The organism is Janthinobacterium sp. Mn2066, from assembly GCF_049319705.1.
Classification (GTDB): domain Bacteria; phylum Pseudomonadota; class Gammaproteobacteria; order Burkholderiales; family Burkholderiaceae_D; genus Janthinobacterium.
Map to the genome: position 1 here is coordinate 56,275 of NZ_JBMOUF010000013.1, position 57,671 is coordinate 113,945.

The 57,671-nt window shown below is 61.1% G+C and carries 47 protein-coding genes and 1 tRNA gene (2 of these 48 only partly in view); 38 read left to right on the top strand and 10 right to left on the bottom strand.

All coding sequences use genetic code 11. The features are described from left to right. The 4 genes in view from ACL9RI_RS23075 to ACL9RI_RS23090 are tightly spaced (at most 22 nt apart) and all read right to left on the bottom strand, a layout consistent with a single transcriptional unit that may run on beyond the window. A protein-coding gene (locus ACL9RI_RS23075) for an MFS transporter (protein WP_422728820.1) crosses the window boundary here: on the bottom strand, positions 1-1,389 show its 5' portion. 48 nt of this gene lie to the left of the window's left edge; the window shows 1,389 of its 1,437 coding nt (coding positions 1-1,389); the start codon lies at positions 1,387-1,389; its stop codon lies off the left edge, out of view. Between the two features lies 1 nt (position 1,390). Then, complete coding sequence (locus ACL9RI_RS23080; protein WP_422728821.1) at positions 1,391-1,711, bottom strand: DUF4387 domain-containing protein; 321 nt, start codon at positions 1,709-1,711, stop codon at positions 1,391-1,393. A 2-nt stretch (positions 1,712-1,713) separates the two neighbouring features. Then, complete coding sequence (locus tag ACL9RI_RS23085; RefSeq protein WP_422728822.1) at positions 1,714-3,120, bottom strand: acyclic terpene utilization AtuA family protein; 1,407 nt, start codon at positions 3,118-3,120, stop codon at positions 1,714-1,716. 22 nt (positions 3,121-3,142) lie between these two features. Then, positions 3,143-4,867: a DUF1302 domain-containing protein gene (locus tag ACL9RI_RS23090; RefSeq protein ID WP_422728823.1), complete on the bottom strand. Its 1,725-nt coding sequence runs from the start codon at positions 4,865-4,867 to the stop codon at positions 3,143-3,145. A gap of 142 nt (positions 4,868-5,009) precedes the next feature. Here ACL9RI_RS23090 and ACL9RI_RS23095 point away from each other — a divergent pair, with 142 nt between their 5' ends. Further along, the gene (locus ACL9RI_RS23095; RefSeq protein ID WP_422728824.1) at positions 5,010-6,200 is read left to right on the top strand and encodes a citrate/2-methylcitrate synthase; all 1,191 of its coding nucleotides are present in this window, start codon (positions 5,010-5,012) and stop codon (positions 6,198-6,200) included. Between the two features lie 98 nt (positions 6,201-6,298). Here ACL9RI_RS23095 and sodB read toward each other — a convergent pair whose 3' ends face one another. After that, positions 6,299-6,877: a superoxide dismutase [Fe] gene (gene sodB, locus ACL9RI_RS23100; RefSeq protein WP_183678338.1), complete on the bottom strand. Its 579-nt coding sequence runs from the start codon at positions 6,875-6,877 to the stop codon at positions 6,299-6,301. A gap of 153 nt (positions 6,878-7,030) precedes the next feature. Continuing rightward, positions 7,031-8,392 carry an exodeoxyribonuclease VII large subunit gene (xseA, locus tag ACL9RI_RS23105; RefSeq protein WP_422728825.1) on the bottom strand — a complete coding sequence of 454 codons (1,362 nt, stop codon included), beginning with the start codon at positions 8,390-8,392 and terminating at the stop codon, positions 7,031-7,033. A 1,374-nt stretch (positions 8,393-9,766) separates the two neighbouring features. Between xseA and ACL9RI_RS23110 the strand changes: the two genes are divergently transcribed. From ACL9RI_RS23110 to ACL9RI_RS23145, 8 genes are all read left to right on the top strand, one after another. Next, on the top strand, positions 9,767-10,372 hold the full coding sequence (locus tag ACL9RI_RS23110; RefSeq protein ID WP_422728826.1) for a MotA/TolQ/ExbB proton channel family protein: 606 nt from the start codon (positions 9,767-9,769) through the stop codon (positions 10,370-10,372). Next, on the top strand, positions 10,369-10,812 hold the full coding sequence (locus ACL9RI_RS23115; RefSeq protein ID WP_422728827.1) for an ExbD/TolR family protein: 444 nt from the start codon (positions 10,369-10,371) through the stop codon (positions 10,810-10,812). The genes ACL9RI_RS23110 and ACL9RI_RS23115 overlap by 4 nt, the downstream gene beginning before the upstream one ends. 115 nt (positions 10,813-10,927) lie before the next feature. After that, on the top strand, positions 10,928-11,980 hold the full coding sequence (gene lpxK, locus ACL9RI_RS23120) for a tetraacyldisaccharide 4'-kinase (RefSeq protein WP_422728828.1): 1,053 nt from the start codon (positions 10,928-10,930) through the stop codon (positions 11,978-11,980). Then, positions 11,961-12,137 carry a Trm112 family protein gene (locus tag ACL9RI_RS23125; protein WP_183678328.1) on the top strand — a complete coding sequence of 59 codons (177 nt, stop codon included), beginning with the start codon at positions 11,961-11,963 and terminating at the stop codon, positions 12,135-12,137. Before lpxK ends, ACL9RI_RS23125 begins: the two co-directional genes overlap by 20 nt. A gap of 3 nt (positions 12,138-12,140) precedes the next feature. After that, positions 12,141-12,899: a 3-deoxy-manno-octulosonate cytidylyltransferase gene (kdsB, locus tag ACL9RI_RS23130; protein ID WP_422728829.1), complete on the top strand. Its 759-nt coding sequence runs from the start codon at positions 12,141-12,143 to the stop codon at positions 12,897-12,899. Positions 12,900-13,215: 316 nt separating this feature from the next. Further along, positions 13,216-13,872, top strand: coding sequence for an adenylate kinase (gene adk, locus ACL9RI_RS23135; RefSeq protein WP_422728830.1), 657 nt, complete (start codon positions 13,216-13,218; stop codon positions 13,870-13,872). Positions 13,873-14,053: 181 nt separating this feature from the next. Further along, positions 14,054-16,180 carry a sodium-translocating pyrophosphatase gene (locus ACL9RI_RS23140; protein ID WP_422728831.1) on the top strand — a complete coding sequence of 709 codons (2,127 nt, stop codon included), beginning with the start codon at positions 14,054-14,056 and terminating at the stop codon, positions 16,178-16,180. Positions 16,181-16,358: 178 nt separating this feature from the next. Further along, a complete protein-coding gene (locus ACL9RI_RS23145; protein ID WP_422728832.1) occupies positions 16,359-16,823 on the top strand; it encodes a hypothetical protein in 465 nt (154 codons plus the stop codon). An 18-nt stretch (positions 16,824-16,841) separates the two neighbouring features. Here ACL9RI_RS23145 and ACL9RI_RS23150 read toward each other — a convergent pair whose 3' ends face one another. Further along, on the bottom strand, positions 16,842-18,908 hold the full coding sequence (locus ACL9RI_RS23150; protein ID WP_422728833.1) for a TonB-dependent receptor domain-containing protein: 2,067 nt from the start codon (positions 18,906-18,908) through the stop codon (positions 16,842-16,844). A 284-nt stretch (positions 18,909-19,192) separates the two neighbouring features. On the opposite strand from ACL9RI_RS23150, the gene ACL9RI_RS23155 reads away from it, so the two are divergent. From ACL9RI_RS23155 to ACL9RI_RS23180, 6 genes are all read left to right on the top strand, one after another. Next, complete coding sequence (locus tag ACL9RI_RS23155; protein ID WP_422728834.1) at positions 19,193-19,654, top strand: hypothetical protein; 462 nt, start codon at positions 19,193-19,195, stop codon at positions 19,652-19,654. Positions 19,655-19,734: 80 nt separating this feature from the next. Next, positions 19,735-20,493: a 3-hydroxyacyl-CoA dehydrogenase gene (locus ACL9RI_RS23160; protein ID WP_422728835.1), complete on the top strand. Its 759-nt coding sequence runs from the start codon at positions 19,735-19,737 to the stop codon at positions 20,491-20,493. A gap of 223 nt (positions 20,494-20,716) precedes the next feature. Further along, on the top strand, positions 20,717-22,492 hold the full coding sequence (gene ggt / locus ACL9RI_RS23165) for a gamma-glutamyltransferase (protein WP_422728836.1): 1,776 nt from the start codon (positions 20,717-20,719) through the stop codon (positions 22,490-22,492). Between the two features lie 41 nt (positions 22,493-22,533). Further along, positions 22,534-23,703, top strand: coding sequence for a patatin-like phospholipase family protein (locus ACL9RI_RS23170; RefSeq protein ID WP_422728837.1), 1,170 nt, complete (start codon positions 22,534-22,536; stop codon positions 23,701-23,703). Positions 23,704-23,783: 80 nt separating this feature from the next. Beyond that, positions 23,784-28,010 (top strand): two-component regulator propeller domain-containing protein, encoded by a 4,227-nt coding sequence (locus tag ACL9RI_RS23175; RefSeq protein ID WP_422728838.1) that lies wholly within the window; start codon positions 23,784-23,786, stop codon positions 28,008-28,010. A gap of 74 nt (positions 28,011-28,084) precedes the next feature. After that, positions 28,085-28,810, top strand: coding sequence for a response regulator (locus tag ACL9RI_RS23180; protein ID WP_422728839.1), 726 nt, complete (start codon positions 28,085-28,087; stop codon positions 28,808-28,810). 133 nt (positions 28,811-28,943) lie between these two features. Here ACL9RI_RS23180 and ACL9RI_RS23185 read toward each other — a convergent pair whose 3' ends face one another. Continuing rightward, on the bottom strand, positions 28,944-29,681 hold the full coding sequence (locus tag ACL9RI_RS23185) for a hypothetical protein (RefSeq protein ID WP_422728840.1): 738 nt from the start codon (positions 29,679-29,681) through the stop codon (positions 28,944-28,946). A gap of 164 nt (positions 29,682-29,845) precedes the next feature. Between ACL9RI_RS23185 and ACL9RI_RS23190 the strand changes: the two genes are divergently transcribed. Continuing rightward, complete coding sequence (locus tag ACL9RI_RS23190; protein ID WP_422728841.1) at positions 29,846-30,997, top strand: acyltransferase family protein; 1,152 nt, start codon at positions 29,846-29,848, stop codon at positions 30,995-30,997. Positions 30,998-31,035: 38 nt separating this feature from the next. On the opposite strand, the gene ACL9RI_RS23195 is transcribed toward ACL9RI_RS23190, so the two are convergent. Further along, positions 31,036-31,776: a hypothetical protein gene (locus ACL9RI_RS23195; protein WP_422728842.1), complete on the bottom strand. Its 741-nt coding sequence runs from the start codon at positions 31,774-31,776 to the stop codon at positions 31,036-31,038. Between the two features lie 174 nt (positions 31,777-31,950). On the opposite strand from ACL9RI_RS23195, the gene ACL9RI_RS23200 reads away from it, so the two are divergent. The 10 genes from ACL9RI_RS23200 to ACL9RI_RS23245 all read left to right on the top strand — a co-directional run bounded on the left by ACL9RI_RS23200 (position 31,951) and on the right by ACL9RI_RS23245 (position 43,774). After that, positions 31,951-32,025: transfer RNA gene (locus ACL9RI_RS23200), tRNA-Arg, on the top strand. Positions 32,026-32,267: 242 nt separating this feature from the next. Next, positions 32,268-34,172 carry an ATP-binding cassette domain-containing protein gene (locus ACL9RI_RS23205; protein WP_422728843.1) on the top strand — a complete coding sequence of 635 codons (1,905 nt, stop codon included), beginning with the start codon at positions 32,268-32,270 and terminating at the stop codon, positions 34,170-34,172. A gap of 221 nt (positions 34,173-34,393) precedes the next feature. Next, the gene (locus tag ACL9RI_RS23210) at positions 34,394-35,065 is read left to right on the top strand and encodes a CAAX prenyl protease-related protein (RefSeq protein WP_422728844.1); all 672 of its coding nucleotides are present in this window, start codon (positions 34,394-34,396) and stop codon (positions 35,063-35,065) included. 41 nt (positions 35,066-35,106) lie between these two features. Next, entirely contained in the window at positions 35,107-36,354 is a 1,248-nt protein-coding gene (gene epsL / locus ACL9RI_RS23215) for an XrtB/PEP-CTERM-associated polysaccharide biosynthesis outer membrane protein EpsL (protein WP_422728845.1), read from the top strand. An 8-nt stretch (positions 36,355-36,362) separates the two neighbouring features. After that, positions 36,363-37,745, top strand: coding sequence for an undecaprenyl-phosphate glucose phosphotransferase (locus tag ACL9RI_RS23220; RefSeq protein ID WP_422728846.1), 1,383 nt, complete (start codon positions 36,363-36,365; stop codon positions 37,743-37,745). 324 nt (positions 37,746-38,069) lie between these two features. After that, positions 38,070-38,990, top strand: coding sequence for an EpsD family peptidyl-prolyl cis-trans isomerase (locus tag ACL9RI_RS23225; protein ID WP_422728847.1), 921 nt, complete (start codon positions 38,070-38,072; stop codon positions 38,988-38,990). Between the two features lie 79 nt (positions 38,991-39,069). Beyond that, positions 39,070-39,837, top strand: a complete 768-nt coding sequence (epsE, locus tag ACL9RI_RS23230; protein ID WP_422728848.1) for a polysaccharide export protein EpsE — start codon at positions 39,070-39,072, stop codon at positions 39,835-39,837. A 68-nt stretch (positions 39,838-39,905) separates the two neighbouring features. Continuing rightward, entirely contained in the window at positions 39,906-41,315 is a 1,410-nt protein-coding gene (gene epsF, locus ACL9RI_RS23235; protein WP_422728849.1) for a chain length determinant protein EpsF, read from the top strand. Between the two features lie 16 nt (positions 41,316-41,331). Further along, positions 41,332-42,219, top strand: a complete 888-nt coding sequence (gene epsG, locus ACL9RI_RS23240; protein ID WP_422728850.1) for a chain length determinant protein tyrosine kinase EpsG — start codon at positions 41,332-41,334, stop codon at positions 42,217-42,219. Positions 42,220-42,622: 403 nt separating this feature from the next. Next, the gene (locus tag ACL9RI_RS23245) at positions 42,623-43,774 is read left to right on the top strand and encodes a glycoside hydrolase family 5 protein (RefSeq protein WP_422728851.1); all 1,152 of its coding nucleotides are present in this window, start codon (positions 42,623-42,625) and stop codon (positions 43,772-43,774) included. Between the two features lie 79 nt (positions 43,775-43,853). Here the strand turns inward: ACL9RI_RS23245 and ACL9RI_RS23250 are convergent, their stop codons facing one another. Continuing rightward, a complete protein-coding gene (locus ACL9RI_RS23250) occupies positions 43,854-44,117 on the bottom strand; it encodes a hypothetical protein (RefSeq protein ID WP_422728852.1) in 264 nt (87 codons plus the stop codon). 150 nt (positions 44,118-44,267) lie between these two features. Between ACL9RI_RS23250 and xrtB the strand changes: the two genes are divergently transcribed. The 12 genes from xrtB to ACL9RI_RS23310 all read left to right on the top strand — a co-directional run. Further along, positions 44,268-45,161 carry an exosortase B gene (gene xrtB, locus ACL9RI_RS23255; protein ID WP_422728853.1) on the top strand — a complete coding sequence of 298 codons (894 nt, stop codon included), beginning with the start codon at positions 44,268-44,270 and terminating at the stop codon, positions 45,159-45,161. Further along, positions 45,154-45,867 (top strand): exosortase-associated protein EpsI, B-type, encoded by a 714-nt coding sequence (gene epsI, locus ACL9RI_RS23260; protein ID WP_422728854.1) that lies wholly within the window; start codon positions 45,154-45,156, stop codon positions 45,865-45,867. The genes xrtB and epsI overlap by 8 nt, the downstream gene beginning before the upstream one ends. A 43-nt stretch (positions 45,868-45,910) precedes the next feature. Further along, positions 45,911-47,197, top strand: a complete 1,287-nt coding sequence (locus tag ACL9RI_RS23265; RefSeq protein ID WP_422728855.1) for a polysaccharide polymerase — start codon at positions 45,911-45,913, stop codon at positions 47,195-47,197. After that, positions 47,187-48,314 (top strand): glycosyltransferase family 4 protein, encoded by a 1,128-nt coding sequence (locus tag ACL9RI_RS23270; RefSeq protein ID WP_422728856.1) that lies wholly within the window; start codon positions 47,187-47,189, stop codon positions 48,312-48,314. The genes ACL9RI_RS23265 and ACL9RI_RS23270 overlap by 11 nt, the downstream gene beginning before the upstream one ends. A 179-nt stretch (positions 48,315-48,493) precedes the next feature. Beyond that, positions 48,494-49,561: an acyltransferase family protein gene (locus tag ACL9RI_RS23275; protein WP_422728857.1), complete on the top strand. Its 1,068-nt coding sequence runs from the start codon at positions 48,494-48,496 to the stop codon at positions 49,559-49,561. A 134-nt stretch (positions 49,562-49,695) separates the two neighbouring features. Then, positions 49,696-50,829, top strand: a complete 1,134-nt coding sequence (locus ACL9RI_RS23280) for a glycosyltransferase (protein ID WP_422728858.1) — start codon at positions 49,696-49,698, stop codon at positions 50,827-50,829. A gap of 13 nt (positions 50,830-50,842) precedes the next feature. Further along, positions 50,843-52,324, top strand: a complete 1,482-nt coding sequence (locus tag ACL9RI_RS23285; RefSeq protein WP_422728859.1) for a lipopolysaccharide biosynthesis protein — start codon at positions 50,843-50,845, stop codon at positions 52,322-52,324. Between the two features lie 18 nt (positions 52,325-52,342). Continuing rightward, positions 52,343-53,068, top strand: coding sequence for a WecB/TagA/CpsF family glycosyltransferase (locus tag ACL9RI_RS23290; protein ID WP_422728860.1), 726 nt, complete (start codon positions 52,343-52,345; stop codon positions 53,066-53,068). Positions 53,069-53,214: 146 nt separating this feature from the next. Beyond that, a complete protein-coding gene (locus ACL9RI_RS23295) occupies positions 53,215-54,360 on the top strand; it encodes a sugar phosphate nucleotidyltransferase (protein ID WP_422728861.1) in 1,146 nt (381 codons plus the stop codon). Between the two features lie 16 nt (positions 54,361-54,376). After that, the gene (locus ACL9RI_RS23300) at positions 54,377-55,795 is read left to right on the top strand and encodes a mannose-1-phosphate guanylyltransferase/mannose-6-phosphate isomerase (protein WP_422728862.1); all 1,419 of its coding nucleotides are present in this window, start codon (positions 54,377-54,379) and stop codon (positions 55,793-55,795) included. Between the two features lie 240 nt (positions 55,796-56,035). Then, a complete protein-coding gene (locus ACL9RI_RS23305; RefSeq protein ID WP_422728863.1) occupies positions 56,036-56,626 on the top strand; it encodes an FxDxF family PEP-CTERM protein in 591 nt (196 codons plus the stop codon). 174 nt (positions 56,627-56,800) lie between these two features. Further along, positions 56,801-57,671 carry the 5' portion of a TIGR03790 family protein gene (locus ACL9RI_RS23310; protein ID WP_422728864.1) on the top strand. 149 nt of this gene lie beyond the right edge of the window, so 871 of the gene's 1,020 nt are visible here — the first part of the coding sequence; the start codon lies at positions 56,801-56,803; the stop codon falls past the right edge of the window.

Here is a 57,671-nt window from a genome sequence, read left to right on the forward strand (position 1 = left end):
ATCCGTGATTTCCTCGTAGGACAAGCCGCGCGTTTTCGGACCGAAGCGCAATACCACGGCCACGCTCAGCAGCAGCAGGGCGATGATCACGGCGAACACGCCCGGCACGCCCGAGCGCAGCAGCACGAAGGCGATCACATAGCTGCTGGCCGCACCGGCCAGGCGGCTGAACGCGTAGATCAGCCCGACCGCCTTGGCCCGCAAATGGGTGGGAAACAGTTCGCTGCGGTAAGTATGTGCGGCAGTCGACTTGATTTCGATCGATATGGTCAGCAGCACGCCGCACACTATCCACATGGCCGCGCTGTCTTGCCGGGCGAACAGCAAGCCGAATACGGCGCCCAGCACGCCGACGATGGCCACTTGCCATTTGCGCTCGATACGGTCGGCGAACAGCGCGCCGATCAGCGGCGCGACCGGATACGCCAGGCCGATGGCCGCCGTGTACAGCAGCGAGCGCGTAATATTGACGCCCTGGTGTTCCAGCAGGGTCGGCGCCCAGTGCGCAAAGCCGTAATACGCGATCGACGAGGCGCAGTCGACGACGATCAGCATCAGCATGCGGCGCCGGTGCGGCGCCTGGAAGATGTCGGCATAGCGCGCACGCCCTTGCGGCGCCGGCACGCTGGCGATGCGCTCGGGCGGCGGCAAGGGCTGGCCGCTGCGCTGTTCGACATAACGCTCGATCTTGCGCACGATGAGGTTAGCCTCGCGCTCGCGGCCGCGCGCTTCCAGCCAGCGCGGCGACTCGGGAATGCTGCGCCGTATCAGCAGCACGATCAGGGCGCCGGCCACGGGCGCCAGCGCGACCCAGCGCCAGCCCGGCATGCCCAGCCAGCCTTCGGTGCCGGCCGCGTGGGCAAAAAAGCCGGCGATGGGAATCGCGCAGACCTGCACCGACTTGCTGACGGCAAACACCCGGCCGCGCAGGCGCTTGGGCGTGATTTCCGCCAGATAACACTCGATCACCACCAGTTCCAGCCCCAGGCCGATGCTGGCGACGAAGCGCCACAGGCAGACGCCGCTGGCGGTGTGTTGCAGCGCCATCATCAGGGTGGCGGCCGAGTACCACAGCAGCGAGGCCATGAACAGCGAGCGCCGGCTGTAGCGGTCGGCCACGCCGGACAGGCCCAGCGAGCCGAGGAACAGGCCCAGCATGGTCAGGAAGGCGAAGCTGGCCTGGTCCGGGTAGCCCAGCAAGCCGTCGCTGCCGGCGCGAAACACGCCAGCGCCGACCAGCAGGGGACTGAGCAGGGCGGTCAGGGCCAGGTCGTAGATTTCAAAGAAGCCGCCCAGCGACAGCCGGCCGACCCAGCTCCACAGCATGGGGTTGCCGGGCAGGCGGTCGAGGCGGGCGGAGATATCGAGCGTGCTCGTCGGTCCGGCCATGCTAGTGCACCCGCACGTCGAGCAGCGGCACATACTGCTGGCCGCCGTAACAGTCGTTGTCGCCCGGATTGCCCTGGATGGTGGGGCGCGGCATCGAGATTTTCAGCGCCAGCGCGCTGTCGTGGCAAACGATCAGGATCTGCTCGGCCGGCACGCCATACAGTTGCGACAGCATGGCCGTGCTGAGCGGCTGGGCTTGCTTGATGCGCTGGTAGTTTTCTTCGCTGGAACACATGAAATCAAAGGTCAGCATGAAGGGCCCCGCGTTCTTGGAACGCACCAGGCTGCATAAATCGAACAGGGTGGTGATGTGTTTGCTCATGTTTAGATCTCCATCAGGTGGGTGCGGAACATTTCGCAGGGGTGGTCCGGCAAGACCACGTGGTTGACGCTGAAGCGGTAGCTGGCGCCCCGTTCGATTTCCGGCGGCGAGAACGGGTAGGCGATGCTGCTGATGATGCCTTCGTATTCCGGTACCGGCAGATGGGCGCTGACGTGGGCCACGAAGCTGGCGATCTTGGTCGCCAGCGCCTGGCTGGGCGCGGTGATGGTGATCAATACGCCCACTTCATGCACGGCCTCGTCGCGCTGCAGTTCGGCCTGGCCCAGCACGCCGTCCTTGCCGTACAGGCGGTAATGGATGTCGTAGTCGCCAGTTTTCAGCGAGCCCTGGAACAGGTCGGCGATGCGGGCGTCGAAATAGGCTTGCGCCTTCGGCAGCAGCGCGTCGAGTCCGCGGATGATGTGCGGGTCGCGGATGCCGCCGATGATCACCGTCTGGTAGCCGGCCGCGTAAGCGCCTTCGAGCTTGATCGAGTAGCGTTCGGCTGGGTGGAAGCGCGAACCGGAAACGCGCACGGCCCGTTCGGACAAGGCGCTGTAGCGCGCATGTTCGGTATCGATCACGCCCGACGGTTCGGTCAGCAGGAAGGGATTGGCGTTTTCATACAGCGTATGGGCGGCGATGCCGCGCGGCGTGCAGCGCGCCGCCAGGTCCAGCGGCTCGATGTCGAAATGGTCGTCGCGGATGGTGGCGATCATGCCGTCGGCGGCCGGCACCACGGCGCAGGCGGCGCCGCATTCCAGCGTCTTGGCCGCATGCCAGGCCAGGCCCGCATCGAAGCCTTGCATCACGGGCACCACGGCAAACAGCGCCGAATCGCTGGCGCGGCCGGCCAGCACCACTTGCGCGCCCTGGCGCAGGGCCGCTTCGATCGGCTCCGTGCCCATCATGCCGACCACGTGGCTGCGGTCCCACTCGCCGGCGTCGATGGCCGGCGCGCCGGCCAGTGGCAGAATACGGCCTTCTTGCCAGCGCTGCTGCAGATACGCGGCCGGCTGGTCCGACTTGATGGTCGCCAGGGTGAAGTGCAAGCCTTCCTCGGCGGCGATTTCCTCGGCGATGGCGACCATCCAGTCGACGCCGTCATCGCGGCCGCTGGTGCCGCACGAGCCGATGATCAAGGGCACGTCCAGTGCATCGCGCGCCAGCAGCAGCAAACGCAAGTCGCGCTTGCAGGCTTCGCGCGACAGTTTCGGCGTGCCGCTGCCCAGGGCGGCCGGGCCGGAATCGGTCGAGCCCGCGTCGCAGGCGATCACATGGGGCTTGAGCGCGATGCCGCGCCGCAGCGACGCTTCCTTGAAGCCGGAGCCCAGGCAGCCATTGCCGGCCATGATCCTTATTTCCCGTTGACCTGTTTCACGTTGCTGTTTTTCAGCTTGATTTTCCAAGATGTGTTTCCTCTGGTGGTGGTTAAAATTGTTTGCCGATGCTGGCCAGCAGATAGTCGCGGTCGCGGCGCGCATTGAATTGGCCGCCCCAGCTGGTCACCCAGCTCAGGTTGGCGTACAGGCCGTGCGCGAAGTCGGCGTCCAGCACCAGCCTTGCGTTCTTGCGGCCCTGCACGAAGGCGTAGTCGTAGGACCAGCCGCGCAGGTCGTGGCCGTACAGCAGCGAGGGACGCAGTTTCAGCACGCCGGGCGCGGGGTTGGGCCAGGCCAGTCCTGCGCGCAGGCGGTAGGCCCAGGCGTTGCTGGTGACGTAGCCGTCATTGGTGGCGCAGGCGGCCGGCGTGTCGCAGGCATCCGAAGTTTCCGGGCGGCCGTAATGGCGTTGATTGACATCCATCAGGCCCACCACGTGCTTGAGACCCGCTTCGCCTTCGATAAAGGCCGAAACGCCGCGGCCGATATCGTCGAAGCTCTTGCGCAAGCCCGATTGCAGCTGCAGCACCGTGTAGCGGTCGTAGCCGCGGATCAGGCTATGGTTGGGCGCTGCCGCAAAGCTGGCCGCCATCGGGCCGCCAGCGCCCAGGCCGGCCGCCAGCAGGTCGCTGGTATTGATTTGCACGGGCTGCCTGCCGATGACACTCAATTCGTTCGACCAGCCCAGGTTCGCGCCGGGGAGGCGGGTGCTGGTGCTCAGCGCCAGCAGGTTTTTATTGCCCGGATACTCGATCGCATACTGGCCGCCGCTGGCCGGCCCCAGGCCCACGCCCTTGACGCTGTCCGTGTACGACTCGCGCGAATGGTAGTGCGCTAAGGCAACGCTGACCCGGGTGGCCAGCGCCTTGAGCAGGTAGCTGGCAGATAGGCCGAACTGGTCCGGACGGTGTTGCGGCAGCACATCGGGCGCGCGCGAAAAAAACAGGCCCCTTGCCGTATTTTGCTGCTGCGTCAGACGCGCGCTGTAAAACACGCGGTCGCAGCCTTGCTGCGCATAATCATTGCCAGAGAAAAAAGTGCCGCAGCCGTTCGACACCGACTGGCGCGGCGCCAGTTGCCAGAATCCCTGCAGGCGCAGGGCGGGCGACACGTCGAGCCGGGCGGTGGCGGCCCAGACCGGCAAGATGGCCGCCTCGCGAAACGCGCCGGGACGGCTGCCGCCCGGTGAATTGCGCGTTTCCAGGTCGCGCAGGCCGCCGGGGAAACTCAGCTCCGTCAGGCGGTCCAGCTGCAGCCGGCCCAGTTGCCAGTGCAAGGCGCCGCCCGCCGTGGCCTGCTTGCCATAGGCATAGGCGTCCAGCAGTTCCACATGCTGGAAACGCGCTTCCGGCGCAAAGCCCCGGTCGGACAGGGGGCCGGGCGTGTAGTCGTTGGGATTATTTCCTTGCGGTACGGAGTGATGCAGGAGGTTGTCGTCATGCCAGCCCATGGCGCCCAGCTTGAAACCCGTACCATTGCGATGCTGGATATCGGCCACGGCCAGTCCCTGCACCACGCGGCTGAAGGTGTCGCCCTTGGCATAGTTCAGGTTGCCGTCATCGCTATTGGTGGCGCCGCCCGGCTTGAGCGAACTTTTCTGGGCGCTGGTGCGCACGCCGATGCCGGCGCTGACGGCGCCCCGTGCCGTGATGGTCCAGTCCGGCGTCAATTCTGCCCGGGTTGAGGTTGTTGTGTCCTGGGCTGCGGCGCCTGAGGCGATACAAAGGGCAAGCGCGGGTATTTTCCTGTTGAACTGACGGCAAAGAGCGATCATGGTTGTCTCCGGATTTTTATATTGATTTATATTGACTACTTGTCGTCAATGTATATGCGACTTGGAGGAATGTAGGCCGCCGTGCTAGCATCGTCAATCTTGATTTTTATAATCAACCTTTAGCCGGAAGCGAGCAGACCCCATGGAGCAAGCCCATCTCTACCTGTCCGCCAGGGACGCCGCCGCCATGTTGGGCGTCAACATGCAGACCCTGTACGCCTATGTCAGCCGCAAAATGCTGCGTTCGGAAAAGATCGACGGTTCGCGTGCGCGGCGCTACTGGCGCGCCGATGTGGAGCGCCTGGCTGGCAAGCCGGACCCGCAAGCGCCGGCCATGCCCGTCGAAACGGAGCTGGCCAGCGCCACGCGCCTTACCCTCATCACCGGCCAGCGCCTGTTTTTCCGGGGCCGCGACGTGGCCCAGCTGGCCGAGGCAGGGACGGTGGAATCGATGGCCGCGCTGTTATGGCAGCAGCCGCTCGACAACTGGTTTGCCCAGCCGGCGGCCGCCTTGCCGGGTATCGGCGTGGGCATGCTGCAGGGGCTCGATGGGGTAGGTATCCTGGAAAAGGCGGGCGCCATCTTCCCGCTGCTTGAACGGGCCGATCCGCGCGCCTACGACCTGACGCCGGCCGGCTATGCGCGCACGGGCGTCGATGTGCTGCGCTGGTTTGCCGCGCTGGTGGTGGGCGCGCATGCACCGGCCGATGGCCCGCTGCATCTGTTTGTCGCCAACGTGCTGCAGGCGCCGGCCGGCTACGACGAGGTGATCCGTACCCTGTTCGTGCTGGTGGCCGACCATGAATTCGACCCCATCACCTATGCCGTGCGGGCCGTCGCCAATGTGGGCGTGACGCCGTTCCAGGCCGTGACGGCCGGCTTGATCGCGTCGCAGGGGCAACGCTTCCAGGCCGAACGCTATGGCGTGGCAGCGCGTTTTCTGCAAGAAATACTGGCGTCCGGGGATGGCGCCGCGCCCGTGGTCGAACGGCTGCGCCATGGCGAAGCGCTGCCCGGTTTCAGCGCTGCGGCAAGCGGCGAAGACCCGCGCACGACGCTATTGATGGCGGCCCTGGCACGCGTGGCGGGCGCCGATCCGCTGTATCAGCGCCTGTGCGCAGCGCAGCGCATGGCCCAGGGCAGCGTCCACGCCACGATGGATTTTATTTTCCCGGCCATGTTTGTCGGCTACCGGCTGGGTTTGAAAGGCGATGCGCTGGCGATCGCCCTGATCGGCCGCCTGGTCGGCTGGATCGCCCATGCGATGGAGCAATACCATGAACACGCGCTGATACGGCCGCGCGCCAGGTACGCGGGCTTGCTGCCGGCGTGAGGTAAAAAAGCGGGCGAAAAAAAACCTGTGTCCGGAGACACAGGTTTTTCTGGGGGACTTGCTTGGCTGAGGGCTGTTGTACGTTGACAGGAACCCGCTTACGCGAAGTTCTTGGCAACGAATTCCCAGTTGACCAGGCCCCAGAACGTTTCCACGTACTTGGCGCGCAGGTTGCGGTAGTCGATGTAGTAGGCGTGTTCCCACACGTCGCAGGTCAGCAGTGGCTTGTCGCCGGTGGTTAATGGGCAGCCGGCGTTCGAGGTGTTGACGATGTCGACCGAGCCGTCGGCCTTTTGCACCAGCCAGGTCCAGCCGGAACCGAAGTTGCCGACGCAGGACTTGGTGAATTCTTCCTTGAATTTCTCGAACGACGACCATTTGGCGTTGATCGCGTCAGCCACGGCGCCGGTTGGTGCGCCGCCGCCTGCCGGCTTCAGGCCGTTCCAGTAGAAGGTGTGGTTCCATACTTGCGCTGCATTGTTGAAGATGCCGCCCGACGATTTCTTGATGATCTCTTCCAGCGACAGTTCTTCGAACTCGGTACCCTTGATCAGGTTATTCAGGTTCGTCACATAAGCCTGGTGATGCTTGGCGTAGTGGTATTCCAGCGTTTCCTTGGAGATGTGTGGCGCCAGGGCGTCCATTGCGTACGGCAGTGGTGGCAGAGTATGTTCCATGTGATGTCCTTTTATGTGAATGATCGCGTGAATCTGGCCGCCGGCCAGATTGTCGAGTCAAGTATTCTTGCTGAACGAGCCATGATTGTAAAGCGGATGGCCGAATGCTGCTTCCGCACGCTGTTTTACGCGCGGCAAGTTTCATCTGGCAACTCAGTCCAGCGTGGCTTGCACGCTGGCAATACCGATCTGGACGCTGCCTTCGGCCAGCCGCACATCAAGCTTGTGTTTGGCGTGTAATTGTGCCGGCGAACGCACGATGGCGCCTTTTTCATCGCGCACGATGGCGTAGCCGCGTTCCAGGGTGCGTTGCGGGTTCAGCAATTCCAGTTGCGCCGCCAGCGCGGCCAGGCTGTGACGCCGCTGGACCAGCCCCTGCGTGATGGCCGCCCCGCTGCGGCGCTGCGTTTCGTGCAGGCGCGCGCGCAGCAGGCCCACTTCCGGGCGCTGCGCCGCCCAGCGGTCGCGCACGCGCTCCAATGCATGGCGCGACTGGTTCAGGGGCGCGCGCGTGGCGTGCGTCATGGCGGTCGACAGGGCCAGCAGTTTCAAGCGCTGCTGGCCGATCTGTGCAGCCGGATTGAGCAGGCGGCGGCTGTGGCGGTCCAGCGTCTGCGCCGCATCGTCGAGGCTACGGCGCATGGCGCGGCGCAGGTCGCTTGCATCGGCGCGCAGGGAATTCATCCAGTCGGCGCGCGGCGTCACCGCCAGTTCGGCCGCCGCCGTTGGCGTGGCGGCGCGCAAGTCGGCGGCGAAATCGGCGATAGTAAAATCCGTTTCATGGCCCACGCCACTGATCACCGGCATGGCGCAATCGGCGATCGCATGCGCCACCTCTTCATCATTGAACGACCATAAATCCTCGATGCTGCCGCCGCCACGGCACACCAGCAGCACGTCGCACTCGGCGCGCCGCGACGCCGTGCGGATCGCCAGCGCAATTTTTTCCGGCGCCAGCTGGCCCTGCACGGGAGTGGGATACACGATGATGGACACATGCGGCGCGCGGCGCTGCAAGGCCGTCAGCACATCGCGCAAGGCGGCCGCCTGCGGGCTGGTGACGATGCCGACCGTGCGCGCGAACAGCGGGATGGCGCGTTTTCGTTCGGGGGCGAACAGTCCCTGCGCCGTCAGTTTTTCCTTCAGGCGCAAGAATGCTTCATATAAAGCGCCGACACCGGCGCGGCGGATGGCTTCCACATTGATCTGGTAATCGCCGCGCGCGCCATACAGGGTGACCAGGGCGCGCACTTCGACCTTGTCGCCTTCGCGCGGCGTGAAGCCGGCAAACTGGGCGCGGCCGCGGAACATCACGGCGCGCACCTGGGCCCCGTCATCCTTCAGGGTGAAATACCAGTGGCCGGAACTGGCGCGCGTAAAGTTGGAAATCTCGCCCGCGATCCAGGTCAGGGGGAACGAGCGCTCGAGCAGGCGCGCCACGGCCTGGTTCAGTGCACTGACGGTCAGCACGGGCGGGGCGGCATAGCCGCTGTCGGTCGGGTTATCTATCATCATCGGCGGTCATTCTTGAGTGGGAAGGCTGCAACTGTCCACATATTTTCAGCGAGGTCATGCTTATGTCATATATCGTGCAAAACAACAAGTTCTATTTCTAAGTAATTGATTTCATGATGAATTCATGGCTGCCCGATTTGCGTGCAAAAGGAAAAAAGCCTTTAGGATCAAGCACATCAGTCATGCTGCCCTCACTTACGCACAAAGTTATCCACAGAAAATGTGCGGAACTTTGTGTGCCCCATGGATGGGCCCGCTGCATGCCGCAAGCCATCAGGAAAATGCTGTGCTGCATTTTTGCGCACGGAAATAAAGTCATTGCAAATCAATGGTTTAGTATGCCATGCATGGCCTTGCACACAATCTTATCCACAAAAAATGTGCAGAACTTGTGTGGTGGCGGACTTTTATCCACCGGGCGCATCCGTTGTGCGTCCCGGATTGCCGTGCCTTTTTTTTATGCAAGATATAAATGCTGATATAAATCAATGACTTGTGATTATTTCTTGGTATTGCACACAATCTTATCCACAGAATATGTGCAAAACTGGCTAAATCGTTTCAGGGATGGCGCTGTTTTCCACCGCGTTTTGCGGCTTCCTGTTCGCCCGGTTGCCTGCCTTATTTTTAATCAATCCAAAAAAGACGTTTAAAATCAAGGCTCTTGCATGGAGTCGGGCGGCTTGCTCACAATCTTATCCACATTTTATGTGTGGAACTGGCGCGGCGGTGGAAAAGTGGCGTGATGTTTGCCGGTTGTCCCCTGTTTTCTGCACCATGCGGGCTATTCCGGCTATCTGCCCTATTTTTATGCAGTCAAATAAAAACGATATAAATCAATGTACTTAGCGTGTATCCGTATGCTTGCGCACAATCTTGTCCACAGATTATGTGCAGAACTTGGCTGCCGCCCATCGGCGCGTTTCAGTAACGCCTGCCACTTTTTTAAACAATGAAAACAAGTCTTTTATAATCAATGACTTACTTTAATTCAACAGCCTTGCACACAATCTTGTCCACAGTAAATGTGCAGAACTTTGGAATTCTTGCCTTTGTAACATTGACTAATGGCGTACAGCTGCTATGCCTGTATTTTACGCAGCGATATAATCCGCCATAAAATCAAGGACTTAGGATTTATCCCTGGCGCTTGCGCACAATCTTATCCACACAATATGTGCAAAACCGGCCGGCAGGCAGCGCTTGTGCATCAGCGCTGGCCGCAAGCACCACTTGCCGCCAGCGCTGCAACGCGCTACATTGCGCCATTCTGCCGCTGGCCGTAGCACCATGGCCGGTGGGTACAATAGGGGCTGCTGTCGTTGATCAGTATGGTCGACGCGGCGCCTTGCCAAACAAACCCAGGAGTTTCCTTTGCTCGCTATATTCCAAGCCGCCGGCTGGCCCATCTGGCTGTTGTTGATCGCTTCCATCGTGGCCCTGGCCCTGATCATCGAACGCCTGCTGTACTTACGGCGCAGCAAGATCTTGCCGCGCAAATTGTTCGACGAAGTGGTGCAGGTCTATCGTGGTGGCAAGATTACGCCCGATACCATCAACAAGCTGGCAGACAATTCGCCGCTGGGCGTGGTGCTGGCCGCCGCGCTGCGCAACGTCAACGCGCCGCGCGAGGTGATGAAGGAATCGATCGAAGAAGCGGGCAGCGGCGTGGCCCACGTGCTGGAACGTTTCCTGACGACCCTGGGTACGATCGCCACCCTGGCGCCGCTGATGGGCCTGTTTGGCACCGTGGTCGGCATGATCGAAATCTTCGGTTCGCAAAACGCCAGCGGTTCCAACCCGGCGCAATTGGCGCACGGCATCTCGGTAGCCCTGTACAACACGGGCTTTGGCCTGGCGATTGCCATGCCGACCCTGGTGTTTTACCGTCATTTCCGCGCCCTGGTCGACAGCTTCGTGATCGACATGGAGCAGCAAGCCGTCAAATTCGTCGACATCGTCCACAGTGGCCGCCAATGAACTTCCGCAAAGGCAAGGGGCGTGAAGACCCCGAAATCAACCTGATCCCGTTTATCGACGTGTTGCTGGTGATCCTGATCTTTTTGATGGTCAGCACCACCTACAGCAAGTTTACGGAATTGCAGATCACCTTGCCCACGGCCGACGCCGAGCAAGCCAAGGAGCAGCCGCAGCAGATCGACGTGACGGTGGACGCCAAGGGCAATTACACGGTGAACCGCCAGCCCGTGTCGTTCCGCGACGTGGCCGGCCTGGCCGATGCCCTGCAGGAAGCGGCGAAAGCGGCCAACGGCGGCAAGCCGCCCGCGCAGACGCCGGTGGTGGTGGTCAATGCCGACCAGTTCGCCATGCACCAGATGGTGATCCACGTGATGGAAGCGGCGCGTATTGCCGGCTATGAAAAGCTGACGTTTGCGGCGCAGGCGAGCGGATCCAAATAACGTCTGCAGCACCGGGGTCAGACCCGTCGGGGGAATGTGTTCCAATGGAACACATTCCGATCCCGCAGGGACTGACCCCAGCCCTCTTTTTGGGTTCCCACTTTCAGTTCATCCCATGCCCACATCCCCCCCCCAACTCGAATCGACCCTCACCCGCGCCTGGCTCAAGCGCGGCCCGCTGGCGTGCGCGCTGTGGCCAGTCTCGCTGCTGTTTGGCGGCCTGGGCAGCCTGCGGCGCGGCCTGTACCGCGCGGGTATATTGAAATCGGCGCGCCTGCCCGTGCCGGTGGTGGTGGTCGGCAATATCTTTATCGGCGGCACCGGCAAGACGCCGCTGACGATCTGGCTGGTGCAAGCCTTGCGCGCGGCCGGCATGCGTCCGGGCGTGATCTCGCGTGGCCATGGCAGCGCGGACAAGCTGCCGCGCGCCGTCACGGCCCAATCGACGCCGCAGCAGGTAGGCGACGAGCCGCTGCTGATCTTCCAGCGCGGCGCGTGTCCCGTGGTGGTGGGGCGCGACCGGGCGGCGGCGGGCAGGGCGCTGCTGGAGCGCCATCCTGAAGTCGATGTGCTGGTGACGGACGATGGCTTGCAGCATTACGCCTTGCAGCGCGATGTCGAGATTGTGCTGTTCGATGGCCGCGGCGTGGGCAATGGCTGGCTGCTGCCGGCCGGCCCCTTGCGCGAGCCGCCGCGCCGCCGCCGCGACGTGACGGTGATCAATATGCCGCAGCTCGATCCTGCATTGGCCGCCAGGGTAGCGCCCAGGGGCGGGCTGGTGGTGCCCATGCAACTGGCCGGCAGCGTGGCTGAACGCCTGATCGACCGCACTGAACGCAAGCCGCTGGCTGAGCTGGCAAACCGCGGTGACCGCATCGTGGCGGCGGCCGGCATCGGCAATCCGCAGCGCTTTTTTGCCACGCTGCGCCAGGCCGGATTATCGTTTGCCGAACTGCCTTTGCCCGACCATCACGATTTCCTCGACCAGCCATTTGCCGCACTCGATGCCGAGCTGATATTGATCACGGAGAAGGATGCAGTAAAATGTGCGCAAATTGAATATCTCAAAGACGATCCGAGACTGTGGGTCGTCCCGGTCAGTGCGCATATTGATAACGCGCTGGCACAACAAATTGTGGAGAAATGTCGTGGACGCTCGACTGCTTGATATTTTGGTATGCCCTGTTTGCAAGGGCCAGCTTGAACACGATAAGAAGGCGCAGGAACTGATTTGCCGCGCTGACCGCCTCGCCTACCCTATCCGTGACGGCATCCCCATCATGTGGGCCGACGAAGCGCGCACTCTGCAAGACGCAGTGGAATAAGCGATGCCGTTCATCGTCATCATCCCGGCACGCCTGGCTTCCACGCGCCTGCCCAACAAGCCGCTGGCTGACCTCGGCGGCAAGCCGATGGTGGTGCGCGTGGCCGAGCAGGCTGCCCTGTCGGGCGCCTCGCGCGTGATCGTCGCCACCGACCATGAAGACATCCGCGCCGCCTGCGCCGCGCACGGCGTGGAAGTGTGCCTGACGCGTGCCGACCATCCCTCGGGCACGGACCGCATCGCCGAAGTGGCGCGCACCCTGGGCCTGGCCGACGACGCCGTGGTGGTCAACCTGCAGGGCGACGAGCCGCTGATCGACCCATCGCTGCTGGCCGCCTGCGCCGCGCAGATCGGCGTGCACGTGCCGATGGCCACCTGCGCCCATCCGCTGCATGACGCGGCCGACGCCTTCAACCCGAACGTGGTCAAGGTGGTGCTGGACAAGGCGGGCCGCGCGCTGTATTTCTCGCGCGCCACGATTCCCTGGCACCGCGATGGTTTTGCTCAGTCGAAAGACAGCTTGCCGGCTGGCTACGTGCCGCTGCGCCATATCGGCTTGTATGCCTATAGCAATGCTTTCTTGCAAGCCTATCCTGGCCTGTCTGTCTCGCCGCTGGAAAGCATCGAGGCGCTGGAACAGCTGCGCGTGCTGTGGCATGGGTATGCGATTGCCGTGCATGTGACCGATTCGGCCCCGGCCGCCGGCGTGGATACGCCGCAAGATTTAGCCAGAGTGCAAGCGCACTATCGCCACGGCGCCTGAGAAAACGACCATGGCTGCGTTGCACTGCCTTGCCGTACTCATCGTACTGCCTGCGGCAATGCGCCTTGCCCTGTCCGTTTTTCAGGCACCGTGAGTGCGTGAGGCAAAGACTATCTGCGCCTGCAACAAAAACCACAATTCGAAACGCCCGGTGCGATAAAAGCTGGCTTCGATCAATCTGCTCATAGCAAATTGATAGCAAACTGGCGTTCCGGTGAATTTTTGTGGTAAGTTTCGTAGGGAAAGATAGTCATTGCAACACCATCTAAAAATAATTACATAGATCCCATCCAAAATCTGCTTTTTAGGAAACTTCATGCGTTTGATACTGTTAGGAGCACCCGGTGCCGGTAAGGGCACCCAGGCTAATTTCATTAAAGAAAAATACAATATTCCCCAAATCTCCACGGGCGACATGCTGCGCGCGGCGATCAAGGAAGGCACCGAACTGGGCCTGGCCGCGAAAAAGGTCATGGACCTGGGCGGCCTGGTGTCGGACGACATCATGATCGGCCTGGTCAAGAACCGCCTGCAGGACGCCGATTGCGCCAATGGCTACCTGTTCGACGGCTTCCCGCGCACCATCGCGCAAGCGGACGCCATGAAAGACGCCGGCATCGATGTCGACTACGTGCTGGAAATCGACGTGCCTGACGCCTCGATCATCGAGCGCATGGATGGCCGCCGCAGCCACCCCGGTTCGGGCCGCGTGTACCACACCAAATTCAATCCGCCCAAGGTCGACGGCATCGACGACGTCACCGGCGAGCCGCTGATCCAGCGCGACGACGACAAGGCGGAAACGGTCAAGAAACGCCTGGACGTGTACCACAACCAGACCAAGGTCTTGCTCGACTACTACAATAACTGGGCCCAGTCCGGCCTGCCAGGCGCACCGAAATACCGCCGCATCGCCGGCGTCGGTCCGGTGGAACAAATTCGCGACAGCGCATTTGCCGCCCTGGCACAATAAATCAAGGAAAAGCGGACCCCAGTGTCCGCTTTTTTTGCGCCTGCTTTTCACGGGCCCTGTCATTCTTTTTCGTAGTTGAAGTTTTTTGCAGTGCGTGTTTTCCTGGTTGCGCGTGCCGGTCCTGTGGCGGTACGGTCTGCAATCTTTGGCAATGACGTCGATAAAAACAGAAGGAGACGATATGGCAGCCAGTCTGTGGTTTGCAGTAGTGTGCGGCGTGGTCGCAGTCCTATATGGTTTGGTGTCGCGCAGCTGGATCCTGCGACAGGATCCCGGCAATGCGCGCATGCAGGAAATCGCGCTGGCCATCCAGCAGGGCGCAGCTGCCTACCTGGCGCGCCAGTACCGCACCATCGCCATCGTCGGCGTGGTGCTGCTGATCGCCATCTACGCCTTGCTGGGCCTGCATACGGCGCTGGGCTTTCTGATTGGCGCCGTACTGTCGGGCGCCTGCGGCTTCATCGGCATGAATGTGTCCGTGCGGGCCAATGTGCGCACAGCCCAGGCGGCCACCCTGGGCATCAATCAGGCGCTCAACGTGGCCTTCAAGGGCGGCGCGATTACCGGCATGCTGGTGGTCGGCCTGGGCCTGTTGGGCGTGACCCTGTTTTACTGGCTGCTGGTGAGCACGGGCGCGCCGGGCCTGACCCAGCATGACTTGATCAAGCCGCTGATCGGCCTGGCTTTCGGCGCCTCGCTCATTTCCATCTTCGCCCGGCTCGGCGGCGGCATCTTCACCAAGGGCGCCGACGTGGGGGCCGACCTGGTGGGCAAGGTCGAGGCGGGCATCCCCGAAGACGATCCGCGCAACCCGGCCGTCATCGCCGACAACGTGGGCGACAACGTGGGCGACTGCGCCGGCATGGCGGCCGACCTGTTTGAAACCTATGTGGTGACCCTGATCGCCACCATGCTGCTGGGCGCCTTGCTGCTGGCCGACGCCAGCACCACCGCCATCATTTATCCGCTGCTGCTGGGAGCCGTGTCGATACTCGCCTCCATCGTCGGCTGCTCGATGGTGAAAACCAGACCGGGCGCGAAAATCATGTCGGCCCTGTACACGGGGCTGTGGTGGGCGGCCGGCCTGTCGCTGATCGGCTTTGCCATCGTTACCTGGCTGCTGTGGCCGGACGAGGCCATGCGCTACAAGATGATGGGTTCCACCGTGGTCGGCATCGTGCTCACGGGCCTGATGGTGTATATCACCGAATACTACACGGGCACCGACTTCAAGCCCGTGCGCCATATCGCCGAAGCATCGACCACGGGCCACGGCACCAATATCATCGCCGGCCTGGGCGTATCGATGAAGTCCACCGCCTATCCGGTGCTGGCCGTCTGCGTGGCGATCCTGGTGTCGTACCAGCTGGGCGGCCTGTACGGGATCGCGATTGCCGCCACCTCGATGCTGTCGATGGCCGGCATTATCGTGGCGCTGGACGCCTATGGCCCCATCACCGATAACGCGGGCGGCATCGCCGAGATGTCGGGCTTGCCCGATTCCGTGCGGGCGATTACCGATCCGCTCGACGCCGTCGGCAATACCACCAAGGCGGTGACCAAGGGCTATGCCATCGGTTCGGCCGGCCTGGCCGCGCTGGTGCTGTTTGCCGACTACACGCACGCCCTGGAATCGGTGGGCCAGCACATTACCTTCGACTTGTCGAACCCGATGGTGATCGTCGGCCTGTTCATCGGCGGCCTGATCCCCTACCTGTTCGGCGCCATGGCGATGGAAGCGGTGGGTCGCGCGGCCGGCGCCGTGGTGGTGGAGGTGCGGCGCCAGTTCCGCGACATCAAGGGCATCATGGAAGGCACGGCCAGGCCCGAATACGACAAGGCAGTCGACATGCTGACGGCGTCGGCCATCCGCGAAATGATCGTCCCCTCGCTGTTGCCGGTAGTCGTGCCCATCGTGGTCGGCATGCTGCTGGGGCCGGCGGCCCTGGGCGGCTTGCTGATGGGCACCATCGTCACGGGCCTGTTCGTGGCCATTTCCATGACCACCGGCGGCGGCGCCTGGGACAATGCCAAGAAATACATCGAGGATGGCCATTTCGGCGGCAAGGGGTCCGAGGCGCACAAGGCGGCCGTGACGGGCGACACGGTGGGCGATCCGTACAAGGACACGGCCGGCCCCGCCGTCAATCCGCTCATCAAGATCATCAATATCGTGGCCTTGCTGCTGGTGCCGCTGCTGCCGGCCACGGGCTGGCTGGCAGTCGCCACGCCGGCGCCCGTGCACGCGACGGTGCCGCCGATCCTGACGCCAGCTACGCCACCGGCGCCGATCACGCCGCCACAGTAATGGTGTTTCAGCCAGATGCCCCGGAAACGGGGCATTTTTTATGGCCCAAAGAGTTGTCTTTTATCTATATGCGTTGCGTATAAAAGGTGAGCAATTGTTACGGTTCCTTTCATATATGGACTTGTCTGCCAATAATGAACCATGCCTGTTGATCAGGCTGACCAAGGCAGGAGAAATCATGAACACGCAACTGGGTAGTATCAAACGGCGTAGCGCGCTGGCGCTACTGGTGCTGGCCTGCGCCGCTTTGGCGGGCAATGCGGCTGCTGCGCCTGGCGGCCATGGGGGCGGTTTCCATGGCGGCGGCTTTCACGGCGGCTACCATGGGGGGTACCATGGGGGGTACCACGGCGGCGGCTATTACCATGGCGGCGGCCATGTCGGCGTCTGGCTCGGTGCGCCGTGGGGCTACGGCTATGGGCCAGGCTGGTATGGCGACCCCTGGTACACCTATCCGTACACCGGCACCATCGTGGTGCAGCAACAACCGCCCGTGTACGTGGAACAGGGCGGCACGCAGATCGCGCCGGCATCCTACTACTGCGACAATCCGCAAGGGTATTATCCCGACGTGAAAAGCTGCAGCGTGCCCTGGCGGCAAGTGGCGCCCACGAATGCCGCGCCCGGCAGCGTAGCGCCCTGATACGCCGCCGTAATATCGTTAAAACCGCGATGTCAGGCCGACAAACATGCGCCGGCCTGGCACATAGTATTCAACCAGGCCATCGTTGGCTGGGCCTTTCCTGAACAGGTTTTCCACCCCGCCGCGCACCGTCCAGTATGGCGTGATCTTGTACGAAACGACCGTATCGACGATGGTATAGGCCTTGTTGGGCGGACGCCGTTTCGAGCTGCGGCTGTCGGCGTCGAGTTCCCTGCCCGTGTACTGGGCCGATACTTCCGCAAACAATTGATCCGTGGCTTGCCACCCCAGCGCCGAGTACAGCGAGACTTTTGGCGTGGCCAGCAGGTTGGTGCCCAGGGTCAAGTTTTTTGCTTCCGCCATATACGTCAGGTTGTTGCGCCAGTTCAAGTGCTTGCTTAAAGGAATCGTCAACGTGCCTTCCAGGCCGCTGGTGCGGGCCTTCTGGATATTCGTCATGCGGGTCCACCATTTATTCTGGTAAAAACCCAGCGGCGCATAATCGATCTTGTTCTTGAAATCCGTATGGAAATAGGTCAAACCCGCATCCCAGCCATTTTTTTCATAGGCGATGCCGATTTCGGCCGCCGTGCTGGTTTCCGGTTTCAGGTCGGGATTGCCGGCCATGAAGCATTCGCCGCGGATATAGCCGAGCGGATACAGGCTGGTGCAGCCGCGCCCGCCAGAATTGGTGGCGGACGCCGGCGAATTTTCCTTCAGGCTGGGGGCGCGGAAGCCTTGCGAGATACCGCCCTTGACGGTCCATGCGGGCGCCGGGTGGTACACCAGGTACAGGCGCGGGCTGTGGTGGTTGCCGAACTTGCCGTGGTGGTCCAGGCGCCAGCCGATGGTAGCCGTCAGGTTGTCGCGCAGGAACAACTGGTCTTCCGCGAACAGGGCCGAGGTGGTGCCCGACAAGCTGGCGCCGCTGACCGGGTTGCCCAGGTAATCGGTCGGCACCGTGCCGATGGTGTCGGTATTGGTCAGCTCTTCATGCTTCCATTGGCCGCCCAGTACCAGCAATTGCTCGACGCCCCAGCCCAGGCGTTTTTCCAGGGTTGCGTCCAGCGTATTGTCCTTCGACTTGGCCACCGTGCCCGGATACTGGTTGTCGTAATCGTTGTGGTACAGATTGACACGGGTCTTGCCGACATCCCAGCGGCCTTCATAGCCGATGGCGGCGCTCTTGCGTATCAGCTTGCTCGCGCCCCAGGCGCCGAACAGCGGGTAGCCCTCGGCATCCTGGGTCGAGGAATCGCTGGCTTCCTGGCGGCCGTAGCTGGCGTCAAAAGACAGGCTGTGCTTGCTGTTCAAGGCCCAGTTCAATTGCCCCGTGATGCTTTGATTGCGTTCGCCGCCGATGCCGCCTGCCTTGCCGATGACTTTTTCATCGGGATTCTGCCGCGATTGCGCGATGCCGACCCGCATGCCGACCGCGTCCGACAGCGGGCCGGCGATATTCAGGCCCAGCTGGTGCGCCGTGCCGCGGCCGCTGTCTTGCGGCTGCGTGTAATTGGCCGTGGCCGAACCATTCCATTTGCCGGGCACCTTGCGCGTGATGATATTGATCACGCCGCCCATGGCGTCCGAACCGTACAGCGACGACATGGGGCCGCGCACCACTTCGATGCGTTCGATCATGTCCGGCGAAATCCAGTTCAAGTCCTGGCGGCCCAGGTCCGGGCGGTACGAGGTGTCGGCCGAACTGCCGACGCGCTTGCCATCGACCAGGATCAAGGTGTATTTGTCGGGCAGGCCGCGCAGCTTGATCTTCGATTCATCGCCGACCGGGCTGGTGCCGCCCGTCACGCCAGGGATGCGGCGCAGCAAGGTGTTCAAGTCATACACGGGCTGGCGTTCGATTTCTTCGCGCGTGATGACGCTGATGCTGGCCGGCGCATCCTTGATGTCGATGGCCGTGCCGGAAGCGGTCACGACCACCGTGCTCATGGTGACGTCGTTATGGGCGGGATGGTCTTCGGCCCAGGCCTGGCTGACGGCCAGGGACAGCAAACAGGGCAGGAGGAGGGCGGTACGGCGTGTGGCGTTGCTGCGTGCGGCAAAAGCGGAACTGCGCTTGGTCATGTTGGGCTTCCCGGAAGATGGTGAAATCCTGGCTGCCTTCCGGGTGGCTGGGGATATATATATGTTGTGATGGCGCGTTTGTATCAAATGAGAATAAGAATCGTTCTTATTGTAATGCCATCCTGGCAAGAAAGAAAGTGTCGTCTGAAAATAAAACACTGTTACCGCCTGCTTTGCTGCCTGTGCATGCGGCACGCCACCGTAAAACGTGAGAAATTGTTACCGCTGCTAGGTTCTGGCGCCCCATGTGCCAATAATGAAGGCAGACGTTTTCTGGAGCTGTCATGAAGCTAGCCTTGTCCCGTTTTTGCCAGTCCGCCCTGGCCATGCTGATGCTGTGTGCCGCTGTTGCCGGTGGCCGCGCGATGGCGCAGGAACAGCCGGCGGCAGAAGCGCAAGCTTCAGCCGCACAGGACTTGCCCGTCTGCCGGCTCGACCCGCATGACAGCAGCAAGCTGGCCGTCGAACCCTGTCGTCCGGCGCCACCGGTCGGCCACCGCCGCGCGGTGGCGCAAGTGATCGGCCGCATGCCTTCCGTGCAGATGGCGCCGCCCGTGGTGCACTTTCAAACCATGCCGCCGGGATCAAGCGCGGCCGTTTCCAGGCCATTGGTGCCCGTCGGCGCCTGCGATGTGGGCGGTTGCCGTGATGCATCTGGCGCGCGCTACAACGGCGCGGGCAACAGCACGCTCGATGCCAACGGACGCATCTGTCAAAGGAATGGCGCTTTTATCCAGTGCTTCTGATGTAAAATTGGTGTGAGCATGACGTTTACGTAAACGTCAATGGAGTGCCAACATAGGCCATCACCACATCAGGAGACTAGATGCAGATTCAGGATCAGGTATTCATTATCACGGGCGGCGCTTCGGGACTGGGCGCGGCGACGGCGCGCATGCTGGCGGGCGCGGGCGGCAAGGTCGTGCTGGCCGACGTGCAGGTCGAGGCGGGCCAGGCGCTGGCCCTTGAGCTGGGCGGCGTGTTCGTCAAGTGCGACGTGACCTCGGAAGACGATGGCAAGGCGGTGGTGGCCGCCGCCGTGGCGCTGGGCACCTTGCGCGGCCTGGTCAATTGCGCCGGCGTGGCACCAGCCGTGAAAACCGTGGGCAAGGATGGTCCGCACCCCCTGGAACTGTTCCAGCGCGTGGTCAACATCAACCTGGTTGGCACCTTCAATATGTGCCGCCTGGCGGCTGACGCCATGGGCAAGACGGACGCCACGGCCGAAGGCGAGCGCGGCATCATCGTCAATACGGCCTCGGTCGCCGCTTTTGACGGCCAGATCGGCCAGGCTGCGTATGCCTCGTCGAAGGCTGCCGTGGCCGGCTTGACCCTGCCGATGGCGCGCGACCTGTCGCGCAGCGGCATCCGCGTGATGACGATCGCGCCCGGCATTTTCGAAACGCCGATGTTGCTGGGCATGCCGGCCGAAGTGCAGGATGCGCTGGGCAAGATGGTGCCGTTCCCTTCGCGCCTGGGCAAGCCGGGCGAGTACGCGCAACTGGTGAAAGCCATCGTGGAAAACGTCATGCTGAATGGCGAAACCATCCGCCTTGACGGCGCAATCCGCATGCAACCTAAGTAAAAGCGCCGGAGAAACGTCCAGGACGTTGTTGCAGGGCCTCTCCGTACTATTCGTACTATTCGTACTATTCGTACTATTCGTACTGTCTTCGACCCTGCGCCTAGTCCTGAACATTTCCCGGCACTTTGATCGCTACTGCAGGCATTAGTTGATTTAAGGTAGGATACCTCTGTATCTGGCGCACAGCCGTGGTCGGCTGTGCGCTTTTTTTATCGGAGAATCCATGATCAGAATGCAGTCGCTGGCGTTGAGCCTGAGCTTGCTGGGGGCCCTGGCCGCCAGTCCCGCCTTTGCCGAAGTCCCTCAAAAGGCGCCGGAAATCGGCACCGCCTATGTGGAAAAGGCCGGCTGGTCGGCACAGAAATTCATGGTCGCCGCCGCCAATCCGCTGGCGGCCGACGCCGGCTACCAGATGCTCAAGAAAGGTGGCAGCGCGATTGACGCGGCAATTGCCACGCAGCTGGTGCTGACCCTGGTCGAGCCGCAATCGTCGGGCATCGGCGGCGGTTCGTTCATGTTGTATTCGACCAACAAAGGCGTGCAGGCGTTTGACGGGCGCGAAACCGCCCCGGCCGCTGCCGATGAGCACTTGTTCCAGCATCCGGACGGCACGCCGCTGTCGCGCAACGCGGCCATCATCGGCGGTCGGTCGGTCGGTGCGCCCGGCGTGCTGCGCATGCTGGAACTGGCGCACAAGGAACACGGCAAGCTGGCCTGGGCCACCCTGTTCGCACCGGCGATCAAGCTGGCGCAAAACGGTTTTCCCGTTTCCCAGCGTTTGAATGGCTTGCTGGCCTGGGACCAGGCCCTGAAGCGCGACCCGGTCGCCGCCGCCTACTTTTATGACAAGGATGGCAAGGCCTGGCCGGTCGGCCATATCCTGAAGAACCCGGAACTGGCGCGCACCCTGCGTGAAATCGCCCGCGGCGGCGCCGACGCCTTTTACAAGGGCCGCATCGCGCGCGACATCGCCGCCAAGGTGGCTGCCCATCCGACCAATCCCGGCAAGCTGACGGCGGCAGACATCGCCGGCTACCAGGCCAGGGAACGCGATCCGGTCTGCAGCGACTACAAGGCCTGGACCGTGTGCGGCATGCCGCCGCCATCGTCGGGCGGGATTGCGATTGCGCAAATGCTGGGCATCCTGGAAGTCAAGGATATCAGCCCGTATCCACCGGTCGATGGCGTGCTCGATCCGAAAGCCATCCATCTGTTCTCGGAAGCAGGGCGCCTGGCGTACGCGGACCGCGACCGCTACGTGGCCGATACCGACTTCATCCCGCTGCCGGGCAAGGGCGTGCCGGCCATGCTCGATAAAACCTACCTGGCGCAGCGCGCGTCCCTGATCGGCGACAAGTCGATGGGCAAGGCCTTGCCGGGCACGCCGCCCGGCATGCAGGTGGCCTGGGGCCTGGACAATGCGCTGCAGCGTCCATCGACCTCGCACCTGGTGGCGGTCGACCCCTTCGGCGGCGGCCTGTCGATGACCACCAGCGTGGAAGACGCGTTTGGTTCGCGCCAGATGGTCGACGGCTTCCTGCTCAATAACCAGCTGACCGACTTCTCGTTCGATTCGCAGAATGCCGACGGCCCGATCGCCAACCGGGTGCAGGGCGGCAAGCGCCCGCGCAGCGCCATGTCGCCGACCCTGGTGTTTGAAAAGGGCACCCATAAACTGGTGCTGGCCACCGGTTCGCCGGGCGGCTCGTCCATCATCAACTACGTGGCCAAGGTGCTGGTCGGCACCATGGACTGGGGCTTGAACGTGCAGCAGGCGATCAGCCTGCCGAACTTCGGCAGCCGCAATGGTCCGACCGAACTGGAAACGGGCCGCGCGCCGGACGCCCAGATTGCCGCCCTGAAAGCCATGGGCCACGACGTGCGGGTGATCGAGCAAAACTCTGGCCTGCAAGGCATCATGCGCCTGAACGCGCATGGCCACGACTTCTGGTTTGGCGGCGCCGATCCACGGCGTGAAGGCATGGTGAGAGGCGACTAAACTTTTCCACAAAGCATCAAGACCCATGCTAATCTGCCGGCATGGGAATGGAAAATAAAACCGGCTTGATATTGACGGGGGGCGGCGCGCGCGCTGCCTACCAGGTGGGGGTGCTGCAGGCGATTTCGGCGATCTTGTGGGAAGCGGGCTGGCCGCCGGCGCGCAATCCCTTCGATATCATTTGCGGTACCTCGGCCGGCGCCATCAACGCCACGGCGCTCGCTTGCCGGGCCGATAATTTCGGCGAAGGCGTGCAAAAACTGCTCGACGTCTGGCAGCATATCGAGGTCGAGCAAGTCTACCGGGCCGACTCGCTGGGCGTGCTGCGCTCGGGCGCGCGCTGGCTGTCGCTGCTGTCGTTTGGCTGGCTGCTGCGCAAGTGGCATGCCGCGCCGCCCAATTCCCTGCTCGACAATACCCCGCTGGTCAGCCTGCTGCACCGCATGCTGGACTTGCCGCGCCTGGATGCGGCCCTGGCCGATGGCTTGCTGCATGCGCTGGCCGTCACGGCGTCTTCGTATTCGGGCAGCCGCCACATGACGTTTTACCAGACGGCGGCCGAGATCGCGCCGTGGGTGCGCACCCAGCGGCTGGCGCTGCAGGACCAGATCGGCGTCGAGCATTTGCTGGCGTCGGCGGCGATACCGTTCATCTTTCCGGCCGTGCCCCTGTATGTGGGCGGCCAGCGCGAATACTGCGGCGATGGCTCGATGCGCCAGCTGGCGCCGATTTCCCCGGCGATCCACCTGGGCGCCAACAAGGTGCTGGTGGTGGGCGCCGGGCGCATGACGGAGCCGGCCCCCGGCCCCGGCGACGGGGCGCGCTACCCGAGCCTGGCGCAAATCGCGGGCCATGCGCTGTCGTCGATCTTCCTCGATGGCCTGGCGGTCGATATCGAGCGCCTGAACCGTATCAACCTGACCTTGTCGATGCTGCCGCCCGAATTGCTGGGCAAGACGGCCCTGAAACCGGTGGAATTGCTGGTGATTGCGCCCTCCGAGCGGCTCGACGCCATCGCCAGCCGGCATATCGGCAGTTTGCCCCGTCCGATCCGTACCATGTTGTCGGGAATTGGGGCTGCCGAAGCCCGTGGTGCGGCTTTGGCCTCGTATTTATTGTTCGAATCGACATATACTAACGAGCTGATCCGTCTTGGACAGCGCGATACGCAAGCCCGCAAGGACGATGTACTGGCGTTTTTTGGTTCCTGAGACGGGCTTTCGGCTTTTTTTCGCGTTTTTTAGACAGGACGACTGTGCTGGGATTTCGACGTGCTTGCGATGTGCTATGGATGTTGTGTCTGCTATGGGGCGCTTGCGCCCAGGCCGCGCCTGCGCGCAGCCTGCGTTTCGATCAGCTCAGCGTCGAGAACGGCCTGGCGCAGGAATCGGTGCTGTCCATCGCGCAGGACCCGCAAGGCTTCATGTGGTTTGGCGGCCAGTCCGGCCTGAGCCGTTATGACGGCTACCGGGTCGTCGTCTATAAGAATATCGAAGGCGACAGCAGCAGCCTGGCCGACAACTGGATCGGCGTGCTGCATGTCGATAGCCAGGGCCAGCTCTGGGTCGGCACCGACAATGGCCTCGACCGTTTCGATTCCGTCAGCCAGACCTTCATCCATTATGTGCAGCCGGGCACCAGCAAGCGTGGCAATGGCAACCGCCATGTGCACGCCATCGTCGAAGATGGCGCGCGCGGCTTCTGGATCGCCACGTCCGATGGCTTGCAGCACTTCGATCCCGCCACTGGCGCCTTTCGCAGCTGGCATCACGACGACAATGACCCGTACAGCCTGGGCGATAATGAAATCAAGGCGCTGGCGCTCGATGCGCAGGGGCGTTTGTGGATAGGCACGGTGACCGGCCTGGATATGCTGGCGCCCGGCAGCGAGCGTTTCGAGCATTACACCATCGACGCGCTGCCGACCTCGAAATTCAATGTGATCCAGTCGCTGCTGGTCGACAAGCAGCAGAATCTGTGGATCGGCACCATGGCCGGGGCCGAGCGCTGGCGCCTGGGGCCGGCCGGCCAGGCGCCGCTGGCGCGCCTGCGCCTGGGCGAAAAACAGGGTTTCAATGCGATCCGCATCTCCAGCCTGTACCAGGATGTCGATGCGACCGTCTGGATCGGCAGCAATGCCGATGGCTTGCTGCGCTGGCTGCCCGAGAACGACACCTTTTTGCAGTTCCGGCACCAGACGGGCGACAAGTTCAGCATCGCCGACAATCAGGTGGCCTCCTTGTTCCGCGACCGCGCAGGCAGTTTCTGGACCGGCACCTGGTATAACGGCGTAAGCCGGGTGGACCTGGGCAGCGGCGGCTTTTCGCGCATGGTGCGCGCCGCCGACGATACGGCCGCCCTGGCGGACAAGAAGGTGCGCGCGCTGGCCGATGCGGGCGCCGGCAAGCTGTGGCTGGCCACCAGCAGCGGCTTGAAGCTGTACGACACGCGCGACGGCGCCACCCAGGTGTTCGACATGCGCACCACGCCGGGCATGTCGCGCGACGAGCAGGTCTCGGCCCTGTACCGGGCGCCGGATGGCGTGCTGTGGGTGGGGGGGCGCACCGGCTTGCACCGCTTCGACCTGGCCACGCGGCGCTTTTCCACCACGCGCTTTGCGGTGGGCGATCCGAACAGCGACACCATCCGCAATATCGCCGGCGACCGCAGCGGCATGCTGTGGGTCTCGTCGCGCGGCGGCCTGCACCGCTTCGACCCCGTCAGCAAGCAGTTCACCACCTTCCGCCACGATCCCGCCAATCCGGATAGCCTGTCCGACAATATGGTGCGGCCGGTGCTGGAAGACCGCAAGGGCCGGCTGTGGATCGGCACTTTCCATGGCCTCGACCTGCTGGACCGGGCAACCGGCCGCTTCACCCATTTCCGCCATGACGCGGCAGATCCGCAAAGCCTCAGCCACGATGAGGTGCATTTCCTGCACGAAGACAAGCGCGGCGTGCTGTGGGTGGGCACGGCCAATGGCTTGAACCGCATGGATGTCGATAGCAAGGGGCAGATCCGCTTCCGCCGCTACCTGCGCAAGGATGGCATGGCCGACGACGCCGTCGCCAGCATCCTGGAAGACGATGAAGAGCAGCTGTGGCTCAGCACCAACAGCGGCATTACCCGCCTCGACATGCGCAGCGGCCAGTTCCGCAACTATGACAGCGCCGATGGCACGGTCGAGGGTTCCTACTTCGATGGCGCGGGCTTGCGCGCCGCCGACGGCACCATGTATTTCGGCGGCTTCAACGGCATGACGGCGTTTGCGCCCAGGGATATCCACGACAACCGCGTGCCGCCGCTGGTGGCCATCACCGAGCTGCAGATCTTTAACAAGCCCGTGGCGATCGGCCGCGGCGAGTTTGCGCACGTGCTGGGCACGGCCATCAACCATAGCCGCAGCCTGGTGCTGACGTCGCGCGAGAGCGTGTTCTCGCTGGAATTCGCGGCCCTGCATTTTGCCGCCCCGCAACGCAACATGTTTGCCTACCGGCTGGAAGGCTTTGACCAGGACTGGGTCATGACGGATGCCGGGCGGCGCTTCGCCACCTACACCAATCTCGATCCGGGCGAATATGTGTTCCGCGTCAAGGCGGCCAACAAGGATGGCGTGTGGAATGAAAGCGGCGCCACCCTGAATATCACCATCTTGCCGCCGTTCTGGAAAACCTGGTGGTTCCGCAGCCTGATGGCCTTGCTGGGACTGGGCCTGGTGTACGGCGTGTACTGGCAGCGCATGCTGATTTTGCGGCGCCAGCAAAGCAAGCTGGAGCGGCAGGTGACCGAACGCACGGCCGAGGTATCGCAAAAGAATGACGAATTGCGCAGCAAGGAAATCGAAGTGCGGGCCCAGTCGCACGAGCTGGCGCTGGCCAACAGCAGCCTGAAGAAAAACGAGGAAAGCTTGCGCCAGGCCAAGCGCAAGGCCGAGGATGCGACGCGCCAGAAATCGGAATTCCTGGCCAATATGAGCCACGAGATGCGCACCCCGCTGGCCGGCGTGATCGGCATGCTGGGCTTTGCCTTGCGCGACCAGCAGTTGCACGCCTCGACGCGCGAGCAAATCCTGCGCGGCCAGGCCAATGCCGAATCCTTGCTGGCCATCATCAACGACTTGCTGGACTTTTCCAAGATCGAAGCGGGCAAGCTGAGTATCGAAAACATCGATTTTGCGCTGGGGGCGGCGATGGAAAACGTGGTCAGCCTGTTTGAAGAGCAGGCGGCCGCGCGCAGCATCGGTTTTTCCATCGACTTTGCGCCCGACTTGCCGCCTTTCGTGGTGGGCGACCCCAGCCGCTTGCGCCAGGTGCTGGTCAACCTGGTCGGCAATGCCTTCAAGTTTACCCAGCATGGCGGCGTCAGCGTGCGGGTGGAGCGCGCCGGCGTGGCGCCCGGCCAGGCGCATGCCCAGCTTAACCTGATACGCTTCATCGTCAGCGACAGCGGCATCGGCATCGACGCCGATGCGATGGCGCGGCTGTTCCAGAAATTCGAACAGGCCGACGCCAGCACCACGCGCCGCTATGGCGGCACCGGGCTGGGCCTGGCGATCTGCCGCCAGCTGGTGGAACTGATGGGCGGAACCATCACCGCTTCCAGCGTGCAGGGGCAAGGCAGCACGTTCACCTTCATCCTGCCGCTGGCCGATGGCGTGGCGCCGCCGCTGGTGCCGCAGGTAACGCTGGCGCCGCACAGCCACCAGCTGCACGTCTTGTGCGCCGAGGATTTCCCGACCAACCAGATCATCATCCGCGTCATGCTGGAAGACCTGGGGCACCGCGTCGACGTGGTAGCCAACGGCACCCTGGCGGTGGCCGCCTGCGCGCAGACGCGCTATGACCTGGTGCTGATGGATGGACGCATGCCCGAGATGGATGGCGCCACGGCAACCCGCCTGATCCGCGCCGGCGGTGCGCCGGAGCAGCCCGTGCATGACCCGCAAGTGATGATCGTGGCGCTGACGGCCAACGCCAGCGAAGAAGACCGCAAGCGTTATCTGGGCGCCGGCATGGACGATTTCCTCAGCAAGCCGATCGACGAGGTGGCGCTGCATTTCCTGCTCGAGCGCGCCATCGAACGCCAGCTCGCGTGCGGCCACGCCTTGCCGCGCATGTCCTTCGTTGCGCAGCGCAGCGCGCCGCAAGGGCAGGCCGAACTCGACGTGCTGTTTGGCGTGGCCCCCGAGACCGCATCGCCGCAGGCTGGCCGTGGCCTGGACCTGAAGCGCCGTATCCGCGCCGCCTTCGTGGCCGACCTGTCGGGCCGGCTGCGTGAACTCGATGCAGCGATGGCGGCGCAGAACAAGGAAGCGGCCGGCCGTTTGCTGCATGGCCTGAAGGGCAGCGCCGCCTATCTCGATGAAGCCGAACTGCATGGTTTGTGCACGCAGCTGGAAGAAGCGGCCGATAGCGGCCTATGGCAGCAGGTCGGCGTGCACCTGCCGCGTTTGCATGCGCTGCTGGCGGAAATCGCCGCCTCTGTCGACGAAGTGCAAAATATACAAGATTATCCATAAGAATCCGCCGGAAAGCCGTTAAAATACGCTCAAACAGATTGCTACAGCCGATAGTAGAGACAGTGGAGAGCGCAATGAAAGTACTGGTGGTGGACGATGATGTCGTATCGCGCATGGTGTTGATGCACCTGATCGACAGCTGTGGTGTGCATGACATCGTGGAGGCCGAAGATGGCGCTGCCGCGTGGGAACAGCTGGAGGCCGGCCTGCGTCCGGCGCTGTGCTTTTGCGACCTGCGCATGCCCCGGTTATCGGGCATGGAGCTGCTGCAGCGGGTCAAGGGCAATCCTGAGCTGCAGGCCATGCCCTTCGTCCTGATATCCTCGGCGACCGACCGCGAGACCGTCAACGGCGCTTCCGCCGCCGGCGCCGACGGCTATATCGTCAAGCCGTTCCAGGGCGATGAAGTACGGCCCTTTCTGCACCGCGCATCGGGCCCTGCCGTCGCCTGGGCGGCGGAAGCGCCGGCGCGCACCCTGGCCCGCCTGGGCGTGGGGGCAGAGCGCCTGCACGCGTATCTGAAGGGATACGAAGCGCAGCTGGCCACGTTTGCCGGCGAGATCGACAGCCTGGCCGTGGCGGACGCCGCTCCGCTGCGGCTGCAGCTGGAACGCCTGCACATGGGCTGCGCCACCCTGGGCCTGAGCGGCGCGGCCGACGCCCTGCAGAGCGCCCTGGCCGAACCGCCCGCTGCCCCGGCCCTGCACGCGCTGCTGGCGCAACTGCAGCAAGCCGTGGCCTGGCAGGCAGAACTGCTGGCGCAGGAAAGCAGCGTGGCGGCGTCCGGTTTTCAGCAATAGATTTATGGTTTACAACGCCTGACAACACGGTCGCGGGCGGAAGGGAGAGGCAGTCGAGAAGCGCAACCGTACGAAGGTACGGTGAGCATCGCAGGCTGCCTGTACCGACGCGCAGCAGGTTTGGGCCGGTGTTTTAATCGAGTTTGTCGGCAAACACCATGCGCGTCAGCAAGGTCGGCAGGGGCAAATAGACCAGCATATCGTCGAAGGCGCCGCCGGGCAGGGCGCTGTTGTCGGTCGCCTGGCGGGTGATGAAATGCTGCGTTGCCTGGTCATTGCTGCGCTCATCGGCATTTTCCAGGTTCCCGCTGCGCTGTTGCACGCCTTGCACGCTGGTGCCAAAATTGTGTTTTCCCGTCGAGAAAATCACGGCCGGCGAGCAGGCGCCGCGCCCGCACAAGTCATCCCCATAGACATAGCGCACATTGCCATCCGTGCCGCGGGTCTGGATGGTCTTGCTGGCCAACACCTCGTTGCGCTTGATCGGCGCCTGCGTAAAGGCCGGCGTCACGCTATAGCGCAGCACATTGCCCCAGCTATCGGCCTGGCCGACCCCCAGCGCCACCCACGGCAAAAAACCGCTGCAATCGGCATCGCTGGCACACGCAGTATTGCTTTCGCGGCCATCCTGCGCCGACACGGCTGGGCGCGGCAAGCGTCCATGCTGCAAGGCAAACCCGATTAAGGCATCGCGCGACTGGGCCAGGGTTCGCTGCGTTTGCTCAACCCTACGTTGTTCCATCACCTGCGGACTGAACCCCGTCATCAGCAGGGTAGCCGCACCGAGGGCCAGCACTGTCACCAGCAACAGCAAGGCGGCGCCGCGCTGGCGTGCATGCATGCGCAAGCGGGGGCCTGGCCATCTGTCCATTATGCCGACTCCTTCGTTTTCGATTGCATCGTGTCGCGTGGCTAGCGTGATGTCTATCCGGGACTGATATCTTTCAGGCATGCAGTATATCAATATATTTAGTCACAATAATTAATTATGCGATAACATCAATATTTTTTTGATAATTTAAAATATTTCAGACCATGCCGACCACCGCTGCCTTGCTGATGGAAAGTCCCGTACCCGCACCGGCCACGCGCCGCCTGGAAACGCTCGATGTGGGCAAGGGAGTGGGCATCCTGTTGATCGTGCTGGGACATAATGCGCTATTTGTCTCTGAACACGGTAATCTGAACGATTTCATCCGCTCGTTTAATTTGCCATTTTTCTTTTTTGTCTCGGGCGTCACTTTTGTGCTGGGCACCCGCAGCTTGAAGACGGTGGCATGGATGCGTGCCGATGCCTTGCTCAAGCCCTGCGCCGTGGTCATCGTGCTGGCCGGTATGCTGCGCGTGCTGTCCGGTGCCGGTGGCGTCGAAGAAGTATTGCTTGGCCTGTTATTCGGCACGGGATTTACCTTGCTGTGGACGCCGATCTGGTTTGTACCCCATCTGTGGCTGTTAAATGTCAGCACTGCGATCCTGCTCAGGCATGGTGTCCTGTATCTGCGTACCTGGGCGCGGCGTATCGGCATGCTGTTATTGCTTGCAGCAGCGGGCTATCTTGTCTTGTTGCAATTTGACAGTACGGCCGACAATCCCGCCTGCCTGCGCATGCGCAACTTCACTGCTGCCCTGTTCGATTGTGGCCTGCCTTTCAGCGCCGATCTGCTGCTATTGACGGGCGTTTTTTTCTTGCTCGGCCATTTTCTGGCGAACCGGGTCCGCCTGATGCGCCACAATTGGATGTTGCTCAGTCTGGTTTGTGCGGCGACGCTGGCGTTGCACCATTTTTTGGGCTACACGATCGACTTCAATCAGCGCCGGTATGACTCCTTGCTCATTTCCACCTTACAAGCCTTGTGTGGCATCTACATGATGCTGTCCGTTTGCAGCTTGCTGCTCAGCTGCTTTGCACCCGTCGGCAAGGTACTGTCGTACCTGGGACGCGGCAGCCTGTTTATCCTGATTTTTCATGGGTCGCTGATGCTCAAGCTGGAAGCCTGGCTGCCGCGCTGGATCGATCATGCTTATCTGGCGGCGGCGCTGGCCATGGCGATCTCGGTCGCGCTGTCACTGATGCTGTGGGAATTGAGTAAACGCAGCCGTATCGGCACGCTGCTGATGTTGCCGCGCAAGCTGCGGCCGCAGGAAAATTCCCTGCCCCGGCAGGGCGGGGCAGGAACGACAAGCTGAACCAGTTCTTGATTCCCCTGTTTATGGAGGACAGAGCCTTATTTAAAGCCTCCTTCTACCAGGGTGCCGCTGGCATCATGCGTCGACTTAATTGCTCCCGGGCAGGTATCTGACCCTCGCGATATGGACGAAATCGTTCCTGCCACATCGCCGTTGTTGCCCACCGGTGGAAGGAACTTGAGCTGATAATATGGCCAGCCCTTGTTATCACAGCTCAGTTTGTAATTCGGATTGTTCATTTTGTAATTTTCAATCCATGCAATCTGCGACTCTGTCAGCGTGCCTGCGGATGCGCCCACTGTCCATTGACCGATGGTATCTTCGCGCCCGCTGGTTTCATTGAGCACGGTGCCGGTGACAGTCTGCCCACTTTTTGTGACTTTAAACCGGAATGTGTCGCCCAGTTCGCCAGGAATATACAGCCGGCAGGTGGCACCGGCCTTTGCGCCATCCGCACCGCCCTTGCAGTTTTCATGCTCCGGGGAGGTGTCTTTCCTGAAGCTGCTGAACAACACCATAAACTGCCGGTTGCCGTCTGCGCTATTTTTAGTCGGCTGAATACCCGTATATGCTATATCGCCGCCATCGGTGAAGCCGAACTGGTAGGCAAAATAAAACTCATCGGTGGGCGCTGCTGCGTTGATGGTGAGGCCAAAAGTGATTTGTTCCAGTGGTTCCGATGATTTGATCATCCAGTTCATGGTCGGTGTTGCCGCTGCACTCAAGCCGGCAAAACCCAGCATCAGTGTCGCCAAAATCGCTTTTTTTAAAAATTTCATAAACTTTCTTTGTTAAATGGAATGCCGATATGTTCAGGGAGTCGAACCAGGCACATCAGCAACCTGCCTGTGAATTTTTCCCGCAATGCAGTGATCAACAATCGGCTGCCGGCGCCCCAAGCCATCCCGTCTTCTTGTCTTGAGCCTGACTCTGCTGCTATAGTGTCGGCTCGCGTCCCTGTAGTTCAATGGATAGAACAGGTTCCTCCTAAGAATCAGATCCAGGTTCGATTCCTGGTGGGGACGCCAAATGATACTGCATGTCACAACAGCTAGCCTACGGCTAGTTGTTGTCGTTTCCGGGGCACACTATGCTGTAGCGCGTAGTGATCGCCGCGCAGTCATGGGCGATAGATTGCAAGATATGCCTATGCTTGCGCGACTATCGGTACAATGCGTGCTTCTTTCATCATCTGATCGGCGGCTGTGTTGCCTACCACGCGGTATATTTGGCAGGCAAGGTACGGCGCCCGAGCTCTTTACTCATCATTATGGCTGTCATCTCTCTTTCATCGGCGCAACTTGCGTTCGGTCACGTCGCGCTGCTCGATCACGCGGAATTTTCACTGGAAACCTCGGAACGGGTCGGCTTGATCGGCCGCAACGGCACGGGCAAGTCGTCCTTGCTGAAAGTCATCTCGGGCAAGTTCAAGCTCGACGACGGCTTGCTGGTGATGCAGCAAGGCATCAAGATTGCTTATGTGGAGCAAGAACCGCAATTCGATCCGGACATGTCCGTGTTCGACGCGGTGGCGTCCGGCATGGGCGAATCGCAGGCCTGGCTCAAGGAATACGATGCGCTGACGGGCCAGTTTGGCCAGGGCAATGACGATGAATTGATGGAACGCATGCACGATATCCAGGTCAAACTGGATGCGGCCGATGCCTGGAGCTTGCCGAACAAGGTGGAAACCGTGCTCGACCGCCTGAACCTGACGGGCGACATGCTGATGAAAACCCTGTCGGGCGGGATGCAGAAGCGCGTGGCGCTGGCGCGCGCGCTGGTCTCGGCGCCGGACGTGCTGCTGCTCGATGAGCCAACCAACCATCTGGATTTCAGTTCCATCCTGTGGCTGGAAGGCTTGTTGCGCGACTTCAAGGGCAGCGTGCTGTTCATTACCCATGACCGTTCCTTCCTCGACAACGTCGCTACGCGCATCATCGAGCTGGACCGTGGCCGCTTGCTGTCGTATCCAGGCAATTTCACGGCCTATCAGGTGCGCAAGGCCGAGCAGCTGGAAATCGAAGAGGTGGAAAACGCCAAGTTCGACAAGTTCCTGGCGCAGGAAGAAGTGTGGATACGCAAGGGCGTCAAGGCGCGCCGCGTGCGCGATGAAGGCCGCGTGCGCCGCCTGGAAGCGCTGCGCCTGGTGCGCAATGCGCGCCGCGAACAGCAGGGACAGGTGAAACTGGACGTGTCGGCCGGCGAACGCTCGGGCAAGATCGTGGCTGACCTGGAAAACGTGTCCAAGACTTATGGCAGCAAGGTCATCGTCAAGGATTTCACCGCGACCATCTTGCGCGGCGACAAAGTGGGCCTGATCGGTGCGAACGGCGCCGGCAAGACCACCTTGCTGAAAATGATCCTCGGCGAAGAGACGTCCGACACGGGCACGGTGCGCCTGGGTACCAAGTTGCAAGTGGCATATTTCGATCAGATGCGCACGCAGCTGAACGAAGAGGCGAACCTGATGGAAACCATCGCGCCGGGCAGCGACTGGGTCGAGATCAATGGACAGCGCCGTCACGTGATGACCTATCTGAACGATTTCCTGTTCGCCCCCGAGCGCGCCCGTTCGCCCGTCAAGACCTTGTCCGGTGGCGAGCGCAACCGTTTGCTGCTGGCGCGTCTGTTCGCCAAGCCGGCCAACGTGCTGGTGCTCGATGAACCGACCAATGACTTGGATATCGATACCCTGGAATTGCTGGAAGAGTTGCTGGAAGAATACACCGGCACCGTCTTCCTGGTCAGCCATGACCGCACCTTCCTCGACAACGTCGTCACGCAGGTGATCGTGGCCGAAGGCGAAGGCAAGTGGCGTGAATTCGTCGGCGGCTATTCGGATTGGGAACGCCAGCGCGCCAGCGTGCCGGCGGTGACGGCGCGCAGCGCGCCGAAAGCGGCCGCCGCGCCTGCCGCCGCGGCAGCAGCCCCGGCTGCCAAGCAGAAAAAGCTCAGCTATAAAGAACAGCGCGAACTCGACGAGCTGCCGGGCATCATGGCCGCGCTGGAAGATGAGCAAGCCGTGCTGGCAGGGCAATTGTCGCATCCCGATTTCTACAAAAAAACGCCGGCCGAGGGCAAGCGCCTGAATGCCCGCATGGTGGAAATCGAGAATGAATTGCTGGCCGCCCTGGAAAAATGGGAAGCCATCGAAGCGCGCGCCAAGGGCTGAACGCCGAACTGCTGATACCACGCGATTGCCGCTGCCGGCGGCAATCGTTTCCTTCCCCTTGCGTCGCACACTGTACGCCTCCCTCTCGCAAAACGGCTTGGCATTTCTGCTAGAATATTGATCGCAAGACAATATTGCCGGTTCTTGTATTTCCTGACGACACACACGTGTCATTCTATTTTTCGTCACCTCACCAGACCGGAAACGGGAGGAGCGGCTTCATGTTTGACCGACTCGCGCTGCCACGCGTGCTGCCTTTTTTTACTTATCTCTTTTTTATTCTTATTGCTGATGTGTTAATATGGGCAGGCTATGCTCAGGAGCAATTACGCTATCTGTATGTGGTGAAGATAGCCGCCGTGCTGGCCTTGCTGTGGCTGTATCGCCGCCATTACACGGAACTGGCCTGGCCCGGTGCTTCCCGCATGGGATGGCCGGCCATTGCCTGGTCGGTATTGGCCGGTATCGTGGTCTTGCTGCTGTGGCTCAACCTGGACGCAGCCTGGATGGTGATCGGGCAGTCTGGCGGTTTTGATCCCCGCTCCGGCAATCGCTTGGACTGGCTGCTGGTGGCGGCGCGCATCGCCGGCGCGGCGCTGGTAGTGCCCGTCATGGAGGAGTTGTTCTGGCGCTCATTCTTATTGCGTTGGTTACAATCGCCAAATTTTCTGACAGTCGAACCGTCACTGCTGAAGTTCCGCTATATTGTTGTTACGGCGATACTATTTGGCTTTGAACATAATTTGTGGTTTGCGGGCATTGTTGCCGGCTTGGCATATGGTTGGCTCTACGTGCGTTTTCGCACCCTGTGGTCGGCCATCATCGCGCACGGCGTGACGAATGGCTTATTGGGCGTCTGGGTGCTCATTACCGGGCAGTGGGGTTATTGGTAATCGCGTCATTAGTGGATGCAATAAGCACAAAGATGAAAAAAATGTTGAGCCTGACTGAAAAAAAGCATGCTGCGGATGCAGTACGCGCCGTTTTCTGCGCGCCCCGCCGGGTCGCCCTGGTGCTGCTGATCGGCGCCGCCTATAGCGGTACTGTTCACGCGGAAATCAGCGACACCATCCATCCGTTTATCCAGACCACCTTCGCCTACGACGATAACTTGCTGCGCCTGAGCGAGTTTCCGGGGCAAATCCCTGACCTGGGCGATACCAGCCGCACGGTGCAGGGTGGTTTCCTGTTCGAGCGCCCGGTCGGCCGGCAGTTATTCACCGGTTATGCCAAGTTGAGCCACGTCACTTTCAACCGCTTCACGGAGCTCGATTACAACGGCAAGGATGCGCTGGTCGACTGGGCCTGGCAGCTGGGCAATCGTTGGCAGGGCCACCTGGGCACCAGCTACCTGGAAACCCTGGCGCCATTTACGGATACCAATTCCGACCAGCGCAATTTGCGCACGCAGCGCCGCAGTTATGCGGACGCCACCTGGCTGTTTCATCCCAACTGGCAGGTGCGCGCGGGTTTTTCGCGTTTCACGGCCGATTATGAGTTGCCTGCGCAACAGATCAATAACCGCACGGAAAACGCGACCGAACTGGGCCTGGACTACCTGGCCACCAGCGGCAGCAAGGTGGGCATCCAGCTGCGCCAGCTGAAATCGAACTACCAATTCAAGGGCAATCCCCTGTTCGGCTTGCCCGACAATGATTACACGCAAGATGAAATCAAGGCCAATGTGCTGTGGCTGGTCAGCGGACCGACCAAGCTGTCCTTCCTGGGCGGCTGGGTGCGCCGCACGCATCCGCAGTCCGCGTCGGGCAACAGCAGCAGCGGCGCCAACGGCCGCCTGATCGCCGACTGGATTGCCACCGGCAAGCTGCGCTTCAACGCCAACCTGTGGCGCGAATTCCAGGTGGTCGAGGGCGGCATCGTGGGCAGCAGCCTGAACAAGGGCGCCAGCCTGGCGGCTTTCTGGAGCGCCACGGCCAAGGTGGGCCTGAATGCCCAGGTGCGGCACGAGAAACGCGATTTCAGCACCATCAACGGCTTCACGGCCCTGAACGGCTTGTCCGATTCCACCAACGGCAGCTCGCTGGGCCTGACGTATGCGCCAGTCAACAATGTCCAGCTGGAACTCGATGCATTCCGCGACCGGCGCAGCGGTAATCCTATCGTGGGCAGCAATACTTACCGGGCCAAAGGTGTTTCGTTTTCCGCCAATGTTCAATTCTGAAAAACAAAATGACGATTAACGATATACCCCTGATTTCCTTTTTTCAGCGTGTACTCGACCCGCTGATCATCATGTTGACCTTGTATTTCTGCTCGTTCGTCTTCGGTTCCTCGTTTGACGGCTATGCACTGGTATTGATGATACTGGCTTTCTTCATTTCCTCGACCATTTATCAGCATGTCGACCCCTACCGGGCCTGGCGCGCCGGCCGCATGTGGGCCTATGCACGTGATGTCATCGTCGGCTGGGCCATCACGGCGCTGATCCTGGTGATGCTCGGCGCGGTCAGCGGCTTGTCGCAGAACTACCATGCGCCTGCCGTGCTGGCCTGGTTTGTGATCACGCCGCTGCTGCTGATCTTTTTGCAGCTGGCCGTGCGCCGCGCCCGTTCCATCCACGGCAGCGGCGACGAGGTGCGTTCCGTCGCCATCATCGGCGCCAACAATGTCAGCGTGCGCTTTGCCGACGCCATCAGCAAGCACCCGAACCTGTTCATGCAGGTGGAAGGGTATTTTGATGACCGCGAAGAAGAGCGCTGGCCGGAAGCCATGCAGCATCCGATGCTGGGCCGGATGGATGAGATCGCCTCGTATGTGCGGGCGAATCACACCAAGATGATTTTCATCAGCCAGCCGATCTCGGCGCAACCGCGCATCCGCAAGCTGCTCGATGAATTGCAGGACACCACCACCTCGGTGTATTTCCTGCCGGATATTTATGTGTTTGACTTGATGCAGGCGCGTTTTGACAATGTCTGCGGCATGCCGGTGATCGCCATCTGCGAATCGCCGTTTACGGGCTGGAACAGCGCCATCAAGCGCATGAGCGACCTGGTGATCGGCAGCCTGATCCAGCTGTGCCTGCTGCCCATCATGCTGGTCATCGCGATCGCCGTGAAGGTGACCTCGCCAGGCCCGGTGATTTTCAAGCAGCGCCGCTATGGTTTGTATGGCGAGGAAATCATCGTCTATAAATTCCGCTCGATGACGGTGGCCGAAGATGGCGCCAAGGTGGTGCAGGCCACCAAGAACGACCAGCGGGTGACGCGCATCGGCGCTTTCCTGCGCCGCAGTTCGCTCGATGAGTTGCCGCAGTTCATCAATGTCTTGCAAGGCCGCATGAGCATCGTCGGCCCCCGTCCGCATGCGGTGGCGCACAACGAGCAGTATCGCAAGTTGATCAAGGGCTATATGTTGCGGCACAAGGTCAAGCCTGGCATTACCGGCTGGGCGCAAGTGAATGGCTTGCGCGGCGAGACGGAGACGCTCGACAAGATGGAGGCGCGCGTGCGTTTCGATCTGGACTATCTGCGCAACTGGTCGCTGTGGCTCGATTTGTGGATCGTGGTGCGGACGGTGCAAGTCGTATTGAAGCGTGAAAATGCGCACTGAGATTGCGGCCGGCACTGGCGGGTATCGATTCGATTGCCGCATGGATACACATTGTGGCGTGGCGACAACTGCCGCCGCAGCCTGGCGTCGCGCTTTCATATTGACTGCAGAAAACTGATTGCATCATTTGTAATTTTTGTAATCTCATTGCATAATTTGTACCTGTTGCACACGCAAACTTCATGATGGGCTGTAAGATAGCGTCCTGAAACTATGTACATGCATATATCTTTTGATGCCTACGCTCCCGACGGTGCGCCAGCGTCTGAAAACATGTTGAACCCCACTGAGATGGCAAGCCCGATGAAAATGAAACGAACTAATTTGCAACAACGTGTCCTGAGCGCCGGCGTCATCCTGTTGACCGTGGCTGGCCTGGCTGCCTGTGGCGGCGACAAGGCGAAGAAGACGGGCCAGGCGCTTGCCAGCGTGAATGGCGAAGAAATTACGGCGTTGCAATTGAATGAGGAATTGCAGCGCGCCGGCGTGCCGGCGGCGCAGCAGGAAGCGGCCAGCAAGCAGTTGCTGGAAGCCCTGATCGATCGCCAGGTGGTGGAAAATGCCGCAGTGAAAGAAAAGCTCGACCGCGATCCGAAGGTCATGCAAGCCATCGAACGGGCCAAGGCGCTGATCATCAGCCAGGCTTACATGCAAAAGAAACTGAGCACGATTGCCCGTCCGACCAAGGCGGAAGTGGAAGAGTACTTCAACAAGCACCCTGAATTGTTCAGCAATCGCAAGCAGTTCGACATGCGCCAGCTGCTGATCGCCAGCAAGGACATGAACGATGCACTCAAGCAAGTAATCGACAAGAGCAAGTCGCTGGAGGAAGTGGCGGCCTGGATGGATAGCAACAAGGTGGGCTTTGCCCGCGGCCAGGTGTCGCGCACCAGCACCGACCTGGCGCCGGAACTGGGCGCCAAGCTGCAAGGCATGCCGAAGGGCCAGTTGTTCATCATCAATGAGGGCGAGCGCTCGATGCTGATGAGCATCGTCGACGTCAAGGACGTGCCCTTGACCCTGGCCGTGGCCGGACCGCAGATCGAGCAGTACCTGGTCAATACCCGCACCAAGGATGGCGCCAAGCAGGAAATGGACCGCTTGCGCGCCGCTGCCAAGATCGAGTACCTGAACCAGGCCGCTCCTGCCGCCGCCGGTACGGCCGCCTCGGGCGCCGCCCCGGCAACTCCGGCCGCTTCGGCCAGTACGGGCGCCACCGAACGCGGTGTCGCCGGCCTGAAGTAAGCGTGCCGAGCGCCATCGATTTTTTGTAAACCGAGTGACCGACGAGATCGAGCTGATGATGAAACGACTGATACTGATAATGATGACTGCCTTGCTGGCCTTGACTGTGGGCAGCGCCAATGCTGGCGAAGTCTTGCTGGGCGCCGGCGACGTACTGAAGATTTCCGTGTACGGCAACCAGGACCTGGGCGTGGAAACGCGCGTCAGCGAAGCGGGCGACATCACCTTTCCGCTGATCGGCCAGGTCAATGTGATGAACTTGCCCGTCGCCGAGGCGGAAAAGAAAATCGCCAATAAACTGGAAACGGGCGGCTTCGTCAAAAAGCCGCAAGTCAACATCATCGTCACCTTGCTGCAAAGCCAGCAAGTGTCGGTGCTGGGCCAGGTGAACCGTCCAGGCCGTTATCCGGTCGATGGCCGCCGCAGCCTGCTCGACTTGCTGGCGCTGGCCGGCGGTATCGGCCCTGAGGGCGGCGACACGGCTAGCCTGATCCGCAAGCGCGATGGCAAGACCACCACCGATGTGGTCGATATCGTGGAAATGGTCCGTACCTCGGATTTGAACCGCGATTTCGACCTGGCCGCCAATGACGTGGTATTCGTCGAGCGCGCGCCCCGCATCTATATCTATGGCGAAGTGCAGCGTCCGGGCGTGATTCGCCTGGAGCGTTCGATGACCGTGTTGCAGGCGCTGTCGGCCGGCGGTGGCCTGACCCAGCGCGGCACCGAGCGCGGCATCCGCATCAAGCGCCGCGGCCCCGATGGCAAGCTGCAAATCATCGAGGCCCAGCACGATGACCTGCTCAAGAGCGACGACGTGGTGTATGTGAAGGAAAGCTGGTTTTAAGCAGTGGCAGCAGAGACTTGCTGCCGCATTTTGTACCGATTGTTTTGCGATGATATGAGACGGTGTCTATGAATTTCTCCCAGTTCCTACTGATATTGCGCGCCCGCCAGCGCGTCATCTGGATCACCCTGGTGATCGTGGTGGTGGCGACTCTGGCGATCAGCCTGATTCTGCCCAAGACCTACAAGGGCACAGCCTCCGTGCTGCTCAACTACAAGGGCGTCGATACCGTCACCGGGCTGGCCATGCCAGGCCAGCTGATGGCCGGCTACATGGCCACGCAAATCGATATCATCAGCAGCAAGAACGTGGCGCTGCATGTGGTCGACTCGCTGAAACTGGCGCAAAATCCTGCCGTCATCGCCCAGTTCAACGCCGCCACCGGTGGCGAAGGCACGGTGCGCGACTGGCTGGCCGACTTGCTGCTGAAGAAACTCGATGTGGTGCCGTCGCGCGAAAGCAGCGTGGTCGAGATCAGTTTCAGCGGTTCGGACCCGCATTTCGTGGCCGGCATCGCGAATGCCTTCGCGGAAGAATACCAGCGCGTCAGTATTCAATTGAAAGTCGACCCCCTGAAAAAGGCGTCCGCCTATTTCAATGACCAGACCCGCCAGATGCGCGACGTGCTGGAAGCGGCGCAAAGCCGTTTGTCGAAGTATCAGCAGGAAAATGGCATCGTCAGCCTGGACAACCGGGTGGACGTGGAATCGAACCGCTTGAACGACCTGTCGCAGCAACTGGTGATGGCGCAGTCGCAATCGATGGAAGCGACTTCGCGCCAGCGCATGGCGCAAGGCGCTTCGACGCTGGAGTCGCCCGATGTCGCGCAAAATCCGATGATCCAGAATCTGAAGATTGCGCTGGGCACGGCCGAATCGAAGTTTGCCGATATTTCGCAGCGTTTGTCGCAAAACCACCCGCAATACATCAGCGCCAAGGCGGAACTCGATAAATTGCGCAGCGACCTGGACGCCGCCATCAAGGTGACTTCCGGCAGCGTCAGCAACAATGCGCAGATCCTGCAACAGCGCGAAGGCGCCATCCGCGCGGCCCTGGCGGCGCAAAAAGCCAAGGTGCTGGAACTGAACCGCACGCGCGATGAAATGGGTGTGCTGATGAAGGACGTGGAAAGCGCCCAGCGCGCCTACGACGCCACCTCGCAGCGTTTCTCGCAGACCAGCATCGAAGGCCAGGCGGAACAGTCCGACATCTCGATCCTGAATCCGGCCGTGCCGCCAGTGGTGCCGTCCGGTCCGAAAATCATCCTCAACACCGTGCTGGCCTTCTTCTTTGGCGGCTTGCTGGGCCTGGGCTTGAGTATCGTGCTGGAAATGCTGGACCGCCGCGTGCGCTCCGAACGCGATCTGTTCGACGCCTTGCAAATTCCCGTGCTGGGCGTGATCGCCTGGCAAGCGCCGAAGCGCCGCCGCTTCAAGTCCCTGAAATCGGTGTTTTCCAGCCGATTGCGTTTGAACTAATGAGATGGGAAACACCATGAATCATCCTGCACTGGCTGGCCACGTACCAGCGTCCAACGCCAACGCGGCGCACACCGGCGACTCCAGCATCGGCGGCTTGCTGCTAGAGTCGGGCAAGATCACGCCGGAAAACGCCGAACGCGTGCTGCGCATGCAAAAAGAACTGGGCATCCGTTTTGGCGAGGCGGCGCAACGCCTGGGCCTGATCACCGAAGCCGATATCGAACAGGTACTCGCCCAGCAGTTCAACTATCCCTACCTGCAGCGGGGCACGGGCGCGTTTTCGGACAAGCTGATCGCCGCCTATGAGCCGTTCGGCCAGCAAGTCGAAACCCTGCGCGCCATCCGCAGCCAGCTGATGCTGCGCTGGTTTGCGCGCGGCCGCAAGGCGCTGGTGGTGGTGAGCATCAATCCGGAAGATGGCGCGGCCATCTTTGCCGCCAACCTGGCCGTGGTGTTTTCGCAGCTCGGCGAGCAAACCCTGCTGGTCGACGCCAATTTGCGCACGCCGCAGCAGCAGGAAGTGTTTGGCCTGAAAGGGCGCCAGGGCCTGTCCGACCTGCTGGCCGGCCGCGGCGACCTGGAAGCGATCGCCAGGATCGATTCCTTTGTCGCTCTGTCGGTGATGAGCGCGGGCACCTTGCCGCCGAATCCGCAGGAGTTGCTGAGCCGCACCTCGTTCGCCACGCTCAACGAGCAAGTCGCTTCGCGCTACGATGTGGTGCTGTACGACGTGGCGCCTTTCGCCAGCGGCTCCGATGCGCTGGCGATTGCCGCGCGCGTGGGCGGCGTCTTGCTGGTGGCGCGCAAGAACGCCACCGGACTGGCTGACCTGGCGACCTTCGCCGAACAGCTGGAACGCAACGGCGTGGAAATTGTGGGTACCGTGCTGCAAGAGTTCTGAGTTTTGCCGTTTTTTGCAGACCCTGTTTCGGCCGCCCTGTGCGGCCGAATGTACTTTTGCCTCGGCAACTTTTGCTCGATCGCCTATGGTTCGCTACGCAACAAAAAATTTCCGTATCGAAATGGCTACGGCGCACCTAAAGTGCAAAGTAACTGTCGGTCTTTTCTTGACTGCAACTATCAGGGGTATATAGTGCTTAAACGACATGCAAAAAAGGAAAGGGTAAACCTCCGTAGCGAGTGTGTTAATGGTTTCCTGCCGCACAAATTTGCCGTGTTGAAATCGATACGATCCCTGTAAATATATGTCTACAAATCAAGCAACTATCGGTTTTTTCTTGACGGCAACTATTGGGAATGTATAGTGGTCCAACGGTGTATTCCACAATGGAAGGAATGGAAGCATGAAATTTTTGATCGAAAAAGTCCGCGGATGGACAAGCAAACCTGCGCTGCCTGCAGCGGGTGGGGCCACGATGGCAGGGCGCGTGCGCCGCTGGGGCGCGCTGGCCGTGTTGCTGGGCGCTGCCACGGCGCTGGCCGTGCCGGCCGGCGCCACTTGCCTGAACAAGGCGCCTTTGCGCGGCGTTAACCTGGCCGGGGCGGAATTCAATGGCTCCAAGATTCCCGGCACGGTGTTCAAGGATTATATGTATCCCAGCACGACCGACATCACGTACTTTGCGGACCTGGGCGCCAACATGATACGCCTGCCCTTCCTGTGGGAGCGCTTGCAGCCGGTCGCCGGTGGCCCGCTCGACCCCACCCAGGTCAAGTTCATCGCCAAGGTGATCGAGACGGCCAAATCGCGCAATCTGTGCGTGCTGCTCGATGCGCATAATTATGGCGCCTACAAGGGCATTCCGTTAGGCAAGCCGGGCGCGACGACGGAAAACTTCGCCGACTTCTGGGTACGCATGGCGGCCGCCTTTCCCGATGTCGACACGGTCGCGCTGGGCCTGATGAATGAACCTGTGCTGACCAGCCTGAAGCAATGGGGCGAAACCTCCAAGGCCACCCTGGCAAAATTGCGTGAGAATAATGCCAAGCACCTGGTCGTCATCGCGGGCGGCACCTATAGCGGCGCGCACGACTGGGCGACCTTGCGCGATGGCGTGTCCAATGCCAGCACCTTTGCCACTTTGAAAGATCCGCTGACGCGCACCCTGATCGAGGTACACCAGTATGTCGATTCGAATTACTCGGGCACCAAGGCCGATTGCATTTCCCCTGCCAAGCTGAACGATATCCTCGAGAAGGTCAAGGTCTGGGCCGTGGCCAACAAGCAAAGACTGTTCCTCGGCGAATTCGGTGTTGCCGATACGCCAGAGTGCCTGCCGACCTTGCAGGCGGCACTGACGGCGATGCGCGGCGCGCCATGGTCGGGCTGGACCTATTGGTCGGCGGGCGCCTGGTGGGGCAAGACCTATATCTTCAATGTGCAGCCGATGGCTGGCGTGACGCGCAATTCCGTGAGCCTGCTGCAGGCTGCGTGGAACAATGAGGAGCTCGATTTGAACAAGATCCTGCAAAAGCAGCAAGCGGTCGCCAAGTAAGTCATCCTGACTGACAACTGACTGTCAACCAGCACAGCCGCAAGCAGGCCGGCGCCGATAGGCCGGTGTTGCTTGCGCTTCAGGAGCCGGCCAGTCCGGCGCCGATACCCGCGCCATGACAGGGCGCCGGCAGGCTGCGGCGCTTCCCGCTTCCCCGTTTCCCCGCCCTCCACGGCGTTGCAGTCTGCTGCGGCACATGGCGTTCAGGCATGGTAAAGTTAATCCAATGCATTACCTTTCCATGTGGCAAGTTATTGATTGCATAGGGATTTGTCTCTTTTTCGGTTTTTTTCGTAGGGGCGAAAAAATAGCCTGCCCAAATGCAGTATTTCAGCTTGACCATCTTCGCTGCTCCGTTATAATCTTAGTGTTTTGTTAAAATAGTTTCCTATCATTTAAAAGTTTCTGTGGGCGCTATCTGGCAAGGACGATGATCCGGCGTTTTTTGATCGATGCCGATGCTTTTTATACGACAGTCATTCATGGGGTAGTGATGCAAACCTCTTCCTTAAGCTCCCGCGACACCGTGACGCCGTGGTGGAAATCCGCCATTCCCGAATGGGGCCCGGTCGTGATCGGTTTGCTGGCCTTGTACATCCCCTCGTTTTATGACCTGGCCACGGGTTTGTGGATGAGCGAGGAGCAGGCGCATGGTCCTATCATCCTGATCCTGTCGACCTGGCTGCTGTACCGCAAATGGCCGGAAATGATGGCCCGCACCGAGGGCCAGCCTTCGTCGAAGGCGGGTTGGCTGGTGGCCGCAGTGGGCCTGGTCATGTATGTACTGGGCCGCTCGCAGCAGTTCTCGATTTTTGAAATCGGCTCCTACATCGTCTTGCTGGCCGCCGTGCTGCTGGTCAAGCGCGGCACCCTGGCCTTGCGCATCCTGTGGTTCCCCCTGTTTTTCATGCTGTTCATGATTCCCTTGCCCGGCATCCTGGTGGCGATGCTGACCATGCCGATGAAGACGGCCGTCTCGTATGTGACGGAACACGTGCTGTTTTTCTTCGGTTATCCGATCGCCCGCAGCGGCGTGATTTTGCAGATGGGCCAATATCAGTTGATGGTAGCCGATGCCTGCGCCGGTTTGCATACGCTGTTCACGCTGGAAGCACTGGGTTTGTTCTACCTCAATCTGGTGCGCCATACCTCGGCCTTGCGCAACGGCGTGCTGGCCGTGCTGATCGTGCCGATTTCCTTTACGGCCAACGTGATCCGCGTGATGACCCTGACCCTGATTACCTATTATTTTGGCGACGCGGCAGGGCAGGGCTTCCTGCATGGCTTTGCCGGCATGGTGCTGTTCATTTCCGCCTTGCTGCTGATCCTGGGCGTCGATTGGCTGCTGCAGTCCTACGTGCAGCGGCGGGAGAAAAAACATGCTTGATACCCTGCAAGGCGCGCAGCGCAAGGCGCTGTTCGCCAGTGTGCTGCTCGGTGCGCTGATGGTCTCGACTTCCATCCTGACCAAGGTGGTGACGCCCACGGTCAAGATGTCCGAAGGCAAGCCTGCGCTGGACCTGGCGGCGCTGGTGCCGGCCCAGTTTGGCGACTGGCATGAAGAGCGCGACGCGGCCGCCGCCGTGGTCAACCCGGAAACCGAGGCCGCGCTGGCGAAGATTTACACGCAAACCCTGGCCCGCACCTATGTCAACGGGGCGGGCGAGCGCGTCTTGCTGTCGGTGGCGTATGGCGATGACCAGCGCGGCGAAGCGACGCAGGCGCACCGGCCGGAGATTTGTTATACGGCGCAAGGTTTTGCCATCACCAGCAATGACGTGGGCGTCTTGAAGGCGGCCCAGCGCAATATTCCCGTGCGCCGCCTGGTGGCTGTCAATGGCGCCCGCAATGAACCGATCACCTATTGGGTCACTGTCGGCGACCGCGCCACCTTGCCGGGCGTGGGCCGCAAGCTGCTGCAGCTGTTTTACGGCCTGGGCGGCAAGGTGCCCGATGGTTTGCTGTTCCGCGTCTCGACCATCCAGCCCGACAAGACGGCCGCGTATGCGCTGCAGGATGCATTCGTCAATGCCTTGTTTGCGGACATCGGCAAGGCGCCGACGGAAAAGCTGGCCGGCAAGTTCGACGACTGACCGCCGTTCACTGCAGTTCATATTACTCACCGATGACACCAGCATGACTCTTTACGCCCGCCCAACACCCGCCAGCCTGCACGACGCCGGCGAGGAGAGCGACAAGCGCCGCTTGTTGCTGGCGATCCTGATCGCCGCCACCGTCTACCAGGCCGTGCTGTGCTTTGTGCACACGCATTTCTTCAAGGCTTCGACGGCGCTGGTGGCGTTTTCCGAGCTGTGCATCTACGTCGCCTGCGGCGTGCTGCTGTTCCGCCGCATCGAATTGTCCTTCGTGGCGATCCTGACCCTGATCGCTTCGTATCTGCTGCTGCTGGCCTTGCTGCGCAGTTCGCTCGACCCCAAGGGTTTCCGCGACATCATCATCCTGGTGCTGTTTTATTTTCTTGGGCGTAATTTTGGCGATGAGAAATTTGCCGACCGCCTGTTAAAAATCATCATTTACCTGGTACTGGCGGTGGGCTTTTTCGAGCTCTTGTTTGTCGATGTGTATTCCAGGCTGTTCAATGTGTATTCGTATTATCTGGCGCAAGGCAATATCACCACCAGCACCAACTGGGCCGAAGGCAGTACCCTGGCGCTGAACGGCATCCGGCCGGCCGGCATCGGCCGCACCATCCTGCCTTTCCTGCTGGGCAGCCACCGCGTCTCGTCGGTGTTCCTGGAACCCGTTTCCCTCGGCAACTTCGCCGTGATCGTGGCCGCATGGGGCTTGTCCAAGGGCCGCGATCAATTGCGCTCGATGGCTTTTTTCCTGGTCGCCTCCGCCATCATGATTACCCTGGCCGATTCGCGTTATGGCCTGGTCACCGTGGGCCTGATGGTGCTGGTGCGCCTGGTGATTTCCGGCCGCGGCAACCGCATGGTGATGATCCTGCCGTTTATCTGCGCCGTCATCCTGATCCTGTTTGGCCTGTACTACGATGGACGCTATAGCGACAACATTCCTGGCCGCCTGTATTCGAGCGGCATCACCATGGTGCGTTTCGGCACGGCGGAAATTTTTGGCCTGGCCGGCTACAACATCAACTTTGGCGACATGGGCTATTCCATCGTCCTGACGCGCTTTGGGCTGTTTGGCTGCGTGGTGCTGTGGATCGGCTTGTGGATGATCAAGATGCGCGACGAGCATGGCGAGCGCTTCCGTACCTACATCGTTATCTATATGTCGCTGATCCTGTGCATCAGCGGCACCTCCTTGTTCGCGCTGAAGTCGGCGGGCGTCCTCTGGTTCCTGCTTGGCTGCTACGCCGTGCGCGACAAGAAGTGGCTGACTTCCCCTTTGCGCTCTGCCCAGCCTGCTGCCGGAAAAGTCCATTATGCCGATTAAAGTTGCACACGTTGTTCGCCAGTACTATCCATCGATCGGTGGCATGGAAGATGTTGTGCAGAATATTGCGCATTATCAAGCCCGCTGCCACGGCCACATTCCGACCATCATCACGCTCAACCGCGTGTTCGTGAACCCGGCCGACATCCTGCCGGCCGACGAGGTGGTCAATGGCGTGCGCGTGATCCGGATTCCCTACAAGGGTTCGACCCGCTATCCGCTGTCGCCTGGCGTGCTGCGCCTGCTGGGCGACTATGACGTGGTGCACGTGCATGGGGTCGACTTTGCGTATGACTACCTGGCCGCCACCAAGTGGCTGCACCGGCGTCCGCTGGTGGCGTCCACCCATGGCGGTTTTTTCCACACCAGTTTTGCCTCGCGCCTGAAAACCATCTTTTTCAACACCGTCACGCGCGCCACTTCGCGCGCCTATGCGCGGGTGGTGGGCACCAGCGATAACGATGGCAATCTGTTCGGCAAGATCATCAAGGCGCCGCGCCTGACAGTGATTGAAAACGGCGTGAACGTGGAGAAATACCGTAACAAGGGATCGGCCACCCGGACGCCGTGCATCATGTATTTCGGCCGCTGGTCGTCCAACAAGGGTTTAAAGGAAACGCTGGAACTGTTCGCCGCGCTGGCCAAGGACCATCCCGAATGGCGCCTGGTGATTGCCGGCCGTGAATATGACCTTAGCCGCGCCGACCTGGAAGCCCTGGCGCGCGAAAAGGGAATCGCCGAACGCATCACCATCGCCGCCAATCCCAGCGATGCGCAGCTGGCCGAACTGATGTCGCAGTCCAGCTACTATATCTGCCTGTCGCGCCATGAAGGCTTCGGCATTGCCGCCATCGAAGCCATGAGCGCCGGCCTGACGCCCGTGTTGAGCGATATCCCGCCATTCCGCAATCTGCTGGAGAAAGCGCGGCTGGGCATCTTGCATACGGGCGACCTGGCGCAGACGGTGGACAAGATCGCCGCCGCGCATGCCCAAGACCAGGCCGCCTATGCGGCGCGGCGCGTGCAATTGCAGGATTTTTCCGAGCAGTACAGCTGGAATCACATCGGCGGGCGTTATGTGGATATCTATGAGGAATTGCTGCGCAAGCAGCGCTAAGACGGTTTTTCTGTTGTAGACATGACGTAAGGATGAACGGTTTGGTCCTGCATGTCCTATTGTGCAGACAATAAATATTAATCTAATTATAATAATGCTCAGCAGCGGTGGTTTGATGCACCGGATGCAAGAGCAGCCGAGACGGCTATGTTTTTTCCTTCATAACCGGTGAAATCTCAGTGAACAAGAAAATCGATTCAATCTCGGGCCTGGCGGGCTTTGCCGCCCTGATGGTGATTTACGCCCACATGGGAAGCGAAGGGTTCCTGAACCTGTCGCACCACTTCCACAACCTGGGCGTGATGATTTTTTTTGTCCTCAGCGGCTTCCTGCTGTCCTACCTGTATCTCGACAAGAAGTTCTGTGTCGAAGACGTGACCGCCTATAGCCTGGCCCGTTTTACGCGTATCGCCCCCGCGTATCTGTTTACGATCCTGGCGTCCTTCATCATTTTCACTTTTTTCGACCCGCATTTCGTGTACCAGATCAGTACGCATAACCTGCTGCGCCATCTATTGTTTATTGGCAATGAATCGGTCTTTTGGACGATCGGCCCGCAAGTGCAGTTCTATGTCCTGTTCCTGGTGCTGTGGAGCGCCACGGCCCACTATGTCTCGAACAAGAATGCCTTGCCGCTGATCTTCATCGTTTTCGTGGTCGTGCTCCTGATCATGATGCGCCGCAGTTTGCCGGGCACTTTTGTCGGCTCCAACCTGCATTACTTTGCGTTCGGCGCGCTGGCCGGGGTGGTGCGCAAGAAGATGCATAGCCAGTTTCGCTATCCTGAGTTGATCAATGTCATCCATGTGGCCTTGCTGCTGATTTTCCTGGCCGTCGAATGCGGTTTTATCCAGATCAGCGCGCGCATGATCCATGAAAACCTGAGCACCCTGGTGATGGCGATGCTGGTGTCGTTCTTTGTTTTCGTGTTTTCCTTCGACTCGCTCAGTGCGCGCTTGCTGTTCGGCAATCCCTTGCTCAGGCTGATGGGGAGCCTGAGCTTTTCGCTGTACCTGCTGCACATGCCGGTGCTGTACTGGGTCAAGAAAATGTATCCCGACGACATCACCCATCCGGTCGTGATCGCGCTCACCTTCGCGCTGATCATTGCACTGGCGACCTTGTACTTTTATACGGTCGAGCGCTATTGCACCTTGGCCGTGAAAGCGCTCAGCAAGAAGTACGGCAGGCTGATCGAGCGCATGTTCATGCACCTGGGCGTCAAGCACAAGGCGGCCGCTGGCTGAGGCCGGGCCAGCCATTTTCCATTCTCATTCTTATTCTTAATTCTCTTTACTGATCGAGCGCTGACTTGAAAATTTTGCTTGTATGTGCCGCCTTTCCCCCGCGCGGCAAAGGGGGCGGGCCGGAAGGATCGTTCATGATCGCCAGCGGCCTGCTGTCCCAGGGACATGACGTGCGTGTCGTCACCGTGGGCGACGCTGCCGGCGTGGAACAGTACAAGGGCGTGGAAGTGCATATCATGCGCTCGCCGAACGTGTACTGGGATTACTTCTTTACCAAACGCTCTGCGGCGCTGAAGATGGTGTGGCACGTGCTGGAAAACTTCAATCCGCGCGCGTACTGGCGCTTGCGTCCGCACCTCAAGGCGTTCCAGCCGGACGTGGTGATGACGGTCAGCATAGAAAACACCAATGTGGCGACCTGGTTGCTGGCGCGCATGCACAAGGTGCCAGTGGTGCATGTGATCCAGAGTTATTTCCTGGCCTGCTGGCGCGGCGGCCTGTTCAAGAACGGCAGCAATTGCGCGGGCCAGTGCGGCAGTTGCAAGGTTTTGTCGGTCGGCAAGAAACCGCTGTCGCAACTGGTCGACGGGGTGTTTGGCGAAACCCGTTTCGTGGTCGACCAGCATCTGCAACTCGGTTATTTCAAGCAAGCCACCTCGGCCGTGATTCCCGGTCCCGTATTCCCCATTGCAGGCCGGGTGCCAAAGGCGCGCGACGGCAAGCTGGTGGTCGGTTACATGGGCGTGCTGGCGCCGCACAAGGGTGTCGATGTGCTGGCGGACGCGGCGCGGCTGATGGGCCCTAGCAGCAATGTGCGTTTCCTGATCGGCGGCACCGGCGAAGACGAAGCCTATGTGGCCAGCCTGCGCGAGAAATTCGGTGATGCCGACGTGGAATTCATGGGCTGGGTCAAGCCCGATGATGTCTATCCGCTGTTCGACGTGCTGGTAGTGCCGTCGAAGTGGAAAGAGCCGTTTGGCCGCATCGTGGTCGAGGCGCTGGCGTATGGCGTGCCGGTGATTTGCGCGCGCTCGGGCGGGATCGCTGAAAGCATCCGTGAAAACGAAAACGGCTACACCTTTGCCTCGGGCCAGCACGATGAATTGATCACCTTGCTGCGCGACGTGCTGGAACCGGACGAACCGGCGCGCATGCGCCTGGCGGAAAATGCGCTACAGCATTCGCACCGCTTCGATATCGGCTCCATCGCTGCGCGCATCAGCGATTTCGTGACGGCCACCGTGGCCGGCTACAAGGCGCGCCGGTGAGCGGGGTAGCAGCATGAGCAATCAAAAAAACGGCGGCATGGCCTCGGGCTCGTTCTGGGCCGTGCTCGACAACCTGGCCCAGCAAGGCTTGTCCTTCATCATCTTTGCCATCCTGGCGCGGCTGCTCAATCCGGCTGAATTCGGCTTGCTGACCATCGCCCACCTGTTCATCCTGTTTTCGCGCCTGGTGGTGCTCGATGCACTGGCGATGCCCGTGATCCGCGCCCAAGATCCCGACGACAACGCGTATTCCGCCCTGTTCTGGCGCTGCACGGCGGCCGGCCTGCTGCTGTGTGCCTGCATGTTCCTCAGTGCCGGACTGGTTTCATCGCTGTTCCAGGCGCCATCGCTGGCGCCCGTGCTGCAAGGCATGAGTTTGTCGATCCTGTTTTTCGGCATGGTGCGCTCGTACGAGGCGCGGCTGGTGCGGCAAATGAAATTCAAGCAGCTGGCCATCCGTTCCACCTTGTCCGTGATGCTGGGCGGAATCGTCGGTATCGCGCTGGCCTACCGTGGCTGGGGCGCCATGTCGCTGGTGGTGCAGCAGGTGATGGCGTCCGGGCTGGCGCTGCTGCTGGTGGTGCTGCAAAGCGGCTGGCTGCCCAGCCTGGCCTGGCACGCGCGGCCAGGCCGCTACTGGCATGACGTGCGCCAGGTCAGCGTGTCGGGCGTGCTGTCGTTTGCCAACAGCAATGGCGACTCCTTGCTGGTGAGTCTCTTTTTGGGGCCATATGCCACCGGCCTGTACAACCTGGCCAAGCGCTTGACCTCGGCCGTGTATCTGGTGATCACGGCCTCGCTGCTGCGCGTGTCCTTGCCCGTGTTCGCGGCCGCCATCGGCAAGCCGGAGCAGTTGCGCCAGGCGTATCTGCAATTGCTGGCCATGATGCTGTTCCTGATGCTGCCGATGCTGCTGTTCCAGGCCGCGCTGGCCGAGCCGCTGGTGGTGACCGTGTTTGGACAGAAATGGTTGCCGGCCTGCAGCACCATCGCCGCCCTGGCCCTGCTGTATTGCCTGTCTTCCGTGTCGGAACTGAACAATTATGTGCTGTTTGCGCTGGGACATAGCCGCTGGCCGCCGCTGCTGGGCATCCTGCAGCTGAGCCTGGCCGTGCTGCTGGCGGCCTGTTTCAGCCACTACGGCTTGCTGGCCATGAGTTTATCGTTTGCCGCCGCGTATGTGCTGATGCTGCCGTGGTCGCAACACCTGGCGCTGAAAGTCATGGACTTGCCTGTGATGCGCTTTGTCATCGCGCTGCAACCGGTGCTGGCCGGCAGTGCGGCCTTGCTGCTGGCCTTGTATGGCATGGCGCGCTGGTGGCAGGGCGGCGCCGTGACCTTGCTGGTGCTGGCCTTGCTGGCGGGCGCCGTCGCCTATTTGCTGCCGATGATCGTGCTGGGGCGGCTACGGCGCGGCACGGAGGGAAATTTTGATCCCCTGTCGCTGCTGAAGAATTTACGTCAATTGAAGCACCGCGGCGCCGCCGCGGATTGAAAAAGGCCCACAAGCACCATGGAAGCACCAGAGATTATCCGTATCAGCCAGTTTCCCGTGCTCAGCACGACAAGCGAGTGGCTGGCCCAGCATTTGCTGGGCGTGATCGCGCGCGGCGAAAAGACGGCGCTATTTTTTGCCAATACCAACTTTATCGTGAAGAACCGCTTCGTGCTCGAGCCTGATCATGTGCGCCGCTGCGTGATCGTCAACGATGGCATCGGCATGGATATCGCCGCCAAACTGTTCCACGGGCGCCGCTTCGCCGCCAATCTGAATGGCACCGATTTCACGCCTTTCCTGTTCCGGCAAAGCCCGCAGCCGCTGCGCGTCTTCATGCTCGGTGCGCAGCCCGAGGTATTGGCCAAGGCAGTGGCCTATGTGCGCACGGTACTGGGGCAGGAGGTGGTCGGGAGTTGCGATGGCCATGCGGGCATCCGCGGCGCGCACGACCTGGTACAGCAAATCAATGCAACGGGCGCCCAGGTGGTGCTGGTGGCGATGGGCAATCCGCTGCAGGAGCGCTGGATACTCGAGCACCAGGATGGCTTGACGGCCAATGTACTGGTCGGCGTGGGCGCGCTGTTCGACTTCTGGTCCGGCGGCAAGCGGCGCGCGCCTGCTTTTGTGCAGCGCATCCATATGGAATGGTTTTTCCGCCTGCTGCAAGAGCCGCGCCGCCTGCTGCGCCGCTATAGCTGGGACATCCTGGTATTCCTGCGCGCGTGTTTTAAATACCGCTGACCAGGCCGGGGAGGGGCGCACGGGCAGGGATGCTGCGGTGCGCCAAAAAAATATGAAAACAGTAATAGTGTTGCTAATTTGGTGATATTCTATTGCCTCTGCATTGCACAGCAGGGTTCGGTGTTCATTCAATATGGGAGCGTGATATGAAAGCAATGATTTTGGCCGCAGGCAAGGGCACGCGTGTGCGTCCGCTCACCTATGACTTACCCAAGCCCATGATCCCCATCCTGGGCAAGCCGGTGATGGCTTACCTGATCGAGCACCTGGCCAAGTATGGCGTGCGCGACATCATGGTCAATGTCAGTTACCTGCATGAAAAGATCGAAGAGTATTTCGGCGATGGCCATCAATATGGGGTGCAGATCGGCTATTCCTTTGAAGGCTATACGACCGATGACAGCGTGGTGGTGCCGCAGCCGATAGGTTCGGCCGGCGGCATGAAGAAGATCCAGGAGTTCGGCGGCTTTTTTGACGACACCACGATCGTGCTGTGCGGCGACGCGGTGATCAACCTGGACATCCAGTCGGCCCTGTTCGAGCATCGCCGCAAGGGCGCGCTGGCCAGCGTGATCACGCGCGAGGTGCCGTGGGACAAGGTATCGAGCTATGGCGTGGTGGTCAGCGACAAGGAGGGCCGTATCCAGGCTTTCCAGGAAAAGCCCAGCCAGGAAGCGGCCCTGTCCAACCATGTCAGCACCGGCATTTATATTTTCGAGCCCGCCGTGCTGGACCTGATACCGAAGGATGCCGTCTTCGACATCGGCGCCGACCTGTTCCCCTTGCTGGTGGAAAAGGGCTTGCCCTTCTACGCCCAATCGCGCGCCTTCAACTGGATCGATATCGGCAATATCAAGGATTATTGGGAAGTATCGCAAAGCGTCATGATGGGCGAGGTAGCCCACATGGACGTGCCTGGTGTACAGTTGAAAGACGGGATCTGGGTCGGCCTGAATACGCGCATCGACTGGGAGGGCACGCTGATTGAAGGGCCCGTGTATATCGGCTCGGGCTGCAAGATCGAGGCGGGCGCCACCATCATCGGCCCCACCTGGATCGGTCATGGCAGCCACATCTGTTCCGGCGCACAGGTGGTGCGCAGCGTGCTGTTCGAATATACGCGCGTGCTGCCGAAGATTACCCTGGAAGAAGTCATCGTCTTCAAGGAGTACAGCGTCGACCGTAACGGCGAGATGAAGCATGTGTCCGAATGCCAGACCGATGAATGGTCGAATGCGCGCGACCGCCGCAGCAAGCGCCGCAACCCCGTTGAACTTGCATTAGCGAAATAAATAAAGGATGTCCACCATGAAGATTTATCCCGTTATCCTGTCTGGCGGCGCCGGCAGCCGTCTCTGGCCCTTGTCGCGCGCGGCGCTGCCCAAACAGCTGTTGCCGCTGGTATCGAGCAAGACCATGCTGCAGGAAACGGCGCTGCGCCTGGCGGACTGGCCGGAAATGATGGCGCCGCTGCTGGTCTGCGGCGAAGAGCACCGTTTCCTGGTGGCCGAGCAGATGCGCGACATCGCGCTCGAACCGCTGGCCATCATGCTCGAATCGGTGGGCCGCAATACGGCGCCGGCGGTGGCCGCCGCCGCCTGGTACCTGCAGGCGATCGATCCGGAAGCCATCATGCTGGTGCTGCCGGCCGATCATGTGATCGAAGACCGCGCAGCTTTCCATGCGGCAATCGAACGCGCGCTGCAGCCCGCCTCGGAAGGCGCGCTGGCCACCTTCGGCATCGTGCCCACGGCGCCGGAAACGGGCTATGGCTACATCTGGCGCGGCGCGGCCATCGCCGGCAGCGACGCCTGCTACCAGGTCGAGCGCTTCGTGGAAAAACCCGATGCACAAACGGCAGCCGGTTTCCTGGCCAGCGGCGACTACTTCTGGAACAGCGGCATGTTCCTGTTCAGCGCCGCCAGCTATCTGCATGAATTGAAGCAATTCCAGCCCGCCATGGCCGACGCCACGGAAACAGCCGTGCGCCTGGCCTACCGCGACCTGGACTTTTGCCGCCTGAACGAAGCGGCCTTCGCCGCCTGTCCGGCCGACTCCATCGATTACGCCGTGATGGAGCACACCAGCCGCGCGGTGGTGGTGCCGGCCGATATCGGCTGGAGCGACGTGGGTTCCTGGTCCGCCCTGCGCGAAGTCTTGCCGCGCGATCCGGCCGGCAACGCCGTGCGCGGCGACGTCTATCTGGACAATGTCAGCAATTCGCTGGTGCGCGCCGAAAGCCGCATCGTGGCCGTGATCGGCCTCGATGACGTGGTGGTGGTAGAAACGGCCGACGCCGTGCTGGTGGCGCACAAGGACCAGGTGCAGCGGGTCAAGCAGGTGGTGGGACATCTGCAGGAAACGGGCCGTACCGAGCACTTGCAGCACACCAAGGTGTACCGTCCATGGGGCTGCTATGAAGGCATCGACCTGGGCGACCGCTTCCAGGTCAAGCGCATCACCGTCAATCCTGGCGGGAAATTGTCCCTGCAGATGCACCATCACCGCGCCGAACACTGGATCGTCGTCAGCGGCACGGCGCAGGTGACGTGCGGCGATGAAGTCAAGCTGCTGTCGGAAAACCAGTCGACCTACATTCCTATCGGCATGACGCATCGCCTGGAAAACCCCGGCCGCCTGCCGCTGCACCTGATCGAGGTACAGTCGGGCAGTTACCTGGGAGAAGACGATATCGTGCGCTACGAAGACGTCTACAAGCGGGTATAAGGACGCTCCCATCGGCATCTGAAGGAGAAATATGCTGATGGGAAATAGTATTGATGGAAACAGCTTGTGTTATCTATAGGCGTAAACTGTTGGTATGAAAAATCATCTCAATAAGTTTCCATTAAGTAACTATTTATTGTGTTTAATGTAATGCCTTGAGAGTTTTTGTGATATTATTTCGTTATGGAATTTTTATCAACGCGCGGGTGCTTCGGCATCTGCCAGCCCTCAAGGTCATCAATGAAAAACAAGATTAATGGTGTATCGGCGTTCGCTACAACGAAACAGGCCTTCCGGGCCGCTGCCATGGCCTGCGTGTTTGCCGGTGCGGCGCTGGTGTCGAACGCTGCGCTCGCTGCTGATATCAGCAAAAAGACCAGTGTCATCGAACTGACCGATGGGTCGGGCGGTTTCTTCAGTGTCTTTGGTAAAAACAATGCCAGTGGTACGTTTACGGACAACTACACCTTCAGCATCGATGCCTTGAGCAGCTTCAGCGGCATCACCACCTCGATTTCCACCAAGCCGAGCATCGACTTGCTGGAGCTGACGGGTTTCAAGCTGACTGATTCCTTCGGTAATGTTTTCAACGGTACGCGCGTGCAGTCGGGCCAGATCGACGAGTGGAATCTGTTGCTCGACAAGCTTGCGGTGGGCGTTTACACCTTGAGCGTCAGCGGCACGGTATTGACCAACGCCGCCGCCAGCTATTCGGGCACCATCAACCTGTCCGCCGTGCCGGAGCCGGAAACCTACGCCATGCTGCTGGCCGGCCTGGGCCTGGTGGGTTTTGTGGCGCGCCGCCGCAAGCTGGCCGTCAAGGCCGCCTGATACCGGCAGTGAACAGGAAAAACGGATGCTGCGGCATCCGTTTTTTTTGCGTCATAGAAATTGAGGCTTGGGGAATATTGCTTGGTGGGCAGGGGATTTCGGGTTAAATTAGCCTTGTTGCAAGCAGCCGCTTGCCCGTCATCCTCACCGGCTTTTTCATACGCTTTGAACTACGTGCTCTTTCCCCTGCTGTTCGCCGCTACCCTGGCGCCCGGCCACGCGCTGGCCCAGTTTGCCGCACCCGCCATCCCGCCCGCGCTGACCTCCGGGCAACTGGCGCTGGTGGTCAACGATGATGAACCGAACAGCGTGGCCGTTGCCGAGTATTACCGGCAGGCGCGCAATATTCCGGCCGCTAATATTGTCCATGTGCGCATTCCGAATCGTCCACGCAAGCTCAGTGCCGACGAGTTCGCCATCCTGAAAAAACAGATCGACAGCCAGCTCAAGCCGGAAATCCAGGCCGTGCTGATGGTCTGGACGGCGCCGTACGCCGTCGAGTGCAATTCCATCACCTCGGCGTTTACCGTGGGCTTCGATGCCGGCCTGTGTACACGCACCTGTGGCGCCGGCCAGCCCAGCAGCTATTTCAATGCCGCGCGCGGCTTGCCGTACGGCGATTACAAGATGCGCCTCAGCATGCTGCTGCCCACCGAATCCGTGGCCCAGGCGAAGGAGTTGATCGACCGCGGCGTCAGTGCCGGTTTCCGGGTGCAGGAAGCCAATGCCTATTATCTGATGACCAGTGAAACGGCGCGCAATAGCCGCGCGCCATTCTTTCCGCCAGCCGGGCGGCTGCCGTCGAAGAAATTGACCATCAAGCGCCTGCGTGCCGATGAACTCGAGGGCGCAGCGGACATCATGGTGTACCAGACGGGCATGGCGCGGGTCAACAAGCTCGAGACCCTGAAATTTGCGCCAGGCGCGCTGGCCGATCATTTGACTTCGTATGGCGGCGACTTGCTGGGAACGGCGCAGATGAGCAGCCTGCGCTGGCTGGAGGCGGGCGCCACGGCCAGTTATGGCAGCGTCAGCGAACCGTGCA

Coding starts and splice junctions, on each gene's coding strand:
- ACL9RI_RS23280 (WP_422728858.1), top strand. CDS start 49,696: ATGATCGCCAGCGGCCTGCTGTCCCAGGGACATGACGTGCGTGTCGTC.
- xseA (WP_422728825.1), bottom strand. CDS start 8,392: ATGATGATAGATAACCCGACCGACAGCGGCTATGCCGCCCCGCCCGTG.
- ACL9RI_RS23245 (WP_422728851.1), top strand. CDS start 42,623: ATGAAATTTTTGATCGAAAAAGTCCGCGGATGGACAAGCAAACCTGCG.
- ggt (WP_422728836.1), top strand. CDS start 20,717: ATGATCAGAATGCAGTCGCTGGCGTTGAGCCTGAGCTTGCTGGGGGCC.
- epsE (WP_422728848.1), top strand. CDS start 39,070: ATGATGACTGCCTTGCTGGCCTTGACTGTGGGCAGCGCCAATGCTGGC.
- ACL9RI_RS23190 (WP_422728841.1), top strand. CDS start 29,846: ATGCCGACCACCGCTGCCTTGCTGATGGAAAGTCCCGTACCCGCACCG.
- ACL9RI_RS23295 (WP_422728861.1), top strand. CDS start 53,215: ATGAAAGCAATGATTTTGGCCGCAGGCAAGGGCACGCGTGTGCGTCCG.
- epsI (WP_422728854.1), top strand. CDS start 45,154: ATGCTTGATACCCTGCAAGGCGCGCAGCGCAAGGCGCTGTTCGCCAGT.
- ACL9RI_RS23095 (WP_422728824.1), top strand. CDS start 5,010: ATGGAGCAAGCCCATCTCTACCTGTCCGCCAGGGACGCCGCCGCCATG.
- ACL9RI_RS23140 (WP_422728831.1), top strand. CDS start 14,054: ATGGCAGCCAGTCTGTGGTTTGCAGTAGTGTGCGGCGTGGTCGCAGTC.
- ACL9RI_RS23270 (WP_422728856.1), top strand. CDS start 47,187: ATGCCGATTAAAGTTGCACACGTTGTTCGCCAGTACTATCCATCGATC.
- ACL9RI_RS23155 (WP_422728834.1), top strand. CDS start 19,193: ATGAAGCTAGCCTTGTCCCGTTTTTGCCAGTCCGCCCTGGCCATGCTG.
- kdsB (WP_422728829.1), top strand. CDS start 12,141: ATGCCGTTCATCGTCATCATCCCGGCACGCCTGGCTTCCACGCGCCTG.
- xrtB (WP_422728853.1), top strand. CDS start 44,268: ATGCAAACCTCTTCCTTAAGCTCCCGCGACACCGTGACGCCGTGGTGG.
- ACL9RI_RS23170 (WP_422728837.1), top strand. CDS start 22,534: ATGGGAATGGAAAATAAAACCGGCTTGATATTGACGGGGGGCGGCGCG.
- ACL9RI_RS23160 (WP_422728835.1), top strand. CDS start 19,735: ATGCAGATTCAGGATCAGGTATTCATTATCACGGGCGGCGCTTCGGGA.
- sodB (WP_183678338.1), bottom strand. CDS start 6,877: ATGGAACATACTCTGCCACCACTGCCGTACGCAATGGACGCCCTGGCG.
- ACL9RI_RS23285 (WP_422728859.1), top strand. CDS start 50,843: ATGAGCAATCAAAAAAACGGCGGCATGGCCTCGGGCTCGTTCTGGGCC.
- ACL9RI_RS23080 (WP_422728821.1), bottom strand. CDS start 1,711: ATGAGCAAACACATCACCACCCTGTTCGATTTATGCAGCCTGGTGCGT.
- epsG (WP_422728850.1), top strand. CDS start 41,332: ATGAATCATCCTGCACTGGCTGGCCACGTACCAGCGTCCAACGCCAAC.
- adk (WP_422728830.1), top strand. CDS start 13,216: ATGCGTTTGATACTGTTAGGAGCACCCGGTGCCGGTAAGGGCACCCAG.
- ACL9RI_RS23145 (WP_422728832.1), top strand. CDS start 16,359: ATGAACACGCAACTGGGTAGTATCAAACGGCGTAGCGCGCTGGCGCTA.
- ACL9RI_RS23300 (WP_422728862.1), top strand. CDS start 54,377: ATGAAGATTTATCCCGTTATCCTGTCTGGCGGCGCCGGCAGCCGTCTC.
- ACL9RI_RS23115 (WP_422728827.1), top strand. CDS start 10,369: ATGAACTTCCGCAAAGGCAAGGGGCGTGAAGACCCCGAAATCAACCTG.
- ACL9RI_RS23090 (WP_422728823.1), bottom strand. CDS start 4,867: ATGATCGCTCTTTGCCGTCAGTTCAACAGGAAAATACCCGCGCTTGCC.
- lpxK (WP_422728828.1), top strand. CDS start 10,928: ATGCCCACATCCCCCCCCCAACTCGAATCGACCCTCACCCGCGCCTGG.
- epsF (WP_422728849.1), top strand. CDS start 39,906: ATGAATTTCTCCCAGTTCCTACTGATATTGCGCGCCCGCCAGCGCGTC.
- ACL9RI_RS23290 (WP_422728860.1), top strand. CDS start 52,343: ATGGAAGCACCAGAGATTATCCGTATCAGCCAGTTTCCCGTGCTCAGC.
- ACL9RI_RS23250 (WP_422728852.1), bottom strand. CDS start 44,117: ATGGTCAAGCTGAAATACTGCATTTGGGCAGGCTATTTTTTCGCCCCT.
- epsL (WP_422728845.1), top strand. CDS start 35,107: ATGTTGAGCCTGACTGAAAAAAAGCATGCTGCGGATGCAGTACGCGCC.
- ACL9RI_RS23175 (WP_422728838.1), top strand. CDS start 23,784: ATGTTGTGTCTGCTATGGGGCGCTTGCGCCCAGGCCGCGCCTGCGCGC.
- ACL9RI_RS23195 (WP_422728842.1), bottom strand. CDS start 31,776: ATGAAATTTTTAAAAAAAGCGATTTTGGCGACACTGATGCTGGGTTTT.
- ACL9RI_RS23205 (WP_422728843.1), top strand. CDS start 32,268: ATGGCTGTCATCTCTCTTTCATCGGCGCAACTTGCGTTCGGTCACGTC.
- ACL9RI_RS23210 (WP_422728844.1), top strand. CDS start 34,394: ATGTTTGACCGACTCGCGCTGCCACGCGTGCTGCCTTTTTTTACTTAT.
- ACL9RI_RS23150 (WP_422728833.1), bottom strand. CDS start 18,908: ATGACCAAGCGCAGTTCCGCTTTTGCCGCACGCAGCAACGCCACACGC.
- ACL9RI_RS23185 (WP_422728840.1), bottom strand. CDS start 29,681: ATGGACAGATGGCCAGGCCCCCGCTTGCGCATGCATGCACGCCAGCGC.
- ACL9RI_RS23180 (WP_422728839.1), top strand. CDS start 28,085: ATGAAAGTACTGGTGGTGGACGATGATGTCGTATCGCGCATGGTGTTG.
- ACL9RI_RS23265 (WP_422728855.1), top strand. CDS start 45,911: ATGACTCTTTACGCCCGCCCAACACCCGCCAGCCTGCACGACGCCGGC.
- ACL9RI_RS23305 (WP_422728863.1), top strand. CDS start 56,036: ATGAAAAACAAGATTAATGGTGTATCGGCGTTCGCTACAACGAAACAG.
- ACL9RI_RS23220 (WP_422728846.1), top strand. CDS start 36,363: ATGACGATTAACGATATACCCCTGATTTCCTTTTTTCAGCGTGTACTC.